Annotated in this window: 51 protein-coding genes and 1 tRNA gene (2 of these 52 cut by a window edge); 27 read left to right on the top strand and 25 right to left on the bottom strand. The window is 48.2% G+C overall.

What is annotated here, in order from left to right; all coding sequences use genetic code 11:
• Together KFF03_RS04400 and KFF03_RS04395 are read right to left on the bottom strand one after the other, a co-directional pair.
• Positions 1-861, bottom strand: partial view of a DUF1329 domain-containing protein gene (locus KFF03_RS04400; protein WP_255859143.1) — the 5' portion only. 507 nt of this gene lie to the left of the window's left edge; only the first 861 of its 1,368 coding nucleotides appear in the window; it begins with the start codon at positions 859-861; the stop codon falls past the left edge of the window.
• 33 nt (positions 862-894) lie between these two features.
• Entirely contained in the window at positions 895-2,850 is a 1,956-nt protein-coding gene (locus KFF03_RS04395) for a DUF1302 domain-containing protein (RefSeq protein WP_255859142.1), read from the bottom strand.
• A 547-nt stretch (positions 2,851-3,397) separates the two neighbouring features.
• Here KFF03_RS04395 and KFF03_RS04390 point away from each other — a divergent pair.
• Positions 3,398-4,585, top strand: a complete 1,188-nt coding sequence (locus tag KFF03_RS04390; RefSeq protein WP_255859140.1) for a thiolase family protein — start codon at positions 3,398-3,400, stop codon at positions 4,583-4,585.
• 204 nt (positions 4,586-4,789) lie between these two features.
• On the opposite strand, the gene purU is transcribed toward KFF03_RS04390, so the two are convergent.
• Positions 4,790-5,641 carry a formyltetrahydrofolate deformylase gene (gene purU, locus KFF03_RS04385; protein WP_255859138.1) on the bottom strand — a complete coding sequence of 284 codons (852 nt, stop codon included), beginning with the start codon at positions 5,639-5,641 and terminating at the stop codon, positions 4,790-4,792.
• Positions 5,642-5,836: 195 nt separating this feature from the next.
• Between purU and KFF03_RS04380 the strand changes: the two genes are divergently transcribed.
• Positions 5,837-6,418 (top strand): HPP family protein, encoded by a 582-nt coding sequence (locus KFF03_RS04380; RefSeq protein ID WP_255859137.1) that lies wholly within the window; start codon positions 5,837-5,839, stop codon positions 6,416-6,418.
• A 12-nt stretch (positions 6,419-6,430) separates the two neighbouring features.
• A complete protein-coding gene (ppnN, locus tag KFF03_RS04375) occupies positions 6,431-7,789 on the top strand; it encodes a nucleotide 5'-monophosphate nucleosidase PpnN (RefSeq protein WP_255859136.1) in 1,359 nt (452 codons plus the stop codon).
• A 9-nt stretch (positions 7,790-7,798) separates the two neighbouring features.
• On the opposite strand, the gene KFF03_RS04370 is transcribed toward ppnN, so the two are convergent.
• From KFF03_RS04370 to KFF03_RS04350, 5 genes are all read right to left on the bottom strand, one after another.
• The gene (locus KFF03_RS04370) at positions 7,799-8,485 is read right to left on the bottom strand and encodes a hypothetical protein (RefSeq protein WP_255859134.1); all 687 of its coding nucleotides are present in this window, start codon (positions 8,483-8,485) and stop codon (positions 7,799-7,801) included.
• A gap of 3 nt (positions 8,486-8,488) precedes the next feature.
• Complete coding sequence (locus KFF03_RS04365; RefSeq protein ID WP_255859133.1) at positions 8,489-10,183, bottom strand: hypothetical protein; 1,695 nt, start codon at positions 10,181-10,183, stop codon at positions 8,489-8,491.
• Positions 10,184-10,314: 131 nt separating this feature from the next.
• On the bottom strand, positions 10,315-12,291 hold the full coding sequence (locus KFF03_RS04360; protein WP_255859131.1) for an alkaline phosphatase PhoX: 1,977 nt from the start codon (positions 12,289-12,291) through the stop codon (positions 10,315-10,317).
• A 280-nt stretch (positions 12,292-12,571) separates the two neighbouring features.
• A complete protein-coding gene (locus KFF03_RS04355; RefSeq protein ID WP_255859130.1) occupies positions 12,572-14,080 on the bottom strand; it encodes a fumarate hydratase in 1,509 nt (502 codons plus the stop codon).
• A 92-nt stretch (positions 14,081-14,172) separates the two neighbouring features.
• Positions 14,173-14,889, bottom strand: coding sequence for a DUF2846 domain-containing protein (locus KFF03_RS04350; protein ID WP_255859129.1), 717 nt, complete (start codon positions 14,887-14,889; stop codon positions 14,173-14,175).
• 173 nt (positions 14,890-15,062) lie between these two features.
• Between KFF03_RS04350 and KFF03_RS04345 the strand changes: the two genes are divergently transcribed.
• On the top strand, positions 15,063-15,584 hold the full coding sequence (locus KFF03_RS04345; RefSeq protein WP_255859127.1) for a hypothetical protein: 522 nt from the start codon (positions 15,063-15,065) through the stop codon (positions 15,582-15,584).
• Positions 15,585-15,588: 4 nt separating this feature from the next.
• Positions 15,589-16,146, top strand: coding sequence for a hypothetical protein (locus tag KFF03_RS04340; RefSeq protein WP_255859126.1), 558 nt, complete (start codon positions 15,589-15,591; stop codon positions 16,144-16,146).
• A 36-nt stretch (positions 16,147-16,182) separates the two neighbouring features.
• Here KFF03_RS04340 and KFF03_RS04335 read toward each other — a convergent pair whose 3' ends face one another.
• Both KFF03_RS04335 and KFF03_RS04330 read right to left on the bottom strand, forming a co-directional pair.
• Positions 16,183-17,034, bottom strand: coding sequence for a hypothetical protein (locus KFF03_RS04335; RefSeq protein WP_255859125.1), 852 nt, complete (start codon positions 17,032-17,034; stop codon positions 16,183-16,185).
• A complete protein-coding gene (locus tag KFF03_RS04330; protein ID WP_255859123.1) occupies positions 17,034-17,822 on the bottom strand; it encodes a hypothetical protein in 789 nt (262 codons plus the stop codon). Before KFF03_RS04330 ends, KFF03_RS04335 begins: the two co-directional genes overlap by 1 nt.
• Positions 17,823-18,109: 287 nt before the next feature.
• Here KFF03_RS04330 and sodB point away from each other — a divergent pair, with 287 nt between their 5' ends.
• Positions 18,110-18,691 carry a superoxide dismutase [Fe] gene (sodB, locus tag KFF03_RS04325; RefSeq protein WP_255859122.1) on the top strand — a complete coding sequence of 194 codons (582 nt, stop codon included), beginning with the start codon at positions 18,110-18,112 and terminating at the stop codon, positions 18,689-18,691.
• 88 nt (positions 18,692-18,779) lie between these two features.
• The gene (locus tag KFF03_RS04320) at positions 18,780-19,376 is read left to right on the top strand and encodes a nucleoside triphosphate pyrophosphatase (RefSeq protein WP_255859121.1); all 597 of its coding nucleotides are present in this window, start codon (positions 18,780-18,782) and stop codon (positions 19,374-19,376) included.
• Between the two features lie 98 nt (positions 19,377-19,474).
• Here the strand turns inward: KFF03_RS04320 and gspD are convergent, their stop codons facing one another.
• The 4 genes from gspD to KFF03_RS04300 all read right to left on the bottom strand — a co-directional run bounded on the left by gspD (position 19,475) and on the right by KFF03_RS04300 (position 25,539).
• Positions 19,475-21,367: a type II secretion system secretin GspD gene (gspD, locus tag KFF03_RS04315; RefSeq protein ID WP_370647450.1), complete on the bottom strand. Its 1,893-nt coding sequence runs from the start codon at positions 21,365-21,367 to the stop codon at positions 19,475-19,477.
• A gap of 5 nt (positions 21,368-21,372) precedes the next feature.
• Positions 21,373-22,263: a type II secretion system protein N gene (locus KFF03_RS04310; protein ID WP_255859119.1), complete on the bottom strand. Its 891-nt coding sequence runs from the start codon at positions 22,261-22,263 to the stop codon at positions 21,373-21,375.
• Positions 22,264-22,291: 28 nt separating this feature from the next.
• On the bottom strand, positions 22,292-23,053 hold the full coding sequence (gene gspN, locus KFF03_RS04305; protein WP_255859118.1) for a type II secretion system protein N: 762 nt from the start codon (positions 23,051-23,053) through the stop codon (positions 22,292-22,294).
• Positions 23,054-23,292: 239 nt separating this feature from the next.
• Entirely contained in the window at positions 23,293-25,539 is a 2,247-nt protein-coding gene (locus tag KFF03_RS04300; RefSeq protein WP_255859116.1) for a neutral/alkaline non-lysosomal ceramidase N-terminal domain-containing protein, read from the bottom strand.
• A 72-nt stretch (positions 25,540-25,611) separates the two neighbouring features.
• Here KFF03_RS04300 and KFF03_RS04295 point away from each other — a divergent pair, with 72 nt between their 5' ends.
• Entirely contained in the window at positions 25,612-26,349 is a 738-nt protein-coding gene (locus tag KFF03_RS04295) for an ABC transporter substrate-binding protein (RefSeq protein WP_255859115.1), read from the top strand.
• Positions 26,350-26,355: 6 nt separating this feature from the next.
• Here KFF03_RS04295 and KFF03_RS04290 read toward each other — a convergent pair whose 3' ends face one another.
• The gene (locus tag KFF03_RS04290) at positions 26,356-26,706 is read right to left on the bottom strand and encodes a GIY-YIG nuclease family protein (RefSeq protein ID WP_255859113.1); all 351 of its coding nucleotides are present in this window, start codon (positions 26,704-26,706) and stop codon (positions 26,356-26,358) included.
• A 71-nt stretch (positions 26,707-26,777) separates the two neighbouring features.
• Between KFF03_RS04290 and KFF03_RS04285 the strand changes: the two genes are divergently transcribed.
• Both KFF03_RS04285 and arfB read left to right on the top strand, forming a co-directional pair.
• Positions 26,778-27,434, top strand: a complete 657-nt coding sequence (locus tag KFF03_RS04285) for a hemolysin III family protein (protein WP_255859112.1) — start codon at positions 26,778-26,780, stop codon at positions 27,432-27,434.
• Positions 27,431-27,871: an alternative ribosome rescue aminoacyl-tRNA hydrolase ArfB gene (gene arfB, locus KFF03_RS04280; RefSeq protein ID WP_255859111.1), complete on the top strand. Its 441-nt coding sequence runs from the start codon at positions 27,431-27,433 to the stop codon at positions 27,869-27,871. The genes KFF03_RS04285 and arfB overlap by 4 nt, the downstream gene beginning before the upstream one ends.
• Before the next feature lie 24 nt (positions 27,872-27,895).
• Here arfB and djlA read toward each other — a convergent pair whose 3' ends face one another.
• From djlA to KFF03_RS04265, 3 genes are read right to left on the bottom strand one after another with little or no spacing between them, the layout of a single operon-like run.
• Positions 27,896-28,723: a co-chaperone DjlA gene (gene djlA / locus KFF03_RS04275; RefSeq protein WP_255859110.1), complete on the bottom strand. Its 828-nt coding sequence runs from the start codon at positions 28,721-28,723 to the stop codon at positions 27,896-27,898.
• A 23-nt stretch (positions 28,724-28,746) separates the two neighbouring features.
• Positions 28,747-29,466 (bottom strand): N-acetylmuramate alpha-1-phosphate uridylyltransferase MurU, encoded by a 720-nt coding sequence (murU, locus tag KFF03_RS04270; RefSeq protein ID WP_255859108.1) that lies wholly within the window; start codon positions 29,464-29,466, stop codon positions 28,747-28,749.
• Positions 29,463-30,530: an aminoglycoside phosphotransferase family protein gene (locus KFF03_RS04265; protein WP_255859106.1), complete on the bottom strand. Its 1,068-nt coding sequence runs from the start codon at positions 30,528-30,530 to the stop codon at positions 29,463-29,465. The genes murU and KFF03_RS04265 overlap by 4 nt, the downstream gene beginning before the upstream one ends.
• A gap of 165 nt (positions 30,531-30,695) precedes the next feature.
• Between KFF03_RS04265 and KFF03_RS04260 the strand changes: the two genes are divergently transcribed.
• The 10 genes from KFF03_RS04260 (at position 30,696) to KFF03_RS04215 (ending at position 43,075) form a co-directional block, all read left to right on the top strand.
• Positions 30,696-33,170 (top strand): LPS-assembly protein LptD, encoded by a 2,475-nt coding sequence (locus KFF03_RS04260; RefSeq protein ID WP_255859105.1) that lies wholly within the window; start codon positions 30,696-30,698, stop codon positions 33,168-33,170.
• Positions 33,160-34,446 carry a peptidylprolyl isomerase gene (locus KFF03_RS04255; protein ID WP_255859104.1) on the top strand — a complete coding sequence of 429 codons (1,287 nt, stop codon included), beginning with the start codon at positions 33,160-33,162 and terminating at the stop codon, positions 34,444-34,446. Before KFF03_RS04260 ends, KFF03_RS04255 begins: the two co-directional genes overlap by 11 nt.
• Entirely contained in the window at positions 34,443-35,471 is a 1,029-nt protein-coding gene (gene pdxA / locus KFF03_RS04250; RefSeq protein ID WP_255859103.1) for a 4-hydroxythreonine-4-phosphate dehydrogenase PdxA, read from the top strand. Before KFF03_RS04255 ends, pdxA begins: the two co-directional genes overlap by 4 nt.
• Complete coding sequence (rsmA, locus tag KFF03_RS04245) at positions 35,468-36,319, top strand: 16S rRNA (adenine(1518)-N(6)/adenine(1519)-N(6))-dimethyltransferase RsmA (protein ID WP_255859101.1); 852 nt, start codon at positions 35,468-35,470, stop codon at positions 36,317-36,319. The genes pdxA and rsmA overlap by 4 nt, the downstream gene beginning before the upstream one ends.
• 27 nt (positions 36,320-36,346) lie before the next feature.
• Positions 36,347-36,727 carry a Co2+/Mg2+ efflux protein ApaG gene (gene apaG / locus KFF03_RS04240; protein ID WP_255859100.1) on the top strand — a complete coding sequence of 127 codons (381 nt, stop codon included), beginning with the start codon at positions 36,347-36,349 and terminating at the stop codon, positions 36,725-36,727.
• Positions 36,728-36,741: 14 nt separating this feature from the next.
• A complete protein-coding gene (locus KFF03_RS04235) occupies positions 36,742-37,605 on the top strand; it encodes a symmetrical bis(5'-nucleosyl)-tetraphosphatase (protein ID WP_255859099.1) in 864 nt (287 codons plus the stop codon).
• Positions 37,602-37,922, top strand: coding sequence for a thiosulfate sulfurtransferase GlpE (glpE, locus tag KFF03_RS04230; RefSeq protein ID WP_255859098.1), 321 nt, complete (start codon positions 37,602-37,604; stop codon positions 37,920-37,922). The genes KFF03_RS04235 and glpE overlap by 4 nt, the downstream gene beginning before the upstream one ends.
• A gap of 359 nt (positions 37,923-38,281) precedes the next feature.
• Positions 38,282-40,204: a PrkA family serine protein kinase gene (locus tag KFF03_RS04225; protein WP_255859096.1), complete on the top strand. Its 1,923-nt coding sequence runs from the start codon at positions 38,282-38,284 to the stop codon at positions 40,202-40,204.
• Positions 40,205-40,225: 21 nt separating this feature from the next.
• Positions 40,226-41,506, top strand: a complete 1,281-nt coding sequence (locus KFF03_RS04220) for a YeaH/YhbH family protein (protein WP_255859095.1) — start codon at positions 40,226-40,228, stop codon at positions 41,504-41,506.
• A 21-nt stretch (positions 41,507-41,527) separates the two neighbouring features.
• Positions 41,528-43,075 (top strand): SpoVR family protein, encoded by a 1,548-nt coding sequence (locus tag KFF03_RS04215; protein WP_255859093.1) that lies wholly within the window; start codon positions 41,528-41,530, stop codon positions 43,073-43,075.
• Positions 43,076-43,097: 22 nt separating this feature from the next.
• On the opposite strand, the gene KFF03_RS04210 is transcribed toward KFF03_RS04215, so the two are convergent.
• From KFF03_RS04210 to KFF03_RS04200, 3 genes are all read right to left on the bottom strand, one after another.
• Positions 43,098-44,297, bottom strand: a complete 1,200-nt coding sequence (locus KFF03_RS04210) for a flagellar assembly protein FlgT (protein WP_255859092.1) — start codon at positions 44,295-44,297, stop codon at positions 43,098-43,100.
• Positions 44,298-44,354: 57 nt separating this feature from the next.
• Positions 44,355-44,966: an LPP20 family lipoprotein gene (locus KFF03_RS04205; RefSeq protein WP_255859091.1), complete on the bottom strand. Its 612-nt coding sequence runs from the start codon at positions 44,964-44,966 to the stop codon at positions 44,355-44,357.
• Positions 44,967-45,073: 107 nt separating this feature from the next.
• On the bottom strand, positions 45,074-45,979 hold the full coding sequence (locus tag KFF03_RS04200) for a DMT family transporter (RefSeq protein WP_255859090.1): 906 nt from the start codon (positions 45,977-45,979) through the stop codon (positions 45,074-45,076).
• A 430-nt stretch (positions 45,980-46,409) separates the two neighbouring features.
• Between KFF03_RS04200 and traF the strand changes: the two genes are divergently transcribed.
• Together traF and KFF03_RS04190 are read left to right on the top strand one after the other, a co-directional pair.
• Positions 46,410-48,062 carry a conjugal transfer protein TraF gene (gene traF / locus KFF03_RS04195; RefSeq protein WP_255859089.1) on the top strand — a complete coding sequence of 551 codons (1,653 nt, stop codon included), beginning with the start codon at positions 46,410-46,412 and terminating at the stop codon, positions 48,060-48,062.
• 128 nt (positions 48,063-48,190) lie between these two features.
• Entirely contained in the window at positions 48,191-49,429 is a 1,239-nt protein-coding gene (locus KFF03_RS04190; protein ID WP_255859088.1) for a multifunctional CCA addition/repair protein, read from the top strand.
• 138 nt (positions 49,430-49,567) lie between these two features.
• Here the strand turns inward: KFF03_RS04190 and folK are convergent, their stop codons facing one another.
• The 3 genes from folK to tsaD are packed head-to-tail and all read right to left on the bottom strand — an operon-like array spanning position 49,568 to position 51,486.
• Positions 49,568-50,062, bottom strand: a complete 495-nt coding sequence (gene folK / locus KFF03_RS04185) for a 2-amino-4-hydroxy-6-hydroxymethyldihydropteridine diphosphokinase (RefSeq protein ID WP_255859086.1) — start codon at positions 50,060-50,062, stop codon at positions 49,568-49,570.
• A complete protein-coding gene (folB, locus tag KFF03_RS04180) occupies positions 50,062-50,430 on the bottom strand; it encodes a dihydroneopterin aldolase (RefSeq protein WP_255859084.1) in 369 nt (122 codons plus the stop codon). The genes folK and folB overlap by 1 nt, the downstream gene beginning before the upstream one ends.
• Before the next feature lie 9 nt (positions 50,431-50,439).
• Positions 50,440-51,486 (bottom strand): tRNA (adenosine(37)-N6)-threonylcarbamoyltransferase complex transferase subunit TsaD, encoded by a 1,047-nt coding sequence (gene tsaD, locus KFF03_RS04175; protein WP_255859083.1) that lies wholly within the window; start codon positions 51,484-51,486, stop codon positions 50,440-50,442.
• 181 nt (positions 51,487-51,667) lie between these two features.
• Between tsaD and rpsU the strand changes: the two genes are divergently transcribed.
• The 5 genes from rpsU to KFF03_RS04150 all read left to right on the top strand — a co-directional run bounded on the left by rpsU (position 51,668) and on the right by KFF03_RS04150 (position 56,759).
• Positions 51,668-51,883, top strand: a complete 216-nt coding sequence (gene rpsU / locus KFF03_RS04170; protein WP_068441605.1) for a 30S ribosomal protein S21 — start codon at positions 51,668-51,670, stop codon at positions 51,881-51,883.
• Positions 51,884-51,909: 26 nt separating this feature from the next.
• Positions 51,910-52,356: a GatB/YqeY domain-containing protein gene (locus tag KFF03_RS04165; protein WP_255859082.1), complete on the top strand. Its 447-nt coding sequence runs from the start codon at positions 51,910-51,912 to the stop codon at positions 52,354-52,356.
• Positions 52,357-52,463: 107 nt separating this feature from the next.
• Positions 52,464-54,341 (top strand): DNA primase, encoded by a 1,878-nt coding sequence (gene dnaG, locus KFF03_RS04160; RefSeq protein WP_255859081.1) that lies wholly within the window; start codon positions 52,464-52,466, stop codon positions 54,339-54,341.
• 332 nt (positions 54,342-54,673) lie between these two features.
• Positions 54,674-56,512, top strand: a complete 1,839-nt coding sequence (gene rpoD / locus KFF03_RS04155; RefSeq protein WP_255859079.1) for an RNA polymerase sigma factor RpoD — start codon at positions 54,674-54,676, stop codon at positions 56,510-56,512.
• A 170-nt stretch (positions 56,513-56,682) separates the two neighbouring features.
• A tRNA-Ile gene (locus KFF03_RS04150) sits at positions 56,683-56,759 on the top strand.
• A 7-nt stretch (positions 56,760-56,766) separates the two neighbouring features.
• On the opposite strand, the gene KFF03_RS04145 is transcribed toward KFF03_RS04150, so the two are convergent.
• Positions 56,767-57,671 carry the 3' portion of a methyl-accepting chemotaxis protein gene (locus KFF03_RS04145; protein ID WP_255859078.1) on the bottom strand. Its footprint extends 1,039 nt past the window's final position, so 905 of the gene's 1,944 nt are visible here — the last part of the coding sequence; its start codon lies beyond the right edge, outside the window; it ends in the stop codon at positions 56,767-56,769.

Raw genomic sequence — 57,671 nt, 5'->3', positions numbered from 1 at the left:
GGAAGTACGCATGCCATCAGATGCTGTACCCGGGCCATCGTAAGCGACCTGAGGAGCACGACGAACACGACGCTGACCGGCATTGTAAACCCAGGCTTTACGTGGTTCTTTTACTTGGTCCAGTGTTTCGTGAACCAACAGTACGTTACCTGCCAGACGTGCCGGAGAAACAACATCCTGTTTGAAGTAGAACAAAACGTTGCTGTCTTTTGATGGATCAAAGTCTTTCAGTTTATTGCGGAAAGTAAACTCATCCTTAAAACGAACCAGCTGATAATCACCATTTGCCTGTGGTGTCGCCTGACCCGCGATACGAGTCACCGAGCCACCACGGTAACGCACGATGTGGTTCCAGATGACTTCCAGGCCGGTAGAAGGAATTGGGAAAGCCACACCTTCCACGTAGTTTTCCATGCCATTACCACCGGCAATCAAACTGGTCTCAACCGCATTCTTTTTATTTACTTCGTAGATTTTATCCGGGTAGCCCGATGAACGACGCGTTTCGTACACCGGCATACGATAGGTTTCCGGATACTTTTCAAACATCGCCTTCTGACCATCGGTCAACTTGTCAGCATATTCTTTGTAATTCGCCGCGGTTATTTCAAACTTAGGCTTATCATTCGGGAACGGATCAACCAGGCGATCATCCCCCTGGGTGAAACCAGCCGGAAATTCGGTGATACCACCTGTCCATGCAGGAATGTCTCCACCATTACCAGCCATCTCAGCACCCATAGGTGTCAGAGATTTACCCAATTCCGCCGCTTTTTCCGGAGTAACAGCTGCGTTAGCTGCAGTAACCATCAGGGACAGCGCAATTGCGCTGCCTAAGGTTTTATACTGTTGTTTTAACATGGTTGTTAAACCTCAAATTCCTGTTTTTCTTATTTAGAATGAATATTTAGCAGATAAGGTAACGTTGTCGCGATCTTTCAGGACGTTGTAGTCACCACCACTGAAGTTGGTGTAACCAATATCAACCGAAGTGCGGTTCTGATACACAAACGATACCGACAGAGCTGTTGTCAGACGATCATCGATAAATTGTGAGCCTGGCTCTGGGCCATTGCCCTGGTCATAAGCAAGCGATACACGAGGCGATACGTTGATACCTGCAAAGGCATTGTTAAAGTCCATGGTCGCACGAACACGAATACCACCAGACAGCTCGTTTACATAACCTTCGTCATTACAGTAGGAGGTATTGGCATTTTTGGTTGTATTAGGTGTGTCACTAACAATTTCATCTGCAGTACAGTAATCCTTATCTGCAGGGAAGACACTGCCCAGCAGCCCATCTTCAAAGAAGAAAACACCTTCGTTATTACCAATACCGTAAGCACCTGAGCGACCATAACGAGCATCATCACTATCCGGTAAGTCATCCACATAGGTCATGCCAATTTCAGATACCAATGAGATACGGTCAGCACCTAATACCTGATCATAGAACTTGATAAACGTCATCTGAGCTTGCCAGATATCCAACTCATCATAGCCTTGCGCTACTTCACCAAATAAAGAAGCTTCATTACCACCAACTTCTGCAGCACGCTGCTGGTATAAACGACTCCATGGCGCACCATTACCCGCTAACAGAACTTCAAACGCATTCCATTGAACCGGAGAGTCTGGCTTGTAGCTGATTTCACCGGAAATCGACGCTCCACCTTCTGTACTGGTGGCAAACGAAACACCAGAGATTTGTAAATCTTCTGGGTAAGCAATTTGATACAACGGTCTGAAAGTATCATACGTTGCATCTTGGTTAACTTGACCGCCACGTGTGCCTGTTACCAGCCCCAGAGTATCGTAGTTAGTCACCGCACCATTAATATAAGGTAAGCGACTGTGGATATTCATGTGGTAAAAACCAAACTCGGTATCACCCAGTGCTTCAGAATACCAACGCAGCGCTAGACCGTATTGCCCAGAATCTTTTGGTTCATCATCACTCAAGCGATCAGTGATTGGGCTTGTCTGTTGACTCCGCGGTGTACCGTCAGCAATCTCTTGCTCACGAAGAGCAATATAAACCTGCTCTGCTTCAGTGCCACCAAGCACAACAGGGCCACAACCATCCGCGACGAAATCAACGGTTGAGAAGAAAGTGCCACAAGGGTCAATACGGGTTTTTTCCCACTCGAGCTGATAAAAGGCTTCTAACGTAACGTCAGCTGTCAGGCCAATAGAGGTATAAAGCATATTGACAGGCAACAGGCCTTCTTTTACTTCAGCACCAGGCTTACGGAATGCTGATGCGTCAACCGGGTTGATGCTGTTAATACCACCTTGAATAAAGGTCGATTCACCCCAGCTCACCACCTGACGACCAACCCGGAAGCTGACCGGAGTATCACCAATGTAATAATCCGCCCACAAGTATGCATCTAATAATTCAACATCAGCACCCGCACGTTCTTTGGTATCGTCGTTATAGGCTTTGAACTCTGGATCTTCATCCATAATTGCCGTGTCATAATAAGCACGAGCACGGAAGAAACCACCGTAGTTTTGATAACTGATTTCCAGATCTGAGCTCCATTTCACCACATTAGTGTAAATATCACCCTTATCGTAATTTAAGGTTCCATCGTCGTAATTGTATGAAGAGCCAGAAGTTGTTTCACCAACCGCGGCACCGTTTCCGGCCATAATCTGACCTTCGTCGCGGTCTTCAACACGCCAGCCGACACCATAACTGACCGTGTTGTCCCACTGTGCGGTGATATCGCCGAAATTAAATTCCACCGCTTGCGCGGTTGAAACCGAAAGAGCTGACACAGCCAGTGCCAAAGGCAATTTCTTCATAGAGCGTAAACCTTTCTTTGTTATTTTCTTCATTTACTTTCCCTCGTTATTCAGCTGCCAAACGATCAGTCAGTGCAGAGCAGTGACTTAAAGGGCGCTTAAGAATAAAGAGTCAACTTTTGGAAAAAAGCATTCATCACAACTGCACAGTTAACCTGTAAGAAGTGATTTTCTGGACGGTTGAGAAATGCTTTCTTAACCATAATTGTTACCCGTTTATTTTTATTAGAACCTTCCGAACCTAAATCCATCCGGAAGTTATGGGATGACTATAATCTGGCCCCTACTCCCCCTCATCACTCGAAAGTATGATTCGGCAGAATAACACCCTATCTTTTGTATCCGTTCGTAACAGCATTGTGCCTGATTTTCATCAGAGAACCAGCCCTCGCAATGATTTATTCCTGAAACAGTGAGGGAGTCGTGGTTAGTAAACACTTCGCCTTTACAGTTTGTATCTTTTATTTCACAAGTGCCTGTCCTCAGGATTGTCAGTCTGGCCACTAACAGGCTGTGAATTTATTCGACCTTCATCTAAGATGTCGGGCAAATTTTGATACCGATATCAGGAGAAAAACGCATGTCGAAACAAGATTCTGTTGTGATTGCCAGCGGTGCTCGCACACCAATGGGTGGTTTTATGGGAAGCCTGAGCAGTGTTCCTGCTGTTGATCTGGGTGCTATTGCTATTGAAGAAGCCATTCAACGCGCTGGTATCAACAAAGAAGATGTTGAAGATGTCACCATGGGCTGCGTATTACCTGCAGGCATGAAACAAGGCCCAGCCCGTCAGGCAATGCGTAAAGCTGGCTTACCAGACGCCACAGCAGCAACCACCATCAACAAATTGTGTGGCTCTGGTATGCGTGCAACGATGTTTGCACATGACATGATCAAAGCAGGTTCTGTAGAGATTGCTGTTGCAGGCGGTATGGAATCAATGTCTAACGCTCCTTACGTATTGGAAGGCGCGCGTACTGGCTTCCGCATGGGTGCAGGCCAGGCACCTCAGGATCATATGTTCCTGGATGGTTTACAAGACGCTGAAACCGGCAAACTGATGGGCGCTTTCGCTCAGGAAGTGGCTGACAAAAAAGGCTACACCCGTGAGCAAATGGATGAATACGCCATCCGCTCTCTGACTCGCGCAAAGAAAGCCATCGAGGAAGGCCTGAACACTGCTGAAATCGTTCCCGTTACGGTTAAAACCCGTAAAGGCGAAACCGTTGTTGATAACGATGAGCAGCCTTTCAACGCTAACATCGAAAAAATCCCAACACTGCGCCCGGCTTTCGCTAAAGACGGTACGGTAACCGCAGCGAACGCTTCTTCTATCTCTGACGGTGCCTCTGCACTGGTTCTGATGAGTGAAAGCGCGGCAGAAGCCAAAGGTGTTAAGCCGGTTGCTCGCATTGTTGCTCACAGCACTCAGTCTCAACACCCATCTGAGTTCACCATGGCTCCGGTTGGCGCTATTGAGCGTGTTCTGGAAAAATCTGGCTGGACGAAAGACGACGTTGATATCTTCGAGATCAACGAAGCATTTGCCATGGTTGCAATGATGCCAATCGACGAGCTGGGCTTAGACGCAGAAAAAGTAAACATCTACGGCGGTGCTTGTGCTCAAGGTCACCCAGTTGGTTCTACTGGTTCTCGTTTAATCGTGACCCTGATGAACGCCCTGAAAAACACCGGCGGTACCAAAGGTCTGGCTGCTCTGTGTATCGGTGGTGGTGAAGCAACTGCTATCACAATCGAACTGCTGTAAGTAGAGTTCTTTGCTCTTATAAAAAACGGGCGCTACTCAGGTAGCGCCCGTTTTTTATGTCACCAATAAGTGACTAAGCAACAAACACGGTCGTGTTTTCAAGAGCAGCCGCAGGACGCGGCGTGACTGACTCAGGGTGCAGGGATGCTCCTTAAGTCAGGTGTGGCTGAAAATACTGTCGTGGTTGAGTGCTCAGTAGAAAAATCAGAACACAATGGTTTTATTGCCATGCAGCAACACCCGATCTTCCAGATGACTTCGCACACCACGCGCCAACACCATTTTCTCAACGTCTTTACCCAGGCGAACCATATCTTCAACGGTATTCGTGTGGCTGATGCGCATCACATCCTGATCAATGATAGGCCCGGCATCCAGCTCTTGAGTTACATAATGGCAGGTCGCACCAATCAGCTTCACTCCTCGCTCAGCCGCCTGATGATACGGCTTAGCACCAACAAACGACGGTAAGAAGCTGTGGTGAATATTAATCACCTGACCGGCATAACGTTCACACAACTCAGGCGGAATAATCTGCATATAACGAGCCAACACAATGGTATCGGCATGATGCTCTTCAACAATGGCGTTTACCCGGGCAAAGTGCTCCGCTTTGTTATTTTTATCCACTGGCACATGGAAAAACGGAATACCATGCCACTCCACCATCGAACGTAAATCATCATGGTTGGAAATGACACACGGAATATCGCACTGCAGCTCTTTGCTGTGCCAGCGGTGTAATAAGTCCACCAGACAATGGCTTTCTTTACTCGCCATCAGAATTACTTTTTTCGGCTGGCCTGAATCATTCACCTGCCAGTCCATCTCAAATTCGTCGGCAATCGGTGCAAATTCCGCTTTTAACTGTTCAAGGTTGAACGGCAATGAATCTGCACGAATACAGTGACGCATAAAAAAACGTCCGCTAACCGGGTCAGAATAATGATTCGCTTCCACAATCCAGCCGCCATGCGCTGAAAAAAACTGGCCAACTTTAGCAACAATCCCAACACGGTCTGGGCATGAAATAGTTAAACGGTATACGCGTTCCATAAGGATCCAAATAGTCTGAACGTTTTAATAGGCTATAAAAGCACTGACAAAAGTAATCACGCACCATACCTGTTTTCTCAGAATACCGGTATGAGCAGTAAGAATAATAACCTTTTGATCAGCTTTTGACGTTAGATTTTGTTATTCACCACAATCAGCCCTAAGATAACAACATTAAGGTTGCAGGAGCTGAGTATGTCTCTGATTGTGTTCGATATGGGTCGCAGGGTGGAAACCCCCATGACTCCGGAGCGGTTTCGCATCAACCCAATTCATGCCAGTTCTGCCACCTCGGCTGTTAATCACGCGACCGAGGCCTATGCTCAACAGGAATCTTACGCAACGCTGGGTGAACATCAGCACCAGCCTCAGGCAGTGGCGTATGTCGCCGATATCATGCAACGCAAGGTGCAGTATATATATAGCGATGCACCGCTACGTCAGGCCTGGGAAATCATGCAGAACACGGGATTTCATCATATTCCGGTTGTGTCTGAAGACCTGATTGTCTGCGCCATGCTGTCAGACCGTGACTTATTAAACCAATCATTATCAGCCTCCATTGCCTGGAACGACAGTGTTCTGACACTAGCCAGCCGCCCGGTTTTGTGTATCGGAGAATACGCAGATATCCGTCAATGTGCCCGAACATTGCTGGAATACCGCATTGGCGCTCTACCGGTTGTTGACGAACAAAACCTGTTGACCGGTATCATCACACGCACGGATATTCTGCGTGTATTAAGCCATTACGGCCCAATGGAACTGTGGGCTTAAAAAGGAATTGTTATGACACGTAATATCGAAGTGATTCATCCCAAAACACACCTTCGCGTCCTTTCTCGTTACGAAATTCAGCAATTAAAAAACTTTTCTGGCCCAACTCATGAGCTCGTCCGTCGCTGCTGTTATGCCGTTCTCAGTGCCGGGAGTCAGAATGATGATTATCTCGACCTGGAAAATGAATTCCGCGACTTCAATATCGAAGTCACTCAGGAAGAGCGTGGCATCGTGTTAAAACTGACGTCACCGCCAGACAGTGCCTTTGTTGATGACGAGATTATTCGCGGGGTACGCGAGCAGCTATTTGCCGTGCTCAGAGATGTGTTATACGCACAAGACTCCATTATTGATGCTCATCGCTTTGACCTGAACAATGGCGAAGATATCACCAATGCCATCTTTCATCTGTTACGCAATGCCGATGCACTGAAACCAGAGAGCGTATCCAACCTGATCATCTGCTGGGGCGGCCACTCCATTCCCCGTCACGAGTACCAGTACACCAAAGATGTGGGTTACCAATTAGGCCTTAGAGGTTTGGATATCGGCACCGGCTGTGGCCCTGGCGCGATGAAAGGCCCCATGAAAGGCGCCACCATTGGCCATGCTAAACAACATCTTTGTGACGGCCGTTATATCGGCATTACCGAACCCGGTATTATTGCCACCGAAGCCCCCAATCCGATTGTGAATGAACTGGTCATTTTGCCGGATATTGAAAAACGTCTGGAAGCCTTTGTGCGTTTAGCACACGGCATTGTGATTTTTCCGGGTGGCCCGGGCACAGCCGAAGAGATTCTGTATTTATTGGGTGTTTTATCTCACCCAGCTAATCAAACGATTCCTTTTCCACTGGTGATTACCGGGCCAGAACAATCACGTGAATATTTAAATGATATCGACCAGTTTATTGGCGATACCCTGGGGCCAGAGGCACAAAAGCGTTACCAGCTGATTATTGATGATCCTGCTGCGGTAGCAATCGCCATGAAACAAGGCACAGAAAAAGTTCGCGAATACCGCCGTTTAATTGAAGATGCGTATTTTTATAACTGGTCATTAACCATTGCCGAAAAGTTCCAGACACCGTTCGATCCAACCCATGACAACATGGCGGCGATAGAGCTGTCGTATGACCTGCCCCAGCATCAGCTGGCGGCCAACTTGCGCCAGGTTTTTTCCGGCATTGTTGCTGGCAATGTGAAAGCAACGGGAATTAAACGGGTAGAAAAATACGGGCCTTACAAAATTCACGGAGATCCTAAAATTCTGAAAGGTATGGACAAATTATTGTCGGCGATGGTTCATCACGGCCGGATGAAAATACAGGGAGAATACACTCCCTGTTATGAAGTTGTTATTTAATCGATCATTTCACTGGCTCGTTTGGGCCAGTTTTACTTTATCGACATTCATCAACATCAGAATCGCCAAAGCGGATATAATAAAAATCAATAACGCTGAGGCTTCTGACCCTAGCGTGTAGCGGGTTAGCGCCAGCAAACCAAAATAAGCAATTACCGAATACTGCAACCACTGCATCACGGTGATAATTTTTCCGGAACTGAAACGAGACTGGCAAACCAACAAGCCTAATCGGTAGGCCATCACAGCAAACCCCATCACAACAAAACCAACCAACAGGAAGGATAACCAGATAAGCCATTCTGACCAGCCAACCACCTGCGCTGATTTAGCAGGCCCAGACCACAAGGCATCCCAACTCACTGCCAAAATAATTCCTAAAGAAACCATTAATTGATGAGAGCCAGAGTCCTGATGCGGCTCCGTCATTAATTCATCCCACAAAAAACGTGCAATTAATGCTGTCGCTACCAAACCAATAATGGGTGTCAGTACTGGTAAACTCTGAATGCTGAAATACGTCAATAGATAACCCAACATCGGAAAGACCGTATGGGTGGCGGTTACTCCAACCACCCATAACAAAGCTGTTTTCTGTTGACGCAACTGCGAGCTACGCATCCCGGTTGCAATGGCAACATCGATTCCGATACCCAGCCCCATCAGTGTGCACGCCAGGAAAAAACTCTCAAGCATGGTTTACTCCGCTGCGAGGCGCTGCTGGGCACCTTCAGACCAGTCCAGGCGAATATCCCACTGGTAACGGTGCTCCTCTAACAAAGGCTCCGTCGTGGTATCAACTTCCTGTAATACATTGACCGCAGGCTTCAACACCACATCGCGACCAAAAATATAACTCTGTTCATCAACAATAGTTTTATACGCCTTGTTCATGGCCAATGCTCGCTCGGCGGAAGGTGTAATCAGCTCATAAATTGATTGCGCTTGTAATACTTTTTCCGCGTCAACATTACCTTTCTCGTCAAACCAACGCTGTAACATTTCCTGGTTCTGACGAAACTCATCGCCGCCGCCCGCACGTTTAAAATAGGTTAAATATTCCGGGTCATGAGTACCAAAGCTGGGAACATCCTGGATGGTTTTAAGATTGATGTAACCCCAGCCTTGCTGGCCTTCTACTTTACGAGCAAATGAGAAGACCTGATCAATGGTACTGCCCACGGTTTTGTGGCAGCCATTACAAAATGCCAGTTCCTGCTTGTTTTGCTGACGCAGATTGCCGTGCTCATTTTCAATATAGCCATTGATCACCCAGCCAAAACCATTATCAATACCACGATCACCAATAGAAACGGTTCTGGGCAGTTGTTCCAGGTGCTTTTCTTTAGCTTCGATAAAATAAGAACTTCTTAAGGCCGCCGGTGATTTAAATGCGGCTTTTCGCATGTAACGCACTTCTTTCATGCGTGGGGCATTATAAATACCACCATGGGCATCCACCCCGACATAACGTACTGTATGCAAAAATTCAGTGCCCTGAGGGAATAACATGTGCTCAACGGCAGTATCCGACGCATCCCCCAGGTAGTGTGCCTGTTTATTCATTACAGTGACGATTCCCTGTTGACCATCACTATTTAAGTCGACACCAATAATTTTTTCATCAACCGATGCGACGGTTACAGAATTCTGATTTTTGATGGTCATTTCGACCAAGGCTAAATTTGCCTGGTAAACCGACTTATTATATTGACCAGCCACAGTCATAAATTTTTCAGGCAAACGAATCATGGCATCGCCAGTTGAGCCATTAGTTGGCCAGAAGCTGCTGGGGAGTGGTTTATAATTATAAGCAACCCAATGACTGCCATCTTTAGCAAAACCATCTTCTGCAAATGCTTTCTCAGGAAAGGGAAGCTGCTTTATCTCTGAGATTTCACCACCCCAGTTTTCTGATTGTTTCTGTTTGTCAATAAACGATGAATAGTTATCTGTATTAGTCCATTCATTAATTTCTTTATCGCTAATACCTGCAATGGCTTCACTGCGATCTTTAAATAGGTTTTTCCAACTGTTTGTCATACCAATATCTGAAAATTCGTAAGCTCCCTGAAGGGAGCCATCTTTCATAAAGTTAGGGCGACTCTCATCGGAGTAGGTTTGGTGACAAACAAAACATGGGTTATTCACACCCTCTGTCTTGGTATAACACTGGGCCGGAATAACGGCTTCCGGGTTATACATTTCGTTATGCTTCAGGTAAGCAATCGCTGGAATGTCATCTCCTGGCCGATACTCTGGCGTAAATTCTGGGGTGGTTTCAGAATTTTTTTCCGGAATAAATTCAGAAGTATTTTTTTCTTTTTTATTATCAGATTCCGAACAGCCGCCGACTGCAAAAAGCGCAACCATCATAAGAGCCAGTATTTTCATTTTCTTCTCACAGTTAAATAAAACTGCATATCGTTTTATCGCATGTATATGACAGCTATATCTCAATGAATTATTTTTATTGCAAAAAATACCGCCACCCTTTAGAGGGTGGCGGTATTACACTTTAAGGATTAACGAGGATCGTACATCCATAATGTGTTGTTTTCCTGGAAGCCATCTTCACCAATCAGAATACGGCCATCTTTCATGACAACAACATTATCCGGCTGAGAAAGGTTCTCAACATCACAACGTTCCGCACCGTCCAGGCTGCTGCGATACGTCGCTCCCATGACAACCGGTTCAATACGGCTCAGGCTGTAGTCGTTATCAACTTTCGCGCGATAAACACCACCACAATCTTTAACACGGTTGGATAATTGAATATCACCTTCACCGTCAATCATGGTGTTATCGATATCGGCAATACCGATGTACATATAAGCTTCAGTGACTGTTTCGTCAGCAACACGGTCTTCACCCGTAATGGCTTCCAGCACACGATCCTGATGAATCGAAATACCTTCCAGCTTACGCCATTCGGCTGTCGCACCTAATTGTTTAGCAGCCTGACGAGATTCCAGGAAAGCCGCACGGTCATCCATGTCTTTACCGGCTGTTACTTTACCGCCACCCTGTGCGACAGTTGGGTATTTCGTGCCTGCTGGACGTCCGGCGTTCACCCATGCTGCCCAGGCTTCAACATCCTTAACCGTCATATAACTGGTGCCACTGTTGGCATCGTCAGCGTTCATCAGAGGGTTGCCGGTGGCATCAAAGTCATCGGTATCAATACCGTTAAACTCATCAATCCAAACCTGAATGTCAGCGTTATTACCTTTGGCTAATTCAACCCAGCTAACGTCAAAACCGGTAATTGCCGGATCATTAATACCCGCGTCCTGAACCAATTTTGCACCGTATAACGTACCTACACTCAGGTCTTCAGCGGTATCAGCAACAAATTTAAATAATACACCGCCGGTATCATCCTGAGATGAATAAACGGTTTTGCGATCTGGCATTACAACCGAGTTTTCATGCTCATAACGACCGATGGTATAATGCTTAACCGGAACCGGCGTATCAGCTAAAGGATTGGTAATTTCAACAATATAACCATAATAATATGGGTTACTTGCCGCACTTTCTAACGCCCACATACCCGCTAATAAGCCATTAGCAGCAATATTTTCAGCGTCATTCCAGCTAGGATCAGTCGTGCCAGAAACCTTCGTATTAACCACCCACTCTTCAGAGGTCAGTGGTGTTCCCCACGGAGATACCGAACCAAAACAGTTAGCGCCAGTGCCTTTTACCGGAGCAAAATCAACCATCATGGCATCCAGCACACTCCAGTTACCATCAGCACCTTTTTTCAGGTTCATACGGCTCATGGCACCTGGGTATAATTCCCAGTTGGTGAACAAATAGCCTTCACCTTCGCCGGTAGCAACAAAGCCATTAAAATCAGGCATATTGTTTTCAAAAATCTTGGTATCACCAGCCAGGTTATAAACCGTACCTAAACCGTTCGCTAATTTACCATCCAGCGTCGAAGCCGTTTGACCCAGAATCTGATATTGGCCATAGGCTGTTTGAATGGTCTGGCGTTCATAATCACTCGAAGGCACTGGAATACTGATCAATGCTTCCGGTAATTTATTGAAATTCATACCGGCGATCACACCCACGGTGCCAGTGTTATAGGCCACAGCATTACCATCGGTTTCGACGTTACTGCTGGAAGGGTGTTGTGCGTTAAAAAATAAATCGCCTTCTTCTGTCAGGAAAATACCCGTCACTTCAGCACCGGCTGGTACCGTTGCAATACGAGTTAGACGATTTACAGAAGCGTCTTTACCGTCGGCTCCATTCTGTCCATCAACCCCGTTTTGTCCGTCGACTCCGTTTTGTCCGTCGGCTCCGTTTTGACCATCGGCACCAGGCGTACCCGGAGCGCCAGGAGATGCAACAGCCGCATCGCCTTGATCACCTTTAGGACCTTGTGCACCGTCAGCACCATCTTTGCCATCAGCACCACATGCCGCTAAAACCAGCGTCATTGAGGCAGCCATTACCGCTTTGTATAAGCTATTTTTTTTCATTGATTCCACAGGACTTCTCCAAGTACCCAATTAAAGTTTGGAGATGGCAGGCTAAAAAACAGAAGTGACAGTTAAGCGACGTGTTGGTGACAATTAAAATAACAAAAAATAACAGGAATCATTATCAATAAAACATATTTACCGACAGTCAGACTGGCCGATCATCAGGCAATAAAAAAGCTCCAATTCCACAGGAAAAGGAGCTTTTTAAAGGGCGGTTACGCTTTATCGCCGGATAGAGTATCCGGCTTTAGTTAAGGTGCTTAAACCTCTTTAGCGCTTACACCTCTTTAGCATTGATGCGCTGGAACCACTCTTGTGGGCCAGTCTGGTGAACCGATTCACCTTTGCTATCGACAGCTACCGTCACCGGCATATCCACCAGATCAAACTCGTAAATCGCTTCCATACCCAGATCTTCGAAACCAACCACTTTGGCTTCTTTAATCGCCTGAGATACTAAGTAAGCCGCGCCACCCACAGCCATCAGGTAAACCGCTTCGTTGTCTTTGATCGCTTCAATCGCAATCGGACCACGTTCGGCTTTACCAATCATGCCCAACAGGCCGGTTTCTTCCAGTACCGTGCGGGTGAACTTATCCATACGGGTTGCCGTAGTTGGGCCAGCCGGGCCAACCACTTCTTCGCGTACCGGATCAACCGGGCCAACGTAATAAATAAAGCGGCCTTTAAGATCAACCGGCAGCTCTTCGCCTTTGGCGATCATATCCACCATGCGCTTATGCGCCGCATCGCGGCCGGTCAGCATCTTGCCAGACAGCAGGATGGTTTCACCCGGTTGCCATTCTTTCACGTCTTCCGGAGTCACTTCATTCAGGTTAACGCGGCGAACATTTTCACCCACTTCCCAGCTGATTTCCGGCCAGTCTTCCAGGCTTGGGACTTCCAGTGACGCAGGGCCAGAGCCATCCAGAGTAAAGTGCGTGTGGCGAGTCGCCGCACAGTTCGGAATAATTGCCACTGGCTTGTTCGCAGCGTGGGTTGGGTAATCCGCCACTTTTACGTCTAGGACGGTGGTTAAACCACCCAGACCCTGAGCACCAATACCCAGCTTGTTTACTTTTTCGAACAGTTCCAAACGCAGTTCTTCAGCACGGTTAGAGGCACCACGTTCCTGCAGTTCATGGATATCGATTGGGTCCAGCAGAGACTCTTTTGCCACCATCATGGCTTTTTCTGCCGTACCACCAATACCAATACCCAGCATGCCTGGAGGGCACCAGCCAGCACCCATCTTCGGCACTTGTTCCAGTACCCAATCAACGATCGAGTCGGATGGGTTCAGCATGGCGAACTTGGTTTTTGCTTCAGAACCACCACCTTTGGCTGCCACATGAACATCAACGGTGTTACCCGGAACCAGTTTCATGTGAATAACAGCAGGCGTGTTATCTTTAGTGTTGGCACGCTTACCATCCGGATCAGCCAGAACAGAAGCACGCAAAACGTTATCCGGGTGGGTGTAAGCACGACGAACACCTTCGTTCGCCATATCTTCAACACTCATGTCACCGTCAAACTTCACGTCCATACCAATGGTCAGAAAAACGGTCACAATACCGGTATCCTGACAAATCGGACGTTTGCCCATGGCACACATACGGGAGTTGATCAGAATCTGAGCCATGGCATCTTTGGCAGCCTTAGACTCTTCTCTCTGATACGCCTCATGAACGGCGTCGATAAAATCTTTAGGGTGGTAGTAGGAAATATACTGCAGCGCGTCAGCCACGCTTTGGATCAGATCTTCTTGCTTGATCACCGTCATGAAAGGCCTCTCTCTGGCTCATACAGTTGTAATAACGCCCGCAAGAGCGGGCGTTTGAATTATGACTGTATTGTAACCCATTGAGGTCTGACCTAAAACGGCCACCACTCTTCTTCTTTAGTCCGGGGTCTGGCTTTTAAACCGGTGTCGTCCGCAAAGGGAGACGAGGCATCCGTAGCCTCGCTTTGCTCAAGACCTGCCTCAAAAACCTGCTGCAGACTTTCATCCACTTCAATATCCTGAGCCGCCAGCAAACCACGGCCATGGTGTATCATTTGTGTGTCTTTCAGCTCTGCCAATGCGCGACTGGGAGCAACGAGTTGTAATGGCCCATCACCCAGCGGAATATCTTCCAGATCCGGGTCAATCACTGGTGGATCGATTTCAGAATAGCGCAGGTAATAAACCTTACCGGCTTCTGCTTCGAGATAAATTTCAGCCAGCCGTTTAATCTCAAACCAACCTAGCCCTTCAAAACCAAAAATGCCGCGACGCATGACAATATCGTAAGAGCCTGGCTCCATCTCATACCAGGTATAACTGCCGCCCTTAATATTGAACAGGCGCTCATCGTTCACATTAAAGCTTGGGGTTTCCAACTCATCCATCGACCATTGAGTGGCCGGACGGTAGACGTACAATAACGCGGTGTTCTCATAGTCCCAGCGATAGCCAACCGTTTTGAATGCCTGTTCCTCGGCAGGAGCCACATAAGCCCCAAAGTGATCGCCAAACGAGTGATGAACGGTACATCCCGCTACCGCAGTCAGGGCCATCAGGCACAAGCCCCATTTCATTGTTTTTATCATTATTATATTCCTGTTGCTGACTGATCAGAGCTGAAGAAACGCCATTTCTGGCAACAGACCCAATGCAGTAACAAAACGCTTTGTAAATCTTACCGGATTATTGTACATAAAAAGTACGCCTTGCTATATTTAAATAATTACAAAAAATAACAAAAACTGATAGGGCCTTCACCATGAGCCGTATACGGAATACGCTGATTCTCTCAAGTGCCACTCTGACTTTGCTCGCAGCCGGGCTACACCTCCAGGCTCAGCCAGGCAATGAAGCCTATTATTCAACCAACATCGATGATGCAGTTGCCCACGCAAAACACAACCCAGTCGACAAACGTTACGTGGGTAAAACCTGGTATAACCGCTCTACATCTCAAAGCTTTGATTTCCCGAAAATGCTGAACAGCGAAATGAATAGCCAGGTCATTGAAGGCGCTGTAGGGGCAACCGCCGCCGGCGATCAACGCGATACTGTCGTTGAAGAGTCCGTTGTGGAGACCAATCTTGGCCGTAAAATTAACGAGCTGGACGAAACCAACAACGTCAACAGTGTTACGGCAACCACACCAGATGCTATTCAGCAAATTGAGTCCTCAACGAATGAGGTATTTGTGCGCGAAATTAACTACTCCGACGCAGGATTTTCCGGCTCTGCCCGTAATATCCGCTCAGAAGTCACGATCACCGCTCAAGAGCGTTAATGTTATGCGTAACTCGATGATGCTTGCCTGCTTGTTCAGCGGCCTGTCTTTAACAACATTGGCAGCCCCTTCACAACATGACCAATATTATTCAGATGATATTTTCACGGCCATAGAGGAAGCCAAGCAACGCACTCATCACTACAACTACTCACGCGCTAAGCGCTATAACCGGACAACATCACAAAGCATTCAGATTCCGCGTCTGCTGAACACAGAGATGGATGAGCATATTGTTAAAGGCGCTATTCAACCCAGCGCTTCTGGCAACGACACCCATAACTACACCAGCACCAGTTACTACACCCACACCGATAAAGAAAAGTACAATCACGAGCAGCAGCAAGCTAACCAGAAAGTGACACGCGCTAATCTTGGACAAACACTGACGAAAGACGAAACACTGGATTCTCCACCTGAAACGGGCCTGGTCGATACATTAAAAGTGGAGAGCAGCACCTCAAACATCATCCGTGAGATTTCTTATTCCGGTCAGGATTACACCGGCTCAGCTAAAAACATCAGCGCCGATGTGTCTATATCAGCCAGCACTCGTCCGTAACAATATCAAACGCAGTTTAATCAAGAATTTCGCAGCTCAACCAGTAAGCTTTTTCTGAACTGCAGCACGGGCAGCTGAGCCCAGTTGCAGCAAACGACTGTCACGTTGCCATAACAACCTCTGATCATCCGATAAATAACTACTGGTTTGCTGCAATGTGGTGATGACGCCATCCATGATGGAGAAAGTTTCTGGCTGATAATAGCCTGGGCTACGTTCGTAACTATCAATCAGACGCTGTGACTCAGCATGCAATAACGGTTCGGCTTCATCATCAGCATGTGTCACCATCCAGCCACTGAATGCCAACAAAACCATCACATCTTCCCAATAACGAAATGGTTTAAAACATCGCTTATGGGCATCAGCGGTAACACCACCAGGCACAACCTCGACTGCATCCAGCCTGACCGGTGTGTGTGGTACATCGCAAACAAACGGCTGTGCTTTACCAGTGGGTTCAGCCAACACACCTGAACTGACAGAGGCCACTTTGGCACAGCTCAGATGTTGCTCCTCATCATTAGCCAGCACATACAGATAGTCGATCAAACCCGATGCCATCAACATGACATGAGATTTCACTCCGCTGACAGACTGTCTTACACCATCCGAATGCAGCTGCGTTGTATAGTCACGAGAGCTGCGAACGCCCGATTCTGAAGCCGCAAAGGCCGCAAACTCATCGTCTTGTAAGCACTCATCCAAATGACGCACAGCCAGCTGATAGGCAAAGAAAAAAGCCGTCGACGGTGTATCACTGCACTGCCCCAGAACCACCGCCGCTGAAGCCAGGCTTTGCTGTTGCTGCAACACGGCTGCAAACTGCTGTCTTAACAGTTGTGCGTCCACATTGGCGATATCGGTTCTGGCCTCAAGCCGTGTCATTACTGAGCACCACCTAAAGCGTTTTGAATGCGATCCAAACGAATCTGAATGTCTTCAATTTCCAGCTTCATATCACCCAGATCACCACCGGTTTTAATGCTGGCAACTTTGGCTTCCAACGCCTGTAAAGCATCACTGTTCTGACTAACACCCAATTGTGCTGTGGCAATATCCGATGCGGCAGACTCAACCTGCTTCACCCGACCAGATAATGCAGCAACCTTCTTATCAACGGTTGCCGACATATCACGTTTGGCAGATGCCAATGCCGCTGTCTGCGACTTTTCTGCAGCACCTTGTGCTTTCTTCACAGAAGCAACCGAGCTTTTCAGACTTTTAATGGCTTTAATATTGGCATTAATATTGGCTTTGTTACGTTTGTTCGACACGTCCCACAACTTACGGATTTCAGAGTTATTCTCTTTCACCAGAATTTTCAACGCATCCACTGACAAGTTGGCATTCTCCCCAGTAGCTGAAAGCTGATCATTTAACCGCTGCAGGTTCTTACCCTGATCAGCAATCACACCCTGGGCCTGATTCAACTGTTTTTGCACACTTTGTAACTGCATAAACAAAAAAGCCGCCAAGCCCCCCATGACCAGCGCCACAATCAGAGCGACCGTCGCCAATGTTTGTTTTGCAGGCTGCGCTTGTGCCGCTGCGGCATTGGAAATGGCCGCTCTCTGTGCCGCCTGACGGCGCGCAGCCATCTGACGTTTGCGTAATTCGATATCTTCTGCGGATGGTTTCATATCCGGAACAATGGGATCTTTTTGCTTTTCCATGGGTAATACTCTGTTTTTTTACAAATAGTAACCGACCACCGGATGCAGCGAAACAATGCACATCAGGTAATTGCACACTTGTTGCCAAAAACCTTATAAATTGAGTGCGTAGCATGGCTTCAGAGCAGGTGGTATGATTTACATCAACAATTACCGGGTAGTGGTTGAAAAGTCATTTTTCAGCCCAACATAGGTAATCATAAAGCCATCACAAAGAACGGTGGCAGAGCCTTCAGGCAAATTAATTCCGTTAATAACCGACTTAGCAATGATAATGGAGACCCATCATGGCGTTTGAATTACCAGCACTGCCGTATGCAAAAGATGCACTGGAACCACACATCTCGTCCGAGACTCTGGATTTCCACCACGGTAAACACCACAACACTTACGTAGTGAAGCTGAATGGCTTAATCGGTGGTACTGAGTTTGAAGGCAAAACTCTGGAAGAAATCGTTAAAACCTCTTCTGGTGGCGTATTTAACAATGCTGCACAAATCTGGAACCACACCTTCTACTGGAACAGCCTGAGCCCTAACGGTGGTGGCGAGCCAACTGGTGCGGTTGCTGATGCAATCAACGCTGCTTTTGGTTCTTTCGAAGAATTCAAAGCCAAGTTCAATGACATGGCAGTGAATAACTTTGGCTCCAGCTGGACCTGGTTGGTGAAAAAAGCCGACGGTTCTCTGGACATCGTTAATACCTCTAACGCGGCAACGCCAATCACTGAAGAAGGTGTTACGCCACTGATCACTGTTGATCTGTGGGAACACGCTTACTACATTGACTACCGCAATGTTCGTCCGGATTACCTGAACGGTTTCTGGTCTCTGGTAAACTGGGAATTTGCGAACGCTAACTTCGCTTAAGAAACCTCAGATTAAGTTCTGACCCAGAATAAAAAAGGAGCTGCGGCTCCTTTTTTATTGCCTTCAATATTTTGCTGATACGTAACTCATGACTGATTTTAAACTACTACTGGCATCAAGCTCCCCCTTTCGTCGCCAGATTCTGAATAAACTTCGTATCCCTTTTACCTGTGCGTCGCCGGATATTGATGAAACACCACTGTCGGCAGAAACGCCGCAACAATACGTTGAGCGACTCGCGATTGAAAAGGCGCAAGCATTAGCTAACCAGTATCCTGAGCATTGGATCATCGGCAGTGACCAGACTTCCGTTCTCGACGGCGAAATCCGCGGCAAGCCGTTAACCCGTGATAACGCTATCCGACAACTGCAACAGTCCAGCGCCAAACACGTCCAGTTTTATACCGGTTTATGTTTATTAAACGCGGCCAGCGGGCAATACGTTTCGATGATCGAACCGTTCTCAGTGCATTTCAGAGAATTGTCCACAACAGAAGTCGAGCGCTACATCGACCTGGAACAACCACTCAACTGCGCGGGCAGCTTTATGGTAGAAGGACTGGGCATCAACCTGTTTGAAAAACTCGAAGGCCGGGATGAAAACAGCCTGATTGGTTTGCCGTTAATCGGTTTGTTGGAGTTAATGCGCGAAGCGGGGTTAGAGCCACTGGGCTTAGCTCAATAATTGCCACCTGATTTCAGGCAATAACGAGCACAATAAAAAACAGGCCACGAAGGGCCTGTTTTTTATTTAAAGCTTTTTATACCAAGTGACGGTCACTATCAGCGACGCATACCACGGAACAATTTATCCATCCGCGTGTTAATGCTTTCGTTGGCAAACTCATCCGACAGTGTGAATTCCCAAATACCGTCAAACCGTTCTTCGGTTAATGTACGCGCTTTTGATGCTTCGGTAACGATGGTCGGCTTCAGGAAAATCATCAGATTACTTTTCACTTTTTCAGTCGACTCAGCACGGAATAACCAACCTAACCAGGGAATATCACCCAACAGCGGCACCTTGCTTTCAATTTTACGAATATCATCCCGGATCAAACCACCCAGTACAATTGTCTCTTCGTTCTCTGACAAAATCATGGTTTTAATCGAACGCTTATTGGTGATTAAGTCCGAACTACCGGCGACACTGGTAGTCGATACCGATTCTGTGGTGGCTTCCACTTCCAAACGAATAGCTTCGCCATCATGAATGTGTGGCTTCACCTTTAACGTCACACCAATATCTTCACGGGTAATGGTCGTGAATGGGTTCGCGTTGTTACTGGATGCAGTTGAACCGGTACGGAAAGGTACATTCTGACCCACAATAATTTCCGCTTCCTGGTTATCCAGCGTCATGATACTTGGCGTTGATAGCAGGTTGGTGTTGGTATCACTCTGAATCGCCTGCAATACCGCACCAAACTGTGCTTCACCATCTTCTTCTTTATAAGCACCAAATGTCAGGCCACTACCAATTGCAGCGGCTGGATTACCCGAGGCAATCGACCCGGCAATCGCCGACAAACTCGGACCCGCGGTACTGAAGTTAGTGCCGCCCACCGGCTTATCCAGATCGCCAATCGCCCACTGTACACCTAATGCGTCGTTCACATCACCGGTGACTTCAACAATAGCCGACTCAATCAGAACCTGAGCACGACGAACATCCAGCGACGACACAAGCTCCTGAATTTCTTTCATCAACGAAGGCTCTGCACGAACCACCAGTGCATTCAAATCTTCATCGGCATGAATACCAGCCTTGCCTTTTGCCTGGTTGGCTTCTTTTCCTGCCGCTGGCGCTTCAGATAACAGGTTTTTCAGTAACTCGGCCAACTTGGTGGCATCGGCATACTGCAAACGCATCACCTGTGCGCTACCACTGAAATAAGACGGGGTATCCAGCTCTGAAATCAACTTACGAATACGATCACGTGCGGTTTTTTCACCTTTAATAATCAAACGATTACTGCGCTCATCAGCCACCACCCGAATACTGCCCGCGGTTTTACCGACATTAGCGTTATTGCCCTGAGCGACCTTAGCCGGATCCAGGCTTTGCAGCATGGTCACCACATTGCCCACCCAGGCTTCACGTAGCTGAATGACTTCCAGCTCTTCAACACCCGATTTGTCCAGACGCTCAATGATTTGCTCAATGCGGCGAATGTTAGTGGCGTGATCTGAAATAATTAAGGTATTAGCGGATTTTACTCCGGCAAGATGGCCGTATTTGGCCACTAATGGACGCAAAATCGGCACTAAATCCAGTGCTGGTGTATTTTTAATCGGGATTACTTTGGTGAGCATTTCCTGGCTTTCTTTGCTCACCGCCGCTTCAATATCGCGACCTTGCTGCTTAATTTCGTTTTGCTGAACCACTAATACCACTTCGCCAGCGGGCACTGCAGCGTAGCCATGGACTTGTAATACCGACAGAAACAGCTCGTAGACGCCTTCCTGATCAACCGGACCGCTGCTAAGCACGTTCACCTTGCCTTTCACCCGAGGATCAATCACAAAGCTTTTACCGGTGATATCCGAAACCTGGCTGATAAAGGCACCGATATCGGCATCTTTCAGATTAATCTGCCAGTTTTCCTGCGCCTGGGCACTCCAGAAGCTGAACAGCAGAAAAACTGCAATAGAAAAACGCTTTAACACACCCATTTCCTTTAATTTAACTTGTGATTAACCACAAAACGATTATTGCCACGTTGCACTTCAATGCGTGCATTACCGGAGCTTGTGACCTGTTCAAGCACCGCACGGTCAGCATCAATATCACCTAACCGCTGACCATTGACCGATAACACAATGTCTCCGGGCACCAGCTTCAGAGAGGTTAAGACCGAACCAGGCTGAACCCGATAGCCCTGTCCCGAACCAGCAGACTGTAAACCCAGCTCATTCAGAGCCGCCTCAGGGTTATCAGCCATTTCCTGATTCGCCATATCCATAAATTCACCGGCAGACTTAATTTTGCCCAGACGTTCACGAATAGAACCACGCGGACGACGATCAGCACGTGGTTTAGGCGCAGCAACCGATCTGGCATTGATACCAGCACGGGCTTTTTCATCAAACTTCAGCGTTTCCAGCTTGCCATTCGTATCCAATACCACTTTGTCATCATAAACACCGGCCAGCTTGGTACGCCCCTGGATTTTGTCGCCGATTTTATAAAAGTCACCGCGCCCGGATTGTGGTGCAATAATCGCGCTGGAGTTTTCTGGCACCGACGCTTTATTGATTCCCAGCAAACGCAAACGTAATCGGGTAACCGGCGCATCCACTTCTTTTTGTACCGCCTGAACCGGTTCGTCAGTGGCAACACCAAACACATGGTATTGAGCCGTGCCTCGAATCCCGGTTTGTGCCGCAGAGCCATCACCACGCGAGGGGGCTTTTAAATACAGTGGCTGGGGAGCAACCAACATCCACACCAGTGCCGCCAGCTGAATCGCAATCAACACGGTAAAGATCGTTTTGCCCAGCACCAATACCAGCTTCTGCCATGAAGCCAGTTGTAATTCCGTTGCTGTGGTTTGTGCAGCAGTTGCCAAGTGTGTGTTACTCCGTAAAAGCGCCAGATTATAGAATCTTCTGAGACACTTCAAAAATTACCGTTTCTTCAGTCGCCTGAGCGGGCCACTTTTGCCCTAAAATATCGAGGAAGCGGCGACGAATAGCAACGCCTCCCCAACCATCGTTCTGCAAGAAAGCCTGGCCAATTGGCAAGCCTTCATCGGTATTGATATCCAGTACGGTTTTTTCCTGCTCGCGCTTCAGATCACCCACCAGCAGCGGCAACGTCGACTGAATCGGTTTGCCGTCAACCGGGAATCCCACATCACCGCCGGTAAAGACAATACGGCCTTCAGCCTGATGAATCTGACGGGAAGATAAATCCACCAGTGCGTTCAGGCCGGATATTTCAAAATCTCCGGATAAATTAGCCCGACCTTTTCTCAACATAGGTTGCAATAATGCCGAAGAAAGTTCCCCCTGAGTCTCAGAGAGTGACAATTGTTGATCCAGCGACACTTGTGCGTGAGTCTGAAGGCTGATTCCTTCACCAGACACATCTAATAATACGTCTGCCTGGGCCATCAGTAACGCCAGCGGTTCCAGCTGCCAGTCAATCTCTAACAAGCCAACCTGAGGGGCCTGAAGCTGTAATTGCCCCTGCCATAAGGTACCCGATACCCGTTTTACCTTAACCGGTAATGCACGGGCATGTGGCTCAGCGTATTGCCAGACAAAATGCAGAGGAGTGGTCGCGATCAGGGTAAAGATGAAGACAAGGAAGCCCAACAACATATACCAGCGAGCTGCCCAGATGGCCTTAAACATGGTGACTAATCATTATCCGTTATCAAATCAGCGGAACATTCTACTGAACAGGGCCGCAAAGTGTAATGGGTCATTATGACAGTCCGGTAACATTGGCCCAGTCAATGCTAAAGCTCAGCGGCTGTCAGTTTTAATAATAACAATTCTCATCCAAATTTGGCAGAACCGATTCATCATAAAACAACAAAGCGCCGGTAGCGTCAGCCACACAGCGCTTGTTTTACCCAACTTTACCGCTTTCAGTAAGATGCCGTTGGTTGAACCATTGCGTCTCCGGGTAAAACGAATGGCTCAGATGCCAGCTCTGGCCTACCATTTCGCTCTGAGATTACAAACCGATAACGCTCACTGGACACCGATTGGATCTTCTCGAAGTTATACCAGCGCGCCTGATATTCCCCCATGCCTTCATCGGCGTCATCCAGCCAGCGCACCTCTATATCATAACCGTCATCATTAATCGGTTGCTCATGGGTAGTCAGCGGAACCCACTTCCCCTGCTGTTCAACCTCAACCCGGACAAGCGGCTGATGCCAGGCAATTTTATCCGCCGCTACATCCAGCCATTCTACCGCCATGTAGTGTTCATCCGGGGTATCATTTATCTGCGGCTCTGCCGTGGTTAACCACTGCCGGGCTCCCTGACTCTCCACCGCTTCGGGCAAGAAACTATTGATGTTTAATTGATAACGCCATTCTGGCAATAACTCCTGAAACGCACCCTGGCCGACAAAATCACTCGCTAAACGGCCCAGTTGCGCCGTGATATAAGGCGTTGAATATTGCCCATATAAGGTGTGACCACCTTCGTAGTTCTGGCGTTGATATTCTTCATGGGTAGTGGTGTAACCAAAATAACCATTGGAAATGCTGGATACCCAGGTGTATTTAAGTGGTTGTCCCGCGGTTGCAAACACCTCGCTGACGGCAGTAGCCATACGACGACCGGCTTCCTGTGTCACTTCATACGGTAACGGCAACACCGCCATATCATTCACTTTAATAATCTGGAACAGCACGGTGTTCGGGAAACTATCTTTTGGCTCCAGCAAAGGCTGTAAAAATGAAAAGCCCAGGTGACGTTTGTTACCCTGACAGCCTTCATCCAGCCACCAGCGGCGTGACATCACATTACCACCTTTTAAAAAAGGCACGGCTGCCAGCCAGGGAGTTCGACGCTCATAAGCGCCCGCCGCAACCGGATTACCGACCGCCGCTTCATCACATAACTCCACTTCACCAACACGATTATTGTCACGGATATTGATTTCCCGGGCGGCCGTTGCCAGATCGACATCAGCCGTCAACTCGGGGGCCAGTGAATCAAACAAACTAATTGCTTCTTTGCCGATGCCCTGGCCTAACTGCCTGGCAGCCTGCCAATCCACCGGGTGATGACCAAAAGTATTATCACCATGTTCTGGCAATGCCGGTGCCATGTCGCCTTGTGTCCCGGTGGTTAAACCGTGTACCACTGGCCATGGTGTCTGGTGTCGACGAGCAATCGACCATTCCAGATCTTTTTGAGCGTAAGCAAACAAATCTGCGTTGTAGACCTCCACCGGTACCGATAGCGCCGTTGCGTGAACAGAAAAACTTGAGAACGCCGCCAGTGGTAAAAAATGTCCGTCATCATCAGCAACATCAATACGGATCATATAAAGGGATGGATTAACGGCATTAAACTTTGCTTTGGGATCTTCCAGATCAATGTCCCCGGCATTGTCATTAAGCACATAAGCATCCAGAGAGCGATTGCGGTTGTAACCATAAATATCACGTTTACCCGTGGCAATTCTGGCGGGACGGCGCTGCTGGTAGGCTTCCAGAATGCCATCGGTAATACGTTGGGTCACAAACTCCAGAAAAGCAGGCTCGAGCCACTGGCCACTCGACATATGCTTGTTGTAAAAATCATTATCGTAAAAATTCACCGGTGCCGAATGGCTATGGGAAGCCGTAATCACAATGTCTTTGGGAGCTAAACCGGTCTGTTCAGCCACACGTTGCGCCACCATGTGATGCACCAATAACGAACTTCCCGCCAGATCGGTCTGAATCAGGGCGGTGGCATCACCGTCCTTATCCTGAAGATAAATCACCCGGGCTTTCAGACGAGTACGAAATCCAATGCCTTTATTAGCCATCACTGAGTAACCACCCATCGGCATTCCTGGTGGCGGCGTAATATCAACAGAAACGGCCCAGGCACTGGCCTGCTGCGCTTCTTTTTTTGCATCAGCGGGAGTATCGGCGGTTGTATGAGTCGCTACGGCATCGTTATGAGCAGTTTGTGGGAATGATGAGGAAGGCTGCTCGATCACAATATCAGTGGTTGCTGCACACGCTGACAACATCACAGCACACAGAAGTGATAACAATAATTTCATGGAGGCATCCAGACTTGTTTTTATTTTTGCACGTTTGTACCACATAAATAGCCAGAAATCACGGTTCAAAGCCGGGGATGTGATCAGGAGTGCCATGGTCGGATTCTGAGAGATTTTTCCCGCTTTGCGATAAGATATTCTTCAGATTAAACCAGAGCACACGAACCCATGCGCACTCTTGCTATTTTTCTGACTCTTCTGATTTCAGCCTGGAGCTTCGCAGAGCCGGATAAAGAAGTGCGCCTGACCACTCTGCAATGGCCCCCTTATTCCGGTCAGCAACTGGCGGAACAAGGTGCCTCCGTTGCAGTTGCCAAAGCGGCATTTGCGGCGATGGGGTACCAGCTGCATGTCGACTTTTTCCCCTGGAGCCGAGCTGTTGCACAAGCCAAACGCGATGAGGCCTACGTCGGCTACTTTCCGGAATATTACTCCGACGCGATTGCAGCAGATTTTATTTATTCACACCCCATTGGCTCCGGCCCTCTGGGCTTTGCAGAACAAAAAGATGCCACCGTCAGTTGGTCAACATTGCATGATCTCAAAGCTTTGCGCATTGGAGTGGTTCAGGATTACGTTAATACAGAGGATTTTGACAACCTTGCCAAAGCAGGCATCTTGCAAACCGAGGCTGTAATCAACGACAAAAGTAATCTGTTAAAAGTCATCAGTGGTCGAATTGATCTGGCCGTCATCGATCGCAACGTCATGGATTATTTGTTAAAAACTGACCCGGCGTTATCCGCCAAAACACACAAAGCCCACTTCAATCAGCGTTTATTAGCCGATAAAAAACTGTTTATTTGCTTCAAAAAGACACCTGCCGGACAGCGTATGGCAGAAATTTTTAATCAGGGGCTTAAGAAGATCGACGTGGACGCCATTATGGCGCAACACCTTCACTAACGCTGTTTAATCAAGCGTTTCCAGAATCGTAGCTAACGGTATTTCTCCGGTTATCAGCTTTTCTTTATCGCGCTTCAGCATCTGCTTGATGCGGTATTCGGTTTTCAAGGCCCGGCTACGATTACCAATCACTTGCTGAAACACCAGGCTTAGCGGGCCTTTTCCTTTTAACGCCCGTGCACCGCGAACGCCCTTTTGATGCTCGACAAAGCGCCGTTCAACATCGGTCGAAATACCACAATACAAACTTCCCGCAGCCATTCGCACCAGGTAAACAGACCAAATGGCTTCGGCTTTTTTATCCACTGGCTGGATTTCCTCTACTGTCATCAATGAAAAATCAGTATGGTACATCATTGCTCTGCTACACCATTACACTGCAAGACCTTTACACTACAAGACAACGCGCAACGTTTTACGAGCCTTTTATGCATCATATCTTCCGCGACCCAGTGAGTGGTCTGACCCATCTGGCTGGTGCTGTTTTTGCCATTGTCGCCCTCTGTATTCTCAGTGTTCAGGCAGCGTTGCATGGCAATGCCTGGCATATGGTGTCGTTCACTATTTTTGGCGCCTGCATGCTGCTGATGTTTGCCAGCAGTGCGCTTTATCACCTCGTGCATGCCAGCGACAATGTGATTCGTTGGTTAAAACGCATTGATCATATGGCCATCTTCCTGATGATTGCCGGGTCTTATACACCGATTTGCCTGGTGGCACTCAACGGCAGCACTGGCTGGATTTTATTCAGCATTGTCTGGAGTCTGGCCGTTGCCGGCATTGTGCTAAAACTTGCCTGGATTGGAGCCCCCCCCTGGTTGTCCACGGTTATTTATCTGGCGATGGGCTGGATGGTGGTGTTTGCGGCCGGTCCGGCAATGGAAGCAATTCCGGAACAAGCACAGTGGTGGATTTTATACGGTGGTTTAAGTTACACCGTTGGCGCCATCGTCTACGCTCTGAAATGGCCAGACCCCTGGCCGCGCTGGTTTGGCTTCCACGAAATCTGGCATTTATTTGTAATGGGTGGTGTGTTTTGCCACTTCTGGGCCATTGCTTTTTACATGGCTGACATTCCGGTATGAGCCTGCCACTGATCGACAATGATGCTCTCTGCATCAGCCACACTGTCCGTTTGCCGCTGTACAAAATTGAGCTCAGCGCGATTCGTGCTCAGGGAGCTGGCGGCCAGAATGTGAATAAAGTATCCAGTGCCATTCATCTGCGTTTTGATGTTCACGCCTCCGGTTTACCTGAGTTTTACCGCGAACGGCTGCTCGCGTTAAAAGACCAGCGCCTCAGTAAAGACGGCATCATCATTATCAAGGCGCAACAATTCCGGACTCAGGAAAAAAATCGCGAAGATGCGTTGCAACGGCTACAAAGCCTGATTCGCTCTGTTGCTAAAACCGAACGCAAACGCATTGCCACGAAACCCACCAAAGGCTCACAAAGGCGCCGGGTTGATAGCAAAGTAAAACGTGGGCAAACCAAAAATATGCGCCGGAAAGTGGATTATTAACCGGCTAAGATCATAAGAAACCGGCTAACGCCCACGATGCTTTTTAACAAAATCGTAGGCGGTTTGTATTTCCTGAGTTTTTTCTTTTGCCAGCTTCATCATAGCTTCCGGCAGACCTTTGGCCAGCAGCTTATCCGGGTGATGCTGGCTCATCAGTTTGCGGTAAGTCTTCTTAAGTTCGGCATCCGATACCGATGGTTCAACCCCTAATACCGCGTACGCATTGGCCAGTTGTTGTTGCTCGCTTTTCTGTCCGCGGCTGCGCTGCCCGGAGACTGCCGCTTTAACCCGGCCATGAATCCACTCAAACTGAAAAGCATTAATTCCCAGCTGCACACACAGCTGACTGAAAAGCTTACGCTCAGCGACCGATAATTCGCCGTCGGCATAGGCCACACTGAGCTGAATTTCGAGAAACATCTGCGCCAGCGACGCCCGCTGACTGATCGCTCGTTTCAGCGCCGCCAAATCGGGCCCCAGCTCAAAGTCCGTTTGTTTGCCTTCGCTGAAATAAGCAATGGCTTGTTGGCGCTGTCGGCCGGATAACCCCATCTGATCCATGATATAGGTGGCTGCCGCAATCTCAGATTCACTGACACGACCATCCACTTTAGCCAGTTTACCCATCACCCGGAAAGTGGTGCGAAAAAACACCTGCTGTACCGATTGTTGACCATTATTTGGATTCAGCACAGAAGCATTGATATCCGCCGCCGCATCATTACCCAGCAAAAAACGGCCGAAGCTCTGATCAAATAAATGACCGGCAAACGCACCAATTAACAAGCCAAACGGGCCGCCGGTTAATAAACCAAACGCACCGCCTACCAGTTTGCCGATAAAAAAGTTCATGCCTTGTCCTGTCATAGCGAGTGTTACGCGCCTGCCGCTGATGTCTGCAACTGTTGCTCTAAAGCCTGTAAACGCTCAGGGGTTCCTACATCGACCCAGTCTGCGTTTAAAGGTTCACCGATAATCTGCTGCCGTGCCATAGCCTGACGTAATAATGGTGCTAATGGCCGTACCCCCGGCTCAATCCCTTCAAACAAAGCTGGCGACAACACACTGATGCCTGAAAAAGTAACCCCTTGATGTTCAGCTTGTGGCCCTAAAATGCCGGAGTCAGTCAATTCGAAATCACCCTGAGGGTTGTGTACTGGATTATCAATGAGTCCTAACCAGCCTGCCATCTGGCACTGCTGGATTTGATCAGATTTTGCAAAGGCCTGGGCATAATCCCAGTTGCTCCAGACATCGCCATTAATTAATAAAAAAGGATCTGTGCTCTCGTTTTCGCTTCCGTCCATTAACAGCGGTAATGCCTGCACTATGCCACCTGCCGTTTCAAGTGCCTCGGTTTCGGCGGAGTAGCGAATCGAGCATCCCAGCTTATGACCATCCCCCAGCTCTTGTTCAATCATCTGGCCGAGATAGGCATGATTAATCACAATATCGCGAATACCAACCGCCACCAGCTTCTCAATATGGTGCTGAATCAGCGGTTTGCCCACCAGCTTAAGCAGTGGCTTCGGGCAGTGATCAGTGAGCGGTGCCATACGTGTGCCCCGCCCGGCAGCCAGAATCATGGCCTTCATGCTGTCGCTCCATTGGCTTCTACAACATCAGTGGCAAAATGTTGTTCTAACGCGGGCATAAAGGATTGCTGCAGCCACTGATGAAAAGCGGCCAGCTCTGGATAGTCAGCACTTACCTCCAATAAATAACGACAGGTATTAGGAATATCATTCAGATAACCATCTTTACCATCACGCAGATGCAGTCGGGCAAAAATCCCCGCTGCTTTTAAATGGCGCTGTAACCCCATCCAGTCAAAATCTTGTTTAAAGCGTGCCCAATCATGCGGGTAAATACCCATAGCCTGTGCTTTTTGCCAATATTCTTTTGCTAACTCCTGCACCAGTGCATCGGGCCAGCGCACATAACAATCCCGTAATAACGACACCAGATCATAAGTCGCACCACCCACCACGGCATCCTGAAAATCAATCACACCCAGTGCTTGATCGGACTTAATCATCAGGTTGCGGGAATGAAAATCACGATGCACCACTACTTGAGGCTGAGCCAGTGCCTGTTCACGCAACAAAGCAAAGGTCTGGTGCAACATAGTCAGCTCCTGAGGAGCCAGCGTCAGCTGTAACTTTTGCGTACACAACCAATCAATAAACAAGCTCATCTCCTGATCGAGCAGTGCCTGGTCGTAAGCCGGTAAATCTGAGGTTGGCAGCGCCTGAATGGCTAACAGCTGATCAATAGACTGACTGTAGAGCTGTGTTGCCGTGGTCATGTCATTGCCGTCAGCATGTAACGCTGGCCACAACAGCGCATCACCAAAATCTTCCAGCAACATAAAACCCCGCTCAAAATCGTGCGCCAGCACCTGAGGCACCGCCACCTGATGTTGATGCCAAGCTTGTGCGATACGAACAAACCGCGGGTTATCTTCTTTATCGGCGGGAGCATCCACCAGAATCCAACTCAGCTCATGCCCTTCAGCATCACTATGCAACAGACGAAAATATCTGCGGAAACTGGCATCGCCGGATACTACGTGTAGCTGTGGGTTCACATTCAGTTCAGTCTGCTGTTGGATGATATCCACAGCCCAGTGCGCGAGTTCGTCCCGACGCTGATCCATGCTGGCCTCTCAGAGTTAGTCGTTCTAGAATTGGCCGCCCCATGTCATAATGGCGGGCGTCCGGATTAACAGCCGTAATGTAACACAGATAACTAAATGGACAGGCGCTTCACAGCCACTATGACAACACCGATCAAAAAATATCAACCCGCCCGGAAACGGGGTTTGAGCGCATCATTATTTGTGTTGTCCGTCAGTGTGGTGGCCAGCAGTTCACTTTATGCTCAACAAGCAACCTCCGATCAACCGGGCTATCTGAACTGGTACCCAAAATCATTACTGAGCACTAAAGAGCTAGCCAATGTGCCGGAATTCTGTTCGGGTAGTTACCGTATTTCCGATATTCCAGCGTTATCCGATGAGCGAATTGAAGTAGAAGCGGACAGCTCAACACGTGAAAAAAACGGTGATACGCATTTCTCCGGTGACGTCGAGTTTAAACAACATAACCGTATATTAACCGGCCAGCAGGCCAGCTGGTTTCCCAACAGTGAATCGGGCTTTTTCCGTGGTGATGTCATGCTACGCAGCCCATTATTAACCTTACATGGCGAACAAGCCGAACTGGCAGCGGATGGCATGATGACCTTTTCCGCTGCGGAATATGCAGTACCACAACGCCATTTGCGTGGCAGTGCTGACATTCTGAGTAGCCCGGGTGATGGTCGTTTTAAATTAGAAAACGCTACGCTGACCTTCTGCGAACCGCAGAGCAATGACTGGGATATTGCCGCGTCCGAATTAGAAATCGATCAGAATACTGGTGTGGGTACCGCCTGGCATGCACGTGTGCGGGTCGCTGATGTACCAGTGATGTATCTGCCGTATTACCGTTTCCCAGTAGGCGATCAACGGACAACTGGCTTTTTGGACCCACAAATTGCCGTTAACGGTAAATTACAGGCAGAAGACATTCAGCTGCCGTTTTACCTGAACATTGCACCAAACCTGGATGCCACCATCACGCCACATCATATTCTTGACCGCGGTTTGGTCTGGGAAGGTCAGTTGCGTCACAAAACCCGATTATTGGGTGATGGCCAGTTAAATGTCGGCTATCTGGGTGAGGATGATCTACAACAAAAAGAGTACGACGACTTCAACAACAACCTGCCCGACGGCGCTACGAATCAGAAAGAATCCGATGAGCGCTTCCTGATTAATTACACTCAGGCAGGCCGTATTTCCCAACATTGGCAACACCGCTGGCAGTTTAATAAAGTCAGTGACAGTGATTATTTTAACGACATGGACCCTACCGGGCCGGTCGACCGCACCACTCACCTGCCCAGCCGTGGCGAAATCTTTTTTGATCAGGATGCCTGGCATTTTGATGTGATGGCCGAAAGCTATCAAACCATTGATGACAGCATCGCTTTGAAAGACCGGCCTTATCGCCGTTTACCAGAGTTGGATCTGAGTTATCAGCCAACGGTTCTGAACGATTGGAAACTCGAGCAACAACTGCAATACACCCAGTTCAGTCGTAAAGATGAAGATGAAATCGATTTTGTCGATCAGGAACTGTCTGGCTTTGATGCCCTGAATGGCCGCCGCTTATTATCCGAAACCGCCTTGTCGTATCCAATGGAATGGCCGTTTGGTTTTCTTGCCCCCAAGGCCGAATACCGTTACCGCAACTATGAACTGCTGGATGCTGACGAAAGCGTAGAAGCCAATGACGAGATCGAGCTGAATTCGGCTCATGGTATTGGTCGTTATAGTCTCGATGCGGGTTTGTATTTTGATCGTGATTTTGAGTGGTTTAACAGCGATTATCAGCAAACGCTTGAGCCACGTGTGTTCTGGGTGAAAAGCCCTTATCTGGCAGGTCAGGAATATATCCCTAACTTTGATACCGCCACCCGTACCGTGACCTACTCCACCCTGTTTACCGGTGATCGTTTCAGTGGCGGCGACCGTCTGGCCGATCTGGATCAGGTCAGCGTGGGTCTGACTTCTCGATTTATTCGTGATGATGGACTGGAACAATTCCGCGCCAGTATTGGTCGTATTTATTACAACGAAGATCGTCGGGTACAACTGGACCCAACCAGTACACTGCCGGTTGAGAATACTCGATCTACGTCCAGCACGCTGGGAGAAGTCGAGTGGAATCCGTTTGAGCAATTATCGCTATACCACACGCTGGAATGGGACCCCTACGAAGACTACGCCAAGCAGCGTCGTTACGGTTTGCGCTTTGAAACCCAGCAAAATCGCATGCTGAATATCGCCACCAATACCGTACAAAATTACAACGACACTAATGATCGGTTTGATGTGGAAACCAAACAATTAGACTGGGGCTTCTTCTGGGCCATCAATCAGAGTTGGGGATTGGTTGGCCGCCAGTTACGTGATTTGCGCTCCTACGACAGCAACGAAGCCCGCCCGGTCAGTGACGTATTAGAATCACTGGCCGGATTTGAATACCAGAACTGCTGCTGGCGCTTTCAGCTGTTATACCGCGAATCCTCTTCTTCCGGTAATGACAGTGAAGATTTCAGTACAGACAAACGCTATGGCTTTATACTCAGCGTCCAGTTAAAAGGCCTGACCACCATTGGTGGTGGTTCCGATGCCTTGATTGAGGATGCAGTAACCGGTTACTCAAGACGACAATATCATGACTATTAAATCTTTTATTTCTACAGGCCTGCTCAGTTTGGGCCTGCTGTCTGCCAGCGTTATGGCGGCTCCCATCTCTATTGACCATGTGGTTGCCGTTGTCGACGACGACATCATCATGGACAGCGAATTGCAGCAGCGCATTGATGACGTTCAGCGTCAGAATCGTGGAGCACAACTGCCACCAACCAGCGTGATTCGTGACCAGGTGCTGGAACGTATGATTCTCGAAAGCATCCAGCTGCAAATGGCTGATCGTGGTGGCATCCGTATCGCCGATGCCGAACTGAATAATGCCCTGCGTCGAATTGCTGCGCAGAACCAGATGTCACTCAGCGAATTCCGTCAGGCGATGGAAAGCGAAGGTGTGTCGTTTACCCTGGCTCGCGATCAGATTCGAAATGAGATGCGCGTCAGCCGGGTACAGCGCTTCCAGGTTGGTGAACGTATTCAGATTACCGATCAGGATGTCGATTATTTTCTTGCCTCCGACCTGGGCAAGTTGGCCTCAGCCGCCGAATACCGCATTGGCCATATCCTGATTGCCGTACCGTCCCAGGCCAGTCCCGCTGATTTGCAAAAAGCAGAAACGCAGGCCCATGGCATCGTCGCCAATCTGCGTAACGGTGCTGATTTCCAACAAACAGCCATCGCCCAATCCAATGGCCGTAATGCGTTAAAAGGAGGTGACTTAGGTTGGCGTAAAGAGGCGCAGTTACCGGGCATCTTTGCTGATGTGATTCCTGAGCTACAGGTCGGTGAGGTGTCCAATCCGATTAAAAGTGCCAGTGGTTACCATATTGTTACCGTGACCGAAAAGCGCGGCGGAACGACACAAATGATCACTCAGACCAAAGTGCGTCACATTCTGGTACAGCCCAATGAATTGCGTAATGCCAAAAAAACCAAAGAGCTGATTGAACGCATTTATAAGCGACTGCAAAACGGTGAAGATTTTGAAACCCTGGCGCGTGAGTTCAGTGATGACCCAGGCAGCGGTGCAAGCGGTGGCGACCTGGGCTGGGTAAACCCGGGCGATATGGTGCCAGCCTTTGATAAAACTATGGCGGCCACTCAACCTGGTGAATTAAGCGAGCCGTTTGAGAGTCGCTTTGGCTGGCATGTACTGCAAGTAGAAGGTCGCAAAGAAACCGACATTGGTGCGGAAAAACAACGCGATCAGGTGCGTCAGATGTTATACAGCCGCCGCTTTGAAGAAGAGCTGCCCATCTGGCTGCGTAAGATCCGCTCCGAAGCCTATGTTGATATCAAGGGCGATGAATGATCCGGCTGGCAATTACCGCCGGTGAACCGGCCGGCATTGGCCCGGATCTGTGTATTCAGCTGGCGCAACAGGCTCACTCGCAACAATTGATTGTCATCGCAGATCCACAACTGCTGCAGCAACGGGCGCAGCAGCTGGGGCTGGCGCTTGAGATTCTGATCTTTGATGATCACAGTCCACTGCAGGCCGCCAAACCCGGCCAGTTATGGGTGTACCCGGTCAGTTTGCGTGCTCCGGCAACAGCCGGTGTGCTCGACACCAGCAATGGTTTGTATGTACTGGAAACCCTGCGTATTGCCGCTCAGGGTTGCCTCGACAAACGCTGGCACGGCATCGTTACCGCACCGGTACACAAAGGGGTGATCAATGATGCTCTGGCGGCCAACCCGGGGGTTGATGACCCGGTGGCCAGCTCGAGCACAAGTAATACAGCGTTTACCGGCCATACAGAGTACTTCCGCGATTATTGTGGTGTCACCGAAGTGGTGATGATGCTGGCCACCAGCGACTTAAAAGTCGCGTTGGTCACCACTCACCTGCCGTTGCGTGACGTGGCGGATGCCATTACTCCCGAGCGTATTCAGCGCGTCAGCCGTATTCTGCATCACGATTTACAAACCTTTTTTGGTTTACCACAACCACGCATTCTGGTTGCCGGACTCAACCCACACGCCGGTGAAGACGGGCATTTAGGCCGTGAAGAGCTGGATGTGATTAACCCAACACTGGCCGGCCTGCGCGACGAGGGTCTACAACTGATTGGCCCGCTACCCGCAGACACTTTATACACACCCAAGTTATTAGAACAGGCGGATGCCACCCTGGCGATGTATCACGATCAGGGCTTACCGGTATTAAAATTCCACGGATTCGGGCGAGCCGCTAATATTACTCTTGGACTTCCGATTATCCGCACTTCGGTTGATCATGGCACAGCACTCGATCTGGCAGGCAGCGGCAACGCTGATGCCGGTAGCCTGCTGACTGCGATCGAAGTTGCCAGCCAAATGGCACACAATGTATGAGCAATTCTTTCGACTCCCGTTCGTTAAACCCGAATCAACATGGCCATAAAGCACGTAAACGTTTTGGTCAGAACTTTCTGCACGATCACTACGTAATCGACAAAATTGTGCGCTCGATTAATCCAAAACCGGAAGATTGTCTGGTCGAGATTGGTCCGGGTATGGGCGCCATCACTGAGCCCCTGCTGGAAGCCAGTGGTCGCCTGAACGTGGTTGAACTCGACCGGGATCTGATTCCGATTCTGCGCACCAAGTTTTTTAACTACCCGGATTTTAATATCTACGAAGGCGACGCGCTGAAGTTTGATTTCCGCCAGCTGCTCGATAACAACGAACAACAATTGCGGATTGTTGGCAACCTGCCCTACAACATTTCCACACCGCTGATTTTTCACTTTCTGAGTCACCACGCCATGGTGAAAGACATGCACTTTATGCTGCAGAAAGAGGTAGTGGATCGCCTGGCGGCTGGGCCTGGTACATCTGATTACGGCCGTTTGGGCATCATGGCGCAGTATTACTGCAAAGTAGAACCGCTGTTTATTGTGGGCCCGGGCTCGTTTAATCCGCCACCTAAAGTGGATTCGGCCATTGTCCGGCTGGTGCCTTACGATGAACTGCCGTACCCGGCAAAAGATACAAAAGTATTGCAACGTGTTGTGCGTGAAGCCTTCAGTATGCGCCGTAAAACCATCCGTAATACCCTGAAAAAATTACTCAGTGCCGATGAAATTGAAGCACTGGGCCTGGATACCAGCTTGCGTCCGGAGCGCCTGACCCTGCAGGACTACGTCAGCATTGCCGACGCGGTATACGATAAGCAGCAACATGAAGCTAACGACCAATAATCACTGAGACGACTGAGAGCACCACGGATGAGTACACTGGACGATAGTATCGAAGTTGACGTCATCAGCGAATACCTGGCAGAGCAGTCCGTGCCAGACGAACAACGGTTTGTATTTGCCTATCATATCCGCATCATTAACCATGGTGAGCAGCCAGCAACGCTGCGCAGTCGCCACTGGTTTATTGCCAATGGTAATGCCGATGTTCAGGAAGTGAATGGCGAAGGGGTTGTCGGAGAACAGCCCACCATTGACCCGGGTGACCACTTTGATTATTCCTCCGGCGCGGTACTGGCAACTAAGGTAGGCAGTATGCGCGGTTATTATGTGATGGAAGCACAAGATGGCACCCTGTTTCATGCCACCATTCCGGTCTTTACCCTGGCTACCCCACACGCCCTGAATTAAATAAGATTTTGTAAATGGCTACTTACGCAATTGGTGATTTACAAGGCTGCTTTGAACCTTTGCAGCGCTTGTTAGATAAAGTGAAATTTGATCCGGCAAAAGACCACCTATGGTTGGCCGGCGATTTAGTTAACCGCGGCCCGCAGTCGCTTGAAGTGTTACGTTTTCTCAAAGACCTGCAGCACCGGGCTGTTTGTGTTCTTGGTAACCACGATTTGCACCTGCTGGCGGTGTATTATGGTGATCATAAGATCAAACGCAGCGACACACTGGACTTGATCCTCAACGCACCAGACGTGGATGAATTAATGGATTGGTTACGCCATCAGCCGCTGGTGCACTTTGATGAAGCCCGCAACTGGTGCATGACCCACGCCGGATTACCACCACGCTGGAGCGCACGCAAAGCCAGACGATTATCACAAGAAGTGGAAGCGGCGATCCAAGGGGAAAAACCGGAGAAGTTTTTCCGCAAGATGTACGGCAACCTTCCGGTGCGCTGGGATAAAAATCTTGAAGGCGTTGATCGCTTGCGCGCAATTGTAAACTTTCTGACCCGTATGCGTTTTATCGATGGCATGGGGACACTCGACCTGATGAGTAAAGAAGGCCTGGATACTGCCCCCAATGGTTTTTTACCCTGGTTCCGGCACCCGAAACGCAAAGCCGCTGATACCCGTCTCTTATTTGGCCATTGGGCCGCATTGGAAGGCAAAGCAGAAGCGGATAACGTGTTTGCACTCGACACCGGTTGTGTCTGGGGTGGGAAGCTGACAGCACTGCGTCTGGAAGATGAAAAGCTTTTCCAGGTTGCAGCTCAGCCCAAAAAAGAATCGACTAGCAAAAAAGTCAGTAGTAAAAAGAAGAAAACAGTATGACTCAGTTTAAACGCATTGCCGCCGCCGACGCTCACACCCTGCTCGACGCCGGCAATACACAAGTGATTGATATTCGCGATCCTGGCAGTTATGCACAAGGCCACATTCGTCAGGCTCTTTATGTAGACAACAGCAATGTGCAACAGTTTGTCGAAAATGCCGACCCGGAAAAACCTTTGATTGTTTGTTGTTATCATGGCAATTCCAGCCAGGGAGCGGCACAATATTTCGCTGAACAAGGTTTTAAAGACGTATACAGCCTGGATGGCGGCTATGAAATGTGGAAAATGGCCTACCCCCAATGGTGTGAACAATAATAACCCACACTAATTTTTAGCTCCTGAATTAATTATCTTTGATAATCACGAGGGAGCTAAACACCTGAATTAAAAACACTTTATCGTTTATTCAAACGTTTGTTTTGTTGTTCACAACCTCTTTTTTCTCTCCTATTCATTGTTTACAAATCCTGTTTATTGCTCGAAAAGCACTAATCCGGCACAGCAAATGCTTTATTAAATCAGCAGCGTCAAAAAATTAATCCTAACAATAATTTACTGGCGAACAGCAACTAAACTGAACCATACTGGTCTTATAAAGAGTCCATTTAAATTTAACGCTAAGCAGTAACTGATATGTAAATCAAAAATTAAAAGTAACGCCAAAGAGGTGACCTATGAGTGTATTCAGCCGTTATCAAGAAAGGTATCAGGCAACACAGGAAGAGGTAATGTCCCTGCAGCAATATCTCGAACTCTGTAAACAAGACCCATCGGTATACGCCACCGCCGCAGAGCGGATGTTAATGGCCATCGGTGAACCCGAAGTCATCGACACCTCTAAAGATTTACGCCTCAGTCGAATTTTTTCCAACAAAGTCATTAAACGTTATCCCGCTTTTTCTGAATTTTATGGCATGGAAGAAGCCGTCGAAAATATTGTTTCTTACTTCCGACACGCGGCACAAGGCCTGGAAGAGCGCAAACAAATTCTGTATTTATTAGGCCCGGTGGGGGGCGGTAAGTCATCTTTGGCCGAGCGCCTGAAGCAATTAATCCAACACATTCCTTTCTATGCCATCAAAGGTTCTCCGGTATTTGAGTCGCCACTGGGGTTATTTGACCCAGATGAAGACGCTCATATTCTGGAAGAAGATTATGGCATTCCGCGCCGTTACCTTGGTAAGGTGATGTCACCCTGGGCAGTCAAACGTCTGCATGAACTCGGTGGCGACATCAGTAAATTTGAAGTGGTGAAGCTCTACCCTTCCATTCTCGATCAGGTCGGGGTCGCTAAAACCGAGCCCGGTGATGAAAACAATCAGGATATTTCTTCCCTGGTGGGTAAAGTCGATATCCGCAAGCTGGAAGACTTCTCACAGGATGATCCAGATGCTTATGCGTATTCCGGTGCTCTTTGTCGTGCGAATCAGGGGTTAATGGAATTTGTTGAGATGTTTAAAGCCCCCATCAAAGTGTTACATCCGCTATTAACCGCGACTCAGGAAGGCAATTATAACGGCACAGAAAGTATGGGCGCGATGCCATTTGAAGGGGTCATTCTCGCTCACTCTAACGAATCCGAGTGGCAAACCTTCCGTAACAACAAAAACAACGAAGCTTTCCTCGACCGGGTTTATATCGTCAAAGTCCCTTACTGCTTACGTGTTGATGAAGAGGTCGATATTTATCAGAAACTGTTAAAAAGCAGTTCGTTAGCCAATGCTCAGTGTGCTCCGGATACGCTGAATATGCTGGCAAAATTTACCGTGCTGTCTCGCTTATTAGTACCGGAAAATTCCAGTGTGTATTCCAAAATGCGTATTTATAATGGCGAGAACCTGAAAGATACTGACCCAAAAGCCAAATCCATTCAGGAATACCGCGACAACGCGGGTGTCAACGAAGGCATGAGTGGTATTTCTACTCGCTTTGCTTTCAAAATCTTATCCAAAGTTTTTAATTTCGACTCGACCGAAGTGGCAGCTAACCCGGTTCATCTGTTGTATGTACTGGAGCAGGCACTGGAGCAGGAACAATACCCAGAAGAAATACACGATCGCTACCTGAATTACATCAAAGAATATCTGGCAACTGAATACGTTGACTTTATTGGTAAGGAAATCCAGACCGCTTATCTGGAGTCTTATTCTGAGTATGGCCAGAATATTTTTGATCGTTACGTCACCTATGCCGACTTCTGGATTCAGGATCAGGAATACCGCGACCCGGAAACCGGTGAAATGCTGGATCGTACTGCCATTAACGAAGAACTGGAGAAAATCGAAAAATCCGCGGGCATCAGTAATCCGAAAGATTTCCGCAATGAAATTGTGAATTTTGTGTTGCGTGCCCGGGCCAATAATAATGGTAATAACCCATCCTGGCAGTCGTACGAAAAAATGCGCTCAGTGATTGAGAAGAAGATGTTCTCCAACACTGAAGATCTGCTTCCGGTTATTTCGTTCTCGGCCAAGTCATCCTCTGCTGATCAGAAAAAGCACGACGATTTTGTCGCTCGTATGAGCGAACGGGGTTATACCGAGAAACAAGTTCGGTTATTGTCCGAATGGTATTTACGCGTTCGTAAGTCGCAATAATTCCTGCAAGCGAGGTAAGGTATGTCTTACATTATCGACCGGCGCTTAAATGGTAAAAATAAAAGCATGGTGAATCGCCAGCGCTTTTTGCGTCGTTACAAACAACATATCAAAGGTGCAGTTTCGGATGCTGTTAATAAACGTTCTATTACCGACATGGAGCGTGGTGAACAGGTATCTATTCCCACCCGCAGTACACACGAGCCCATGATCACTCATGGGCCTGGCGGCAAACAACACCGTGTATACCCCGGTAACAAAGAATTTAATACCGGTGACCAGATTCAGAAGCCACAGAGCGGTAGTGCAGGTTCAGGCAGTGGCCAGGCCAGTAATCAGGGTGAAGGTGAAGACGATTTTTCTTTTTACCTCAGTAAAGAAGAGTTCCTGAATTATCTGTTTGATGATTTAGAGCTGCCAAATATGGTGAAAAAAACATTAAGCCAGTCCAGTGAATACAAAACCTTACGTGCTGGTTTTGTTTCTGAGGGCACCCCCAATAATCTGTCAGTGGTGCGTTCTTTGCGTAACGCTCATGCGCGGCGTATCGCCATGGGTTCGGGTAAGCGGAAAAAGCTCAAACAACTGAAGCAGCAACTGTCGGAAATGGAGCAAGAAAGTACACCACAAGCTTCTGTGGTACAGCAACTGCAGGAAGAGATTGCCGACCTGGAGCGGCGATTAAAATTGGTGCCTTTTATTGATGATCTGGATTTACGTTATCGTAATCAGGTTAAAGTGCCGGTACCCAGCAGCAAAGCCGTGATGTTCTGTCTGATGGATGTTTCTGGTTCAATGACCCAGGATGTGAAAGATATTGCTAAACGCTTTTACATCTTGCTGTATCTATTTTTACAGAAAAATTACGACCATATCGAGATTGTTTTTATTCGCCATCACACCAGTGCCAAAGAGGTGTCCGAAGAAGACTTTTTCTACTCCCGGGAAACCGGCGGCACCATTGTTTCCAGTGCTCTCCGCCTAATGCAGGAAATTGTTGAACAACGCTATACCAGTAGTGAATGGAATATTTATGCTGCCCAGGCATCCGATGGTGATAACTGGGATGACGACTCGCCACAATGTGCAGAGTTATTAAATAGTCACTTATTGCCCATGGTTCAGTATTTTTCTTATATCGAGATTACACCGAATCAGCATCAGGCGTTATGGGAAGCCTATAAAACTCTGGAACAAAGCCATCACGGTCGCTTTGCCATGGCACAAATACGCAATGCAGGTGATATTTACCCAGTGTTCCGGGAGTTATTTGCCAAAGAAAAATATCAGCAAGCCAGTTAAACATGCGTTGATGAGGTCTTTATGACGAGCCATTCTGTAACGAACAAAACAGCAGGTAACAGGGAAAGGCAATATATCTCCACCGACTCAGACTGGAACTTCGAACTATTGCAGCGTTATGACGAAGAAATTGCCCGGGTCGCTGCTCTGTATAAGCTGGACACATATCCGAATCAGATTGAAGTGATCAGCGCAGAACAAATGATGGATGCTTATTCATCCGTCGGCATGCCCATTGGCTACAACCACTGGTCGTATGGTAAACAGTTTTTATCCACACAGAAAAACTATCAACGTGGCCAGATGGGCTTGGCCTATGAAATTGTCATCAACTCCGACCCATGCATTGCTTATCTGATGGAGGAAAATACATTACCAATGCAGGCACTGGTCATTGCCCACGCCTGTTATGGACATAACTCTTTTTTTAAAGGCAATTACCTGTTCCGAACCTGGACAGATGCCAGCTCAATTATCGATTATCTGCTATTTGCAAAAAACTACATCCGTAAGTGTGAAGAAAAATACGGTCTGGATGAAGTCGAGAAAACCCTCGATGCCTGCCATGCATTACAGAATTATGGTGTTGATCGTTATCGCCGGCCAAAGCCGGTATCCGCTGCGGAAGAAAAACTGCGTCAGCAAGAACGGGAAAACATTCTGCAACAACAGTTAAACGATTTATGGCGCACCATTCCTAATCAGGAGAAAACTGAAACGCAACAAAAGAAACGTCGCTTTCCATCCGAGCCACAGGAGAACCTACTGTATTTCCTGGAAAAAAATGCCCCCTTGCTCGCTCCGTGGCAACGTGAAGTGGTGCGTATTGTGCGCAAAATATCACAGTATTTTTATCCACAACGTCAGACTCAGGTGATGAACGAGGGCTGGGCTACTTTCTGGCATTACACCCTGTTAAATCACCTATACGATGATGGAAAAGTCACCGATGGGTTTATTCTTGAATTTCTCAGCTCACATACCAATGTGGTGTTCCAGCCGCCGTTTGATGCGCCCTACTATAACGGCATTAACCCTTATGCATTAGGGTTTAATATGTTTCAGGATATTAAACGAATCTGCGAAAATCCGACCGATGAGGATAAAACCTGGTTCCCGGATATTGCCGGTAGTGATTGGCTGGAAACTCTGCACTTTGCCATGCGTAATTTTAAAGATGAAAGTTTTATTCAGCAGTTTTTATCGCCAAAACTGATGCGTGATTTTCATCTGTTCAGCATTTACGATGATGATGAAAAATCGAATTTTGAGGTTTCTGCGATTCACGATGAACGTGGCTATCGCAAGGTTCGCGAAAGATTAGCACAGCAATATGACTTATCAGTGCGGGAGCCCAATATTCAGGCCTGGTCTGTCGAGTTGGAAGGTGATCGCTCACTGACATTGCGACATACCATGCAGGACGGCAAGCCCCTATCCAGTGATACCCATGAGGTGGTCAGGCACTTACATTATTTATGGGGTTTTGATATTCATCTGGAGACCTGGCATGAGCAACGTATGGTAAAACGTATTAGCTGCCCTGCCAGTACTTTGGAAGATTTATAGCTATAGCAACGCCAGTAGGTTTTTACCAGGCAATCACCATATCATCGCGCTGAATCGCTAAATGCTCAGCGGTGTACTTCATTTCAGCCACAACAAATTGTGGCTGAACCTGCTTCACAACCACTTCCGTCGCCATATCGCTCAGTTCTGTGCGAGGTTCCAGGTCGAGGTTATAGAAAGTACTGGTGCGATACACCTGAAATTTATCGCCCGGGCGAATACCGGCACCAGCACTGGCTTCGATATGTAAGCGATTACCACGAGCCTTTACAACACGTGCCATAAAAGGCTGACAACGTAATACTTCATCCAGATCGTCCACTACTGAGGTCAGCACTTCGCGTACTTCATGGCCATAGCCGGTTTGCCAGAAACGTGGCGAGGCAAAACCAACGCGCTGCTGACGTGGAATATCCCAGTCACCAGAGGTGGCATAACTGCGTTGAAACAACATCGCACCACTTAAGCCATCGTGAACAAACACATCGACCACAAACTGACGCTGAGTGCCGGATGATTCAAACCCAGCCAATGACAACCATTTATCGGTAATACCAGGATCCGATTCCAGCGCTTCTCCCTGCATGGCCAAATCACGCACCACACCAGAAACCACATACTGAGCCCCCAGCTGAGTCGCCAGTGAAATAGAGGTAGTTAAACGTTGTTGTGGTGTTTCAGCCGATGGCGCACGGCGAGGGTCCTGAAACAAACTGGTGCGAGTGGCATCCATCGCATGAGTAGCGCCGCGGTCATTCAGGGTATTCAGTAATACCCGAGGGAGATCCTGCTCAATATTCTGCAGCTGACCAAGTGTTGCGTGCATCGGTTGTGCTAAACCAAATCCAGTAATGGCGATGGCTTTGCGATACCGCTGCGGCGAATTCGGGCACATCGCCAAGGCACTGACATCGGCACGGATAGCAATCTGGTAAAGGCCATCCTGTTGCTCCTCCCAGAGTACTTCAACATCTTTAACCTGAGCATCTGAACGTAAGCGAACCTGATCTTCTTCAATGACCCCGTGTTCCATTAACTGTGTGCTGCTGATTTGGGCACCGGCACGTAAGCTGGCCTGGCGCAAGGCATCATCCAGTGCCTGCTGGCGTACGTAAGAAATCGCGCCGTTTAAGGGTGCCTGACCAACCACTTCAACGGTCAGCGCTAACGCGCTAACCGACAATGTGTTCAACAACAGTAAACAAAACAGACGCTTTAACATAGTAACCACCCTTTGCCTGGCTAATGATTCAGTCCGGTTATTTATTCAGCCAGCTATTTATTCAATAAAGTAAAAGCCGGATTCCGGCAACGCAGCTTCACCCTGAACACGCTGGCGCTGGGAAGCTGCAAAGTGATTCGGATTATTGCCGCCCAGAGGCACACGACAATCGACATTAAAGCGCTGGTTATCGGTGGTTTGTAAACAGTTACGGAAGCCCTGATCAATAATCATCTCAAGAACCGTTTCGACACTGCCATCCGGCAGCACATCGGTGGAAACAACGCGGGCACCGTGCATATAGGTTTCGACATAGGTGCGGAAGCGGTCGTTCTGTACAACCATATCACGCACCGTGGTGCTGCCCTGAATAGACGTCCCGTAAACCCGTTCAGCCATGGAACGGTATGCGTCCATCTTCGCTGCGCGCATCGCCATCAGGCGTTTTTGCACCGGATTTTTTTTACTTTCAGATGGCATAGCGCCATAACCCACCACCCGTAAAACCATCGGGGCAATCGGATCAATTTCCTGTTCGACCGGCTGGAAAAACGCTTCTGGTTCGTCAAAGCTTTCTTCCTCAATCAATGCACTCGAGCAGGCCTGTAACCCCAGTGTTGAAATCAAAGCCAGACTGGTGGCTAAGCCCTTACGCATTGAATGCTTCATACTCATTCTCCTAAAACCTGATCTGCTCATCGATGCCTGAAACAGCGCCTTAACGGAGTTATCGGCACCCATGAGCAGATATTTAACAAATAAATTGGTTAACCAGTTTAGTTGAGAATTTTCCGCTTCAGAGTCTTTTTAAAAACGCGATGGAATGATGGATTCCATTGATACAACCCCAGCCCCACCAGTAACAAAGCCGCGCCTTTAAGTGCCACTAACTGGAAGCTTTCATCGTTGAGCAAATTTCCCCAGGTTAATGCCAGAACCGGGGAAATCAGCGTAATCAGGGTGACTCGTGCCGCAGAAAGGTATTTGAGAATATAAAAATACAACATAAACCCAACGATCGAGCCCAACACAACCAGATAACTTAACCCAAGTTGGCTAGTTAATGACCAATCATCCGGAATATGAATACCAAATATCGGCAAAGTGATCAGATACAACAAAGATGAAAACCATAATGTTCCGCTGGTCTGAACCATCGGGTGCAGACCAGCATTGGTTTTTTTCACCCACACAGCACTCCAGGCAAAAAAGAATACCGACAACAATGTACCCACAATGCCACGCCAGGCATCGCCATCAATAGCAGTGCGGGCACTGACCACCAGCGCCAGCCCAGCCAATGCCAGCAATAAAGCCATCAATCTTACCGGTGTTAATTCACGTTCTTTTAACCAAAAATAAGCGATTGCCCCCGACAACATCGGCGATAAACCATACATCACAGAAATTAATCCTGAGGGTATAAACAACGATCCCCAGTACACAGATAACATGGCGCCATAAACACCCACAGAACCTGCCAGATAACTCATTAACGCCGCTTTATGTAACGCTAAAGGCTGTCGTAACAACCACAGTACCGGCAACGATAACAAGGCAGCCAGCCACATACGCAGCACCAGCGCGGTATAAAAGTCTAACCCCTGCTGGCTGAGTTGAATGGCCAGCGGTGTACCCGACCAGATAAGAATGACCGTTAAATAGGCAAGTATCATAACCATGCCAAATCCTCCTTTAATAAATGATTAGGAGGGTCTGCGGCCAGGCAATAAAAAAGGCCGCATATGCGACCCTTTTTTATTACATAAGTTGTTATCAGTAATCAGGTCGCACATCACATAGAAATACCGCACAGGCACACCACAAGGCGCGTTTTGCCGCTAGGGCAACGCACAAAATTACTGAACGCATCATCGATGTAGCCAGCATGGTGATTGATTCCTGAATAATGAACATTACGACATTGCCCGATTAACAAGGCTGAATGACAACGAGATCAGCATAAAGTTCATTGCTTTTTCATGCAAGGTTGGATTTTTATGGCTATGATTAACGCCACTATTACGATAAATGTGTGATGCCTAAGATGATCGGCATCTGCCATTTGCGATACGCCTAAATATTCAGGATTAACATTCAGGAACTGTGATCATGATTAAACGCTCTCTTCTGGCAGCTTCCATCGCTGCAATCAGTGCTCAGTCGGCCTTGGCTGCTCCGTTTTTACCCATGGATGCTCGCGGCTTAGCAATGGGTAATACCGGTGTTGCCAGTGCTCAGCGCGCTCACGCTCCAGCTTATAACCCGTCATTACTGTCACAAGCACATGAAGACGATGACTTTGCGCTGATTTTTCCACAGCTGGGCGTTAACCTGCGCGATGAAGAAGAGACAGTTACAACTGCGTCCGATATTGCCGACGATTTATTGCCAGAATTAGAGAGAATCATCGAAGATGGTATCGATGGCGGCCCAAGTTTTGAAAACCGTGTTGAAGCACTGGAACAAGCGATTAATAACTTTGATGCGGCTCTGGCCAACATTGAAAACAATGCGACTTCAGCGTCATCGCGTCTGTCCAATATCGAAAGCCGTAACTCTGACCTGAAAGAAGCACTGGAAGATGTTCGTGAAAGCTTAAGTGATGTCGACAACGTTTCAGATAATTTAACCGAGTCTTTAAGAGCCATTTCCGGCGATCCCTTAAGTGGCCGATTCGGAGTGGGAACCGCATTAGCGATTCCAAGTAAAAAGTTTGCTGCCGCTTTAAGTGTGAATGCTACGGCCACATTCTCAGGCCGCGCTATTTTCTCAGATACGGACCTGGATTTATTAGGCTCATATGTGCCAGGTGCCCAGGCCTATATTGGTGAAGCTCAGGAAGTAACCAGTGCCTTTGACAACGCACTAACCGCGGCTAATGCAGAAGCGAACGATACTGATAGAGTTCAAACTCTGGCTGATCAACTGGAAGCAGCCGATATCGAAGGAAAGGTCGATAGTGCAAGTGACTTTAGTTATGTCGCCGACAACGGTACCCGTATTTTTGATGGTGGTGAACTAACCGATGAAGCCAGCAACCCTAATCTGGATTCTCGTGTTGAAGTCGTCGCTGTTGCAGTGTCAGAAGTCGCCTTATCTTTTTCGCGTGAGTTCACCATCGCTGGTGAACAAATCGCTATTGGTATCACGCCAAAACTGCAAAAAATCTCTACTTTCCACTACGTTTCTGAAGTTGATAACGAAGACGAAATCGACAGTGAAGATATTGAGGATTCACAAGAAGATTACAGCCACTTCAACCTGGACATTGGTGCATCTTACCGCTTCGGTGATGCCAACCAGTGGACAGCCGGTATTGTTGCCAAAAACCTGAACAGCGCTGAGTTTGATTATCAGGACGCCGTTGTGGCAGTTGGTGAAGATGATCAGTTAGTTCCGGGCTTCCAGGAAGTGACCATTCGCGGCGGTAAAGTAGCACTGGATGCACAATTCCGTGCAGGCTTAGCTTACCAGAACGACTGGGTGGCATTGGCTTTTGATCTGGATCTGATGGAAAACGATCCGGTAGCATTTGAAAACCCAACACAATACGCCGCTGTGGGTGCTGAATTTGATTTATGGGACACCATTCAGTTCCGTACAGGTTACCGCACCAATATGAGCGCTTCAGATGCTGATATGGTTTCTGTTGGTTTAGGTTTCTCACCATTTGGCGTACACCTTGACCTGGCTGCCATGGCGAATCCAAACGATGTTGAAAAAGAAGCTGGTGTAGCAATGGAGCTGGGTTTCTACTTCTGATACCCACTACAAAGCCTACAGTTTATACAGTACCCGCTTAACCACAAAGCGCGTTACACTAAAGCCCTGAATTACGATAGTTTTGAGCGAATCGTAGTTCAGGGCTTTTTTATTGGGACTTTGATTTTATGAACACTTATCTGGTTGGTGGCGCGGTACGCGATGCATTATTAAATATCCCGGTCAAAGACAAAGACTGGGTAGTGGTTGGTGCAACGCCAGAAGAATTGCTACAACAGGGTTATCAACAGGTTGGTGCCGACTTTCCGGTCTTTTTGCATCCTCAGACTCACGAAGAATATGCATTGGCTCGCACGGAACGGAAATCCGGCCAGGGCTATCAGGGCTTTGATTGCCGTTTCAGTCCAGATATTACGCTGGAAGAAGATTTATTACGCCGTGATTTAACCATTAATGCCATGGCTCAGGACGAACATGGCAATATTATTGATCCATATAATGGCCAGCAGGATTTAACCAACCGGGTGTTGCGTCATGTCTCGCCAGCTTTTAGCGAAGATCCGTTACGGGTATTACGCGTTGCCCGCTTTGCAGCACGGTTTGCCACTATCAATGGTCAGCCCGGTTTTACCATTGCCGAAGAAACTATGGCACTGATGCAAACCATGGTTAACGATGGCGAGCTGGATCATTTGGTGGCTGAACGGGTATGGCAGGAAACACAACGGGCATTAACCGAGAGCAACCCACACATTTATTTTCAGGTATTGCGTGATTGTGGTACTCTGAAAATCTGGTTTAAAGAAATTGATGATTTATTTGGTATTCCTCAGCCTGAGCAATACCACCCGGAAATTGATTGCGGCATCCACGCACTCATGTCACTACAGGCCTCGGTGCCACTATCAACAAGCATTACTACTCGCTGGGCAGCACTCACCCACGACCTGGGCAAAGCGCTGTCAGACAAAGCTAACCTGCCACGCCACTTTGGCCACGAAACCAAAGGATTAATACCGATCAAAGCCTTATGTAAAAAGCTCAAAGCTCCAAAAGATGCACTAGAGCTGGCATTAATCTGCAGTGAGTTTCATACCCATGTGCACCGCGCGCTGGAATTAAAACCAGAAACATTATTAAAAGTGTTTGATCGGGTAGACGCCTGGCGTAAACCAGAACGGTTTGAGCAATTTCTATTGGTGAGTATTGCCGATTCCCATGGCCGGACTGGTTTCGAAAACTGTGATTATCCACAAGCAGATTATATGCGTGAAGCACTACAAGTCGCGTTATCCGTTACGGCTAAAGATATGATGGCTCAAGGCTTAGCTGGGCCAGAGATCCGCGAAGGATTACAAAAAGCGCGGACGGAAAAATTAAAAGCGTGGAAGGTGTCGTTATCATAACAATCAAGCCGGATATATTTTCAGCCGCCGCCCCGAAGGCACATCCCTGTGCCTGCCGGGCGGTTGCAACATCCTGTTGCTGCTATTGAAAATATATCCGACTTGATTTTTCACTGCTTAAAAACACGCTTATCGCCGTTAATTTTCTACTAAAGCCAAAGATTGGTTCTGAATATTTTCCTTAAATTCACTTAATGACTTTTGATATTTCGGGCAAATCAAATCAGGGGCAATATCCAACAGCGGCGTTAATACAAATGCATATCTCCAGATATCTTCGCGTGGCAGCGTAAAAGTGCCATTGCCTGTAGAAAATTCACCCACTAATTGATCAAACAATAAAATATCAATATCCAAATGACGGGAGGAATATTTCACCGCGTTTGCAGCACGGCCAAAATCCATTTCGATTTTCTTTAACTGTTGTGACAAGGCTTCTGGTGAAAGTCCATCGTCTACCCGAATCTCTAATACCAGGTTAATAAATTCAGGGCCGTCAAAGCCCAACGCTGGAGAACGATACCAAGGCGATTCATTGATTACAGCAAAGTCGTTTCCCAGCCGCTGAATACCCGCCGTCAGATTTTCCTGTGCATTCAGGTTAGAGCCCAGCCCCAAAAATACCCGAGCCATTAATGCCCGCCCTGTGCAATATCACCGCGCTCAATATACAACCCCACCACTCGTGCTTGTGGAACGACAGCGGGCTTTTCAACTCTGATACCAATCCATGGCATACCAAATTCTTTACGCAAGGCATCCGCCAAACGCTCAATTAATGACTCTAATAATTGAAAGTGCTGTTCACGGACAAACTGTTCAACAAATTCTGATACTGCCTGATAGTTTAACGCATGCATCAGATCATCGGTTGCTGCGGCCACACGAATATCCCAGGCCATCTCTAGATCAAATACCAGCGGCTGGCGTACCTGCTTTTCCCAATCGTAAACACCAATCACAGCATCCACTTTCAGGCCGTTAATAAAGACTTTATCCATTATATGTTCCTACTCAGCCCGAGCGGTATATTGAACAGCCGCCAACTCTGTCATGGGCCAGCGAGGCACTGCCGAAACCGCCAGATCAGCTCGCTCTCCCGCTAATAATCGCTGGGTTCCGGCATACGCAATCATGGCACCATTATCGGTGCATAACTCGGGGCGAGGGTAATAGACAGCACCACCGAGTTTTTCAGCGGTCTGCTGCAATTTCGCGCGCAAACTTTTATTGGCACCCACACCACCGGCAATAATCAAGCGTTTAATACCGGTTTGTTCCATTGCCCGCTTACATTTAATTGATAGCGTATCAACAACGGCCGCCTGGAAACCCGCTGCAATATCGGCCTTATCCTGATCCGCCAACACACCATCTTCCGCGTGCGTCAAAATGGTGGTACGAGTAAACGTCTTTAAACCACTGAAGCTGAAATCCAGTCCCGGGCGATCCGTCATTGGCCGTGGAAATTTAAACCGTGTCGCATCACCGGAGTCTGCCAGCCTACTCAGTTGCGGACCACCGGGGTAAGGCAAGTTCATCATTTTGGCCGCTTTATCGAACGCTTCACCAGCGGCATCATCCAGAGACTCGCCTAATAAGTTGTATTCACCAATGCCATCAACCTGAACCAGCTGGGTATGACCGCCAGATACTAATAGGGCAATAAAAGGAAATGGTGGCGGGTTATCCTCCAACATAGGAGCCAGCAAATGCCCTTCCATATGATGAACGCCCACAGCAGGGACATCCATCGCCCAGGCAAGTGAACGCCCCAGACATGAGCCCACCAGTAAGGCACCCACCAAACCCGGGCCTCGCGTATAGGCAATACCATCGAGATCGCTCAGCGTCAGATTCGCTTCAGCCATCACCTCACGAATCAGAGGCAATGATTTACGAATATGATCACGCGATGCCAATTCAGGCACCACACCGCCGTATTCCGCGTGAACAGCGATCTGAGAATAAACCCGGTGTGCCAGCAAGCCTCGCTCACTGTCGTACAAAGCAATACCGGTTTCATCGCAGGAGGATTCAAGCCCCAGAACGCGCATAAACAACCTCAAATACACAGTTAATTCTAAAAGGAGCGCAATAATACTGCCGCAAAGTACTAAAATCCATGCAGAGGTTTTGCATTCCTCGATCAAAGGCATTAGAATGCCCGCCCTCTAACTGGGGGTCTGTGGTTTTCCCCCGCTAAAACAGAATTTATTAATACACGTAGGTGATTGGATGCCAGCTGTAAAAGTTAAAGAAAACGAGCCGTTCGACGTTGCTCTGCGTCGTTTCAAGCGTTCTTGTGAAAAGGCAGGCGTACTGTCTGAAGTACGTCGTCGCGAACACTATGAGAAGCCAACCTGGGTTCGTAAGCGTAAAGCGGCTGCAGCTGTTAAGCGCCACCTGAAAAAGGTACAGCGCGAACAGCGTAAGATGACTCGCCTGTACTAATCAGCGAATCAATCTTAGAGGTTTATATGAGCACACTAGTTACAACCGTTAAAGATGCTGTAAAGGACGCAATGCGCGCCAAAGACAAACCACGTCTGGGTGCGTTACGCCTGATTACAGCAGAATTTAAAAAGGTTGAAGTGGACGAGCGTATCGAAGTGGATGACGCTCGCGCTCTGACGATCCTCGACAAAATGACCAAGCAACGTCGCGACTCTATTGCTCAATATAAAGAAGCAGGTCGTGATGAGCTGGCAGAAGGCGAGCAATACGAAATTGACGTAATCAGCGAGTTTTTGCCAGAAGCCTTGAGCGAAGAAGAGTTGGCCAAACTGGTGGCTGATGCCGTTGCACAGTCCGGTGCTGCAGGAATGCAGGACATGGGCAAAGTTATGGGCATCCTCAAACCACAAGTGCAAGGTCGCGCCGATATGGGCCAGATCAGTCAACTGGTGAAGTCTCAACTGGGCTGATTCCAGCGACAGGCATTCTTGCAATGTCATTTTGTACAAACGCCATCAATGAAAATTGATGGCGTTTTTGTTTGTCCGAACACAATATATTTTTTATTCTCAGGTTCATGGCTGGCCGTATACCCCAATCCTTTATTGATGACCTTCTTTCCCGTGTCGATGTGATCGACGTGGTGGACAGTCGTGTCAAACTAAAGAAGACGGGCAAGAACTACTCCGCCTGCTGCCCATTCCATAACGAAAACACGCCTTCTTTTACCGTTAGCCCCGACAAACAGTTTTATTACTGCTTCGGCTGTGGCGCCTCAGGTAGTGCATTAAAATTTGTGATGGAATTTGATGGCCTGAGCTTCCCAGACGCCGTCGAGAAACTCGCTTCTGACGCCAATATGGAAGTACCGCGCGAGCAGGTGTCGTTTGAAGCGCGCCAGGAGCAACAACATCAGCCATTATTTGACCAGATGACAAAAGCTGCCGACTTCTTCGAACAGATGCTGCGCAGCCACGAACAAAAAGGCAAAGCCATTCAGTACCTGAAAAATCGTGGTCTGTCAGGAAAGGCAGCCAAATTCTTTCAAATTGGTTACGCCCCACCCGGCTGGGACAATCTGCAAAAACACCTGACTGCTTCACCCCAGCAAAGCAGCAACAAAGACACCATCAAACAGCTAATCAGCTGTGGCATGTCGATTGAAAAAGACGAACCAGGCAAAGAGTATCGCACCTACGACCGCTTCCGTGATCGCATCATGTTCCCGATTCGTGATGCCCGTGGCCGGGTAATTGCCTTTGGTGGGCGTGTTCTCGGCGATGAAAAGCCGAAATACCTTAACTCGCCGGAAACGCCGATTTTTCAGAAAGGCCGTGAGCTATATGGCTTATATGAAGCCCGTAAGATCCGCCAGAAACTGACCCGTTTTGTCATCGTTGAAGGTTATATGGATGTGGTAGCACTGGCTGAGTTTGGTATTCATTACGCTGTTGCGACGTTAGGTACAGCAACCAGCGAACATCACCTGCGACGCTTATTCAAAATTGTACCGGAAGTGATTTTCTGCTTCGATGGCGATCAGGCCGGGCGCACCGCGGCTGCGCGAGCTATGGAAACCGTTCTGCCATTATTACAGGATGGCCTGCAAGCTCGCTTCTTATTCCTGCCCGATGGCGAAGACCCGGATACTCTGGTTCGGACAGAAGGCAAAGATGCTTTCGAACAACGCTTAAATCAATCCGATCATTTGCCGGAGTTCCTGTTCGCCCACTTAAAAGAACAAGTCGACTTTGACACGCTGGACGGCAAAGCCCGTCTGGATCAACTCGCAGCCCCCCTGATCAACCGCTTACCGGATGGCATGTTACGCCAACTGATGCGTCAGAAGCTTAAAGATGAAACGGGTGTCGAGAGTCATGCACTCACCAAGCTGGAAGCAGAAGCCCCCGCTTCGACAAAAGAGCCTGAAGCGGCAGACGACATTCCTATGCCAGTGATTGATGCTCCACCGGCAGATTATGACTTTCATGATACAGCGGATAACCAGCAACACAGTGACGCATTATCGCCGTTGGTCTATCAGGCGCTGACCGCTTTGGTACAAAGCCCGGCGTTAGCCCAGAAGCTTGAGATTCCGGCCTGTGAACCGGAAAGTGATATTGAGCGACTCTTCTTTGAAGTACTGAACAAACTGAAGCAAACACCTCAAAACGATACGATTGGTTTATTGATTCAATGGACGGGCACCCCCTTTCTGCAACAACTTAAAGAGCTGGCGGAACAGTCTGAACCGCGAATCAGCCCAAGTGCAAGCAGTATTGCCGATGTATTAAAACGCCTGGATGCGCGTAAACTGGAACATGAGCTGACTGAGCTCAAAACAAAACTGAGCAATAAAGAGAAACTCTCCGATGCTGAGCGCCAGCGATTGAGAGAACTGCAACGCCTGATGCACGAACTGCAGAAAAAGCGCACCGGCATCTACAGCCGTTAAAATCTCACCTGCCATTAAAATCCCACACTAAAACCATTGAAATCCGTTAAAGCACCCCTATATACACTTCTGAGCTGATCAAACTCAGCCCTATAACGACTGCAGCAGCACAGTGAATAGCGTGACAAAGCCTGAGGGGCAACCATCGGGATTCGAGCAAAAAGCCGACCGATGAACCAACACACGTAACCTGGCTCCCATGTCCAAGTACACACCGCACATCAGCCGAAATTAAATGGTCGGAAGCTATTGTATTTTCTGGCTTAAATGGCGGTTAAAAGTTATACTTTGGCGTTTTTCTTCCGCCTTAAAAACACGGAATCTAGGCTTCTATGTCATCAACGCAACAATCTCGTTTAAAAGAACTGATCGCTAAAGGCAAAGAGCAGGGTTACCTGACGTATGCACAGGTTAATGACCACCTGCCAGACGATATTGCCAACCCGGATCAGGTCGAAGACATTATTCGTATGATCAACGATATCGGTATTCCGGTATCCGAAAATGCACCAGACGGTGAGTCACTGTTTAACGAAGCAGCCGATGATGCGGCCGCCGAAGAAGCAGCTGCGGCACTGGCACTGGTGGAATCTGATGTTGGCCGCACCACAGACCCTGTGCGTATGTATATGCGTGAAATGGGTACCGTTGAGCTGCTGACCCGTGAAGGCGAAATTGTGATCGCCAAGCGGATTGAAGAAGGCATCCGTGAAGTGATGTCTGCTCTGGCCTATTACCCAGGTGCTGTTGGTGTTGTCTTAAACGCCTTTAAAAACACCGAAGAAGATCCGAATAAAGTCGGTGATGTCTTCAGTGGCTTTATTGATCCATCCGATGAAGATCCTGAGCCCGGCCCACAAGCGGGTGCAGCGGCTGAAGCGGCAAAAGCAGAAGAAGCTAATGACGACGAAGACGTGGATGGCGACAGCGAAGATGACGAAGACGAAGAAGAACAATCCGGCATTGACATGGTGGAAGTGGTTCGCCGCTTTACAGAAATCTCCGATGCCAATGACGCAGTAGAAGCCGCATTAGAGCAACATGGTCGCGCCAGCAAAGAAGCGGAAGAAGCATTAGCCAAACTGGCTGAGGTGTTTGCACCGATCAAACTGACGCCTAAATATTTTGATGCACTGGTTGATGAATCCCGTAACGCACTGAACGCTATTCGCACTCAGGAACGTCAGATCATGGTTCTGATGACCCGCAAGTGTGGCATGGACCGAAAAGACTTCATCAAAGGCTTCCAGGGTAACGAAATTAATAATGAGTGGATTGAAACCCTGATTGAAGCAGGCCGTCCGTACTCGAAAAAGCTGGAGACCTACAAGTTAGATATCTTCCGCTCTCAGAAGAAAATTAAAGCGGTCTCCGAACGTGTACTGCTGAGCATCCCTGAGATTAAAGAAGTTAACCGTAAGGTTTCCATCGGCGAAGCTCGTGCCCGCCGCGCTAAGAAAGAAATGGTTGAGGCCAACCTGCGTCTGGTTATTTCGATCGCGAAGAAATACACCAACCGTGGCCTGCAGTTCCTGGATCTGATTCAGGAAGGCAACATCGGCCTGATGAAAGCAGTGGATAAGTTTGAATACCGTCGTGGTTATAAGTTCTCGACCTATGCAACCTGGTGGATTCGTCAGGCGATCACGCGTTCGATTGCCGATCAGGCGCGTACCATCCGTATCCCGGTACACATGATCGAAACCATCAACAAGCTGAACCGTATCTCTCGTCAGATGTTGCAAGAGATGGGTCGTGAAGCCACTCCAGAAGAACTGGCCGAGCGTATGGACATGCCGGAAGATAAAATCCGCAAAGTCCTGAAGATTGCCAAAGAGCCAATCTCCATGGAAACGCCAATTGGTGATGATGAAGATTCGCATCTGGGTGACTTCATCGAAGATACTCAGTCTGAGTCGCCAATGGATACCGCGACGAATGATGGTCTGACGGAAGCAACCCGCTCAGTACTGTCTGGCCTGACCGCACGTGAAGCAAAAGTTCTGCGTATGCGTTTTGGTATTGATATGAATACGGACCACACACTGGAAGAAGTCGGCAAACAGTTCGATGTAACCCGTGAGCGTATTCGTCAGATTGAAGCCAAAGCACTGCGTAAATTGCGCCACCCAAGCCGATCAGATCACCTGCGCAGCTTTATTGATGAATAATTAAGTTCTGTTCATCGAGCATAAAAAAACCGCCATCGGGCGGTTTTTTTATGCTTATTCAAACGCCTTTTGACGGCTTTTTATTAGTTAAATCAAAGGGCTGGCGCTTATTGGTAAGCGTGGTTATAATCTTGCCACTTCTCAGGGACGAATCACTCGCCCAACATGAAGGGCCCGTAGCTCAGTTGGTTAGAGCATCCGACTCATAATCGGCAGGTCCCCAGTTCAAGTCTGGGCGGGCCCACCATTTATTGTCATACCTTAAAACGACTCACCATCGACGACAATTCAGAAGAAACTGAGCTCAGGCTTTGTGCACCATTTTTCAATTGTTGTGAACTGTCCTTGGCATTCAGAGCCTCGGTATTAATGCTGATGATGTTCTGATTGATTTCTTCTGCCACCAGATGTTGCTCCTCAGCAGCGGCGGCAATCTGAGTGGCCATATCGCGGATACGTGATACGGAATCCTGAATCGAGACAAACACCTCTCGCGTCTGCTCTGTCGCTTCCGCCGTTTCACGGGAGTGCTCCAGACTGCTGGACAGTTTTTCAGAGACTTCACTGGTTTTATTCACCAGCGAAGAAATCATTTTATCAATTTCTTCGGTCGACTCTGCGGTCCGCCCGGCTAATGTCCGGACTTCATCGGCAACCACGGCAAAACCGCGGCCTTGCTCACCGGCACGTGCAGCTTCAATGGCGGCATTCAGAGCTAACAAATTAGTTTGCTCAGCAATCCCCCGAATGGTATCCAGAATCGTAGTAATGTTTTTCGATTCTCCAGCCAGGGCCGACATGGCCTGGTTTGAATCTTCAATCACTTTCTCTAGTTGCTCAACTGAGCCGGTGGTTTTTTCGATAAACGTCTGTCCCTGCACCACATGATGCTGGCTCTGGTCAGCGGCCTGAGCCGTTTCACTGCAATTTTTAGCGACTTCATTAGACGTCGCCACCATTTCATTAAAAGCTGTGGCAACCTGTTCGGTGGCGTTTGATTGGTTGTCGGAGACATGCATCAGCTGCTCAGAAATACCTAACCCACTGGTTGCCTGTTGCTGAACATCCGAAGCTCGCTGATTAATATCAGATACCAGTGAATGAATCATGGTGACAAAACGATTAAATGCAGACGCCATTTGCCCTGATTCATCATTGC

Source organism: Bacterioplanoides sp. SCSIO 12839 (genome assembly GCF_024397975.1).
Lineage (GTDB): Bacteria > Pseudomonadota > Gammaproteobacteria > Pseudomonadales > Oceanobacteraceae > Bacterioplanoides.
This window is presented reverse-complemented; position numbering and strand designations above follow the sequence as displayed.

What these genes read in the sequence shown, in the direction of transcription:
- KFF03_RS04220 (WP_255859095.1), top strand. Translation starts at nt 40,226, where the DNA reads ATGTCTTACATTATCGACCGGCGCTTAAATGGTAAAAATAAAAGCATG.
- KFF03_RS04335 (WP_255859125.1), bottom strand. Translation starts at nt 17,034, where the DNA reads ATGACACGGCTTGAGGCCAGAACCGATATCGCCAATGTGGACGCACAA.
- rpsU (WP_068441605.1), top strand. Translation starts at nt 51,668, where the DNA reads ATGCCAGCTGTAAAAGTTAAAGAAAACGAGCCGTTCGACGTTGCTCTG.
- djlA (WP_255859110.1), bottom strand. Translation starts at nt 28,723, where the DNA reads ATGAACTTTTTTATCGGCAAACTGGTAGGCGGTGCGTTTGGTTTATTA.
- KFF03_RS04200 (WP_255859090.1), bottom strand. Translation starts at nt 45,979, where the DNA reads ATGGTTATGATACTTGCCTATTTAACGGTCATTCTTATCTGGTCGGGT.
- KFF03_RS04165 (WP_255859082.1), top strand. Translation starts at nt 51,910, where the DNA reads ATGAGCACACTAGTTACAACCGTTAAAGATGCTGTAAAGGACGCAATG.
- arfB (WP_255859111.1), top strand. Translation starts at nt 27,431, where the DNA reads ATGAGCCTGCCACTGATCGACAATGATGCTCTCTGCATCAGCCACACT.
- KFF03_RS04345 (WP_255859127.1), top strand. Translation starts at nt 15,063, where the DNA reads ATGAGCCGTATACGGAATACGCTGATTCTCTCAAGTGCCACTCTGACT.
- KFF03_RS04205 (WP_255859091.1), bottom strand. Translation starts at nt 44,966, where the DNA reads ATGAAGCATTCAATGCGTAAGGGCTTAGCCACCAGTCTGGCTTTGATT.
- KFF03_RS04330 (WP_255859123.1), bottom strand. Translation starts at nt 17,822, where the DNA reads ATGGAAAAGCAAAAAGATCCCATTGTTCCGGATATGAAACCATCCGCA.
- KFF03_RS04295 (WP_255859115.1), top strand. Translation starts at nt 25,612, where the DNA reads ATGCGCACTCTTGCTATTTTTCTGACTCTTCTGATTTCAGCCTGGAGC.
- KFF03_RS04320 (WP_255859121.1), top strand. Translation starts at nt 18,780, where the DNA reads ATGACTGATTTTAAACTACTACTGGCATCAAGCTCCCCCTTTCGTCGC.
- KFF03_RS04290 (WP_255859113.1), bottom strand. Translation starts at nt 26,706, where the DNA reads ATGATGTACCATACTGATTTTTCATTGATGACAGTAGAGGAAATCCAG.
- KFF03_RS04300 (WP_255859116.1), bottom strand. Translation starts at nt 25,539, where the DNA reads ATGGCACTCCTGATCACATCCCCGGCTTTGAACCGTGATTTCTGGCTA.
- rsmA (WP_255859101.1), top strand. Translation starts at nt 35,468, where the DNA reads ATGAGCAATTCTTTCGACTCCCGTTCGTTAAACCCGAATCAACATGGC.
- KFF03_RS04210 (WP_255859092.1), bottom strand. Translation starts at nt 44,297, where the DNA reads ATGTTAAAGCGTCTGTTTTGTTTACTGTTGTTGAACACATTGTCGGTT.
- KFF03_RS04340 (WP_255859126.1), top strand. Translation starts at nt 15,589, where the DNA reads ATGCGTAACTCGATGATGCTTGCCTGCTTGTTCAGCGGCCTGTCTTTA.
- gspD (WP_370647450.1), bottom strand. Translation starts at nt 21,367, where the DNA reads ATGGGTGTGTTAAAGCGTTTTTCTATTGCAGTTTTTCTGCTGTTCAGC.
- KFF03_RS04190 (WP_255859088.1), top strand. Translation starts at nt 48,191, where the DNA reads ATGAACACTTATCTGGTTGGTGGCGCGGTACGCGATGCATTATTAAAT.
- KFF03_RS04360 (WP_255859131.1), bottom strand. Translation starts at nt 12,291, where the DNA reads ATGAAAAAAAATAGCTTATACAAAGCGGTAATGGCTGCCTCAATGACG.
- glpE (WP_255859098.1), top strand. Translation starts at nt 37,602, where the DNA reads ATGACTCAGTTTAAACGCATTGCCGCCGCCGACGCTCACACCCTGCTC.
- KFF03_RS04350 (WP_255859129.1), bottom strand. Translation starts at nt 14,889, where the DNA reads ATGATAAAAACAATGAAATGGGGCTTGTGCCTGATGGCCCTGACTGCG.
- folB (WP_255859084.1), bottom strand. Translation starts at nt 50,430, where the DNA reads ATGGATAAAGTCTTTATTAACGGCCTGAAAGTGGATGCTGTGATTGGT.
- traF (WP_255859089.1), top strand. Translation starts at nt 46,410, where the DNA reads ATGATTAAACGCTCTCTTCTGGCAGCTTCCATCGCTGCAATCAGTGCT.
- folK (WP_255859086.1), bottom strand. Translation starts at nt 50,062, where the DNA reads ATGGCTCGGGTATTTTTGGGGCTGGGCTCTAACCTGAATGCACAGGAA.
- pdxA (WP_255859103.1), top strand. Translation starts at nt 34,443, where the DNA reads ATGATCCGGCTGGCAATTACCGCCGGTGAACCGGCCGGCATTGGCCCG.
- KFF03_RS04365 (WP_255859133.1), bottom strand. Translation starts at nt 10,183, where the DNA reads ATGAAAATACTGGCTCTTATGATGGTTGCGCTTTTTGCAGTCGGCGGC.
- KFF03_RS04285 (WP_255859112.1), top strand. Translation starts at nt 26,778, where the DNA reads ATGCATCATATCTTCCGCGACCCAGTGAGTGGTCTGACCCATCTGGCT.
- KFF03_RS04390 (WP_255859140.1), top strand. Translation starts at nt 3,398, where the DNA reads ATGTCGAAACAAGATTCTGTTGTGATTGCCAGCGGTGCTCGCACACCA.
- KFF03_RS04370 (WP_255859134.1), bottom strand. Translation starts at nt 8,485, where the DNA reads ATGCTTGAGAGTTTTTTCCTGGCGTGCACACTGATGGGGCTGGGTATC.
- apaG (WP_255859100.1), top strand. Translation starts at nt 36,347, where the DNA reads ATGAGTACACTGGACGATAGTATCGAAGTTGACGTCATCAGCGAATAC.
- KFF03_RS04355 (WP_255859130.1), bottom strand. Translation starts at nt 14,080, where the DNA reads ATGACGGTGATCAAGCAAGAAGATCTGATCCAAAGCGTGGCTGACGCG.
- gspN (WP_255859118.1), bottom strand. Translation starts at nt 23,053, where the DNA reads ATGTTTAAGGCCATCTGGGCAGCTCGCTGGTATATGTTGTTGGGCTTC.
- KFF03_RS04265 (WP_255859106.1), bottom strand. Translation starts at nt 30,530, where the DNA reads ATGGATCAGCGTCGGGACGAACTCGCGCACTGGGCTGTGGATATCATC.
- KFF03_RS04395 (WP_255859142.1), bottom strand. Translation starts at nt 2,850, where the DNA reads ATGAAGAAAATAACAAAGAAAGGTTTACGCTCTATGAAGAAATTGCCT.
- ppnN (WP_255859136.1), top strand. Translation starts at nt 6,431, where the DNA reads ATGACACGTAATATCGAAGTGATTCATCCCAAAACACACCTTCGCGTC.
- dnaG (WP_255859081.1), top strand. Translation starts at nt 52,464, where the DNA reads ATGGCTGGCCGTATACCCCAATCCTTTATTGATGACCTTCTTTCCCGT.
- murU (WP_255859108.1), bottom strand. Translation starts at nt 29,466, where the DNA reads ATGAAGGCCATGATTCTGGCTGCCGGGCGGGGCACACGTATGGCACCG.
- KFF03_RS04235 (WP_255859099.1), top strand. Translation starts at nt 36,742, where the DNA reads ATGGCTACTTACGCAATTGGTGATTTACAAGGCTGCTTTGAACCTTTG.
- KFF03_RS04215 (WP_255859093.1), top strand. Translation starts at nt 41,528, where the DNA reads ATGACGAGCCATTCTGTAACGAACAAAACAGCAGGTAACAGGGAAAGG.
- KFF03_RS04255 (WP_255859104.1), top strand. Translation starts at nt 33,160, where the DNA reads ATGACTATTAAATCTTTTATTTCTACAGGCCTGCTCAGTTTGGGCCTG.
- KFF03_RS04380 (WP_255859137.1), top strand. Translation starts at nt 5,837, where the DNA reads ATGTCTCTGATTGTGTTCGATATGGGTCGCAGGGTGGAAACCCCCATG.
- tsaD (WP_255859083.1), bottom strand. Translation starts at nt 51,486, where the DNA reads ATGCGCGTTCTGGGGCTTGAATCCTCCTGCGATGAAACCGGTATTGCT.
- purU (WP_255859138.1), bottom strand. Translation starts at nt 5,641, where the DNA reads ATGGAACGCGTATACCGTTTAACTATTTCATGCCCAGACCGTGTTGGG.
- rpoD (WP_255859079.1), top strand. Translation starts at nt 54,674, where the DNA reads ATGTCATCAACGCAACAATCTCGTTTAAAAGAACTGATCGCTAAAGGC.
- sodB (WP_255859122.1), top strand. Translation starts at nt 18,110, where the DNA reads ATGGCGTTTGAATTACCAGCACTGCCGTATGCAAAAGATGCACTGGAA.
- KFF03_RS04225 (WP_255859096.1), top strand. Translation starts at nt 38,282, where the DNA reads ATGAGTGTATTCAGCCGTTATCAAGAAAGGTATCAGGCAACACAGGAA.